The 43,848-nt window shown below is 68.3% G+C and carries 44 protein-coding genes; 31 read left to right on the top strand and 13 right to left on the bottom strand.

The genetic code is table 11. The features are described 5' to 3' along the window. Nucleotides 1-58 precede the first annotated feature (58 nt). Together ABFX51_RS26910 and ABFX51_RS26905 are read right to left on the bottom strand one after the other, a co-directional pair. Nucleotides 59-241: a hypothetical protein gene (locus ABFX51_RS26910; protein WP_091505181.1), complete on the bottom strand. Its 183-nt coding sequence runs from the start codon at nucleotides 239-241 to the stop codon at nucleotides 59-61. Between the two features lie 130 nt (nucleotides 242-371). Further along, complete coding sequence (locus tag ABFX51_RS26905) at nucleotides 372-581, bottom strand: BldC family transcriptional regulator (protein WP_091505180.1); 210 nt, start codon at nucleotides 579-581, stop codon at nucleotides 372-374. 169 nt (nucleotides 582-750) lie between these two features. Between ABFX51_RS26905 and ABFX51_RS26900 the strand changes: the two genes are divergently transcribed. From ABFX51_RS26900 to cds1, 3 genes are read left to right on the top strand one after another with little or no spacing between them, the layout of a single operon-like run. After that, on the top strand, nucleotides 751-1,209 hold the full coding sequence (locus ABFX51_RS26900; RefSeq protein ID WP_177228594.1) for an Lrp/AsnC family transcriptional regulator: 459 nt from the start codon (nucleotides 751-753) through the stop codon (nucleotides 1,207-1,209). A 54-nt stretch (nucleotides 1,210-1,263) separates the two neighbouring features. Continuing rightward, nucleotides 1,264-1,548, top strand: coding sequence for a DUF4229 domain-containing protein (locus tag ABFX51_RS26895; protein WP_091505179.1), 285 nt, complete (start codon nucleotides 1,264-1,266; stop codon nucleotides 1,546-1,548). Next, nucleotides 1,545-2,612, top strand: a complete 1,068-nt coding sequence (gene cds1 / locus ABFX51_RS26890; RefSeq protein WP_091505178.1) for an L-cysteine desulfhydrase Cds1 — start codon at nucleotides 1,545-1,547, stop codon at nucleotides 2,610-2,612. The genes ABFX51_RS26895 and cds1 overlap by 4 nt, the downstream gene beginning before the upstream one ends. On the opposite strand, the gene ABFX51_RS26885 is transcribed toward cds1, so the two are convergent. The 4 genes from ABFX51_RS26885 to ABFX51_RS26870 form a co-directional block, all read right to left on the bottom strand. After that, entirely contained in the window at nucleotides 2,613-3,485 is an 873-nt protein-coding gene (locus tag ABFX51_RS26885) for a 1,4-dihydroxy-2-naphthoate polyprenyltransferase (protein ID WP_346055279.1), read from the bottom strand. A gap of 24 nt (nucleotides 3,486-3,509) precedes the next feature. Beyond that, complete coding sequence (locus ABFX51_RS26880; protein WP_346055278.1) at nucleotides 3,510-3,647, bottom strand: hypothetical protein; 138 nt, start codon at nucleotides 3,645-3,647, stop codon at nucleotides 3,510-3,512. Nucleotides 3,648-3,739: 92 nt separating this feature from the next. Further along, nucleotides 3,740-4,867, bottom strand: a complete 1,128-nt coding sequence (menE, locus tag ABFX51_RS26875) for an o-succinylbenzoate--CoA ligase (protein ID WP_346055277.1) — start codon at nucleotides 4,865-4,867, stop codon at nucleotides 3,740-3,742. Nucleotides 4,868-4,875: 8 nt separating this feature from the next. Beyond that, the gene (locus tag ABFX51_RS26870) at nucleotides 4,876-5,799 is read right to left on the bottom strand and encodes a 1,4-dihydroxy-2-naphthoyl-CoA synthase (protein WP_346055276.1); all 924 of its coding nucleotides are present in this window, start codon (nucleotides 5,797-5,799) and stop codon (nucleotides 4,876-4,878) included. 57 nt (nucleotides 5,800-5,856) lie between these two features. Between ABFX51_RS26870 and menD the strand changes: the two genes are divergently transcribed. The 5 genes from menD to ABFX51_RS26845 all read left to right on the top strand — a co-directional run bounded on the left by menD (nucleotide 5,857) and on the right by ABFX51_RS26845 (nucleotide 11,900). Next, the gene (menD, locus tag ABFX51_RS26865) at nucleotides 5,857-7,512 is read left to right on the top strand and encodes a 2-succinyl-5-enolpyruvyl-6-hydroxy-3-cyclohexene-1-carboxylic-acid synthase (RefSeq protein WP_177228592.1); all 1,656 of its coding nucleotides are present in this window, start codon (nucleotides 5,857-5,859) and stop codon (nucleotides 7,510-7,512) included. A 240-nt stretch (nucleotides 7,513-7,752) separates the two neighbouring features. Then, nucleotides 7,753-9,270: a M1 family metallopeptidase gene (locus ABFX51_RS26860; RefSeq protein WP_091505172.1), complete on the top strand. Its 1,518-nt coding sequence runs from the start codon at nucleotides 7,753-7,755 to the stop codon at nucleotides 9,268-9,270. A 315-nt stretch (nucleotides 9,271-9,585) separates the two neighbouring features. Next, complete coding sequence (locus ABFX51_RS26855; protein ID WP_218153417.1) at nucleotides 9,586-10,050, top strand: DUF3592 domain-containing protein; 465 nt, start codon at nucleotides 9,586-9,588, stop codon at nucleotides 10,048-10,050. A gap of 232 nt (nucleotides 10,051-10,282) precedes the next feature. Further along, a complete protein-coding gene (locus ABFX51_RS26850) occupies nucleotides 10,283-10,978 on the top strand; it encodes an SDR family oxidoreductase (protein WP_091505170.1) in 696 nt (231 codons plus the stop codon). 58 nt (nucleotides 10,979-11,036) lie between these two features. Beyond that, nucleotides 11,037-11,900 carry an SDR family NAD(P)-dependent oxidoreductase gene (locus ABFX51_RS26845; protein WP_177228591.1) on the top strand — a complete coding sequence of 288 codons (864 nt, stop codon included), beginning with the start codon at nucleotides 11,037-11,039 and terminating at the stop codon, nucleotides 11,898-11,900. Nucleotides 11,901-11,903: 3 nt separating this feature from the next. Here ABFX51_RS26845 and ABFX51_RS26840 read toward each other — a convergent pair whose 3' ends face one another. From ABFX51_RS26840 to ABFX51_RS26830, 3 genes are read right to left on the bottom strand one after another with little or no spacing between them, the layout of a single operon-like run. Beyond that, entirely contained in the window at nucleotides 11,904-12,725 is an 822-nt protein-coding gene (locus tag ABFX51_RS26840) for an SDR family NAD(P)-dependent oxidoreductase (protein ID WP_091505168.1), read from the bottom strand. 4 nt (nucleotides 12,726-12,729) lie between these two features. Next, nucleotides 12,730-14,082 (bottom strand): NAD(P)-binding protein, encoded by a 1,353-nt coding sequence (locus tag ABFX51_RS26835; RefSeq protein ID WP_091505167.1) that lies wholly within the window; start codon nucleotides 14,080-14,082, stop codon nucleotides 12,730-12,732. Beyond that, nucleotides 14,069-14,821, bottom strand: coding sequence for a sugar phosphate nucleotidyltransferase (locus ABFX51_RS26830; RefSeq protein WP_091505166.1), 753 nt, complete (start codon nucleotides 14,819-14,821; stop codon nucleotides 14,069-14,071). Before ABFX51_RS26830 ends, ABFX51_RS26835 begins: the two co-directional genes overlap by 14 nt. 208 nt (nucleotides 14,822-15,029) lie before the next feature. On the opposite strand from ABFX51_RS26830, the gene ABFX51_RS26825 reads away from it, so the two are divergent. Next, nucleotides 15,030-15,908, top strand: a complete 879-nt coding sequence (locus ABFX51_RS26825; RefSeq protein WP_091505165.1) for an SDR family NAD(P)-dependent oxidoreductase — start codon at nucleotides 15,030-15,032, stop codon at nucleotides 15,906-15,908. Nucleotides 15,909-16,040: 132 nt separating this feature from the next. On the opposite strand, the gene ABFX51_RS26820 is transcribed toward ABFX51_RS26825, so the two are convergent. Together ABFX51_RS26820 and ABFX51_RS26815 are read right to left on the bottom strand one after the other, a co-directional pair. Next, complete coding sequence (locus tag ABFX51_RS26820; RefSeq protein WP_091505164.1) at nucleotides 16,041-16,328, bottom strand: zinc-ribbon domain-containing protein; 288 nt, start codon at nucleotides 16,326-16,328, stop codon at nucleotides 16,041-16,043. A 61-nt stretch (nucleotides 16,329-16,389) separates the two neighbouring features. Next, the gene (locus ABFX51_RS26815) at nucleotides 16,390-17,226 is read right to left on the bottom strand and encodes an inositol monophosphatase family protein (RefSeq protein ID WP_091505163.1); all 837 of its coding nucleotides are present in this window, start codon (nucleotides 17,224-17,226) and stop codon (nucleotides 16,390-16,392) included. Nucleotides 17,227-17,381: 155 nt separating this feature from the next. On the opposite strand from ABFX51_RS26815, the gene ABFX51_RS26810 reads away from it, so the two are divergent. The 6 genes from ABFX51_RS26810 to ABFX51_RS26785 all read left to right on the top strand — a co-directional run bounded on the left by ABFX51_RS26810 (nucleotide 17,382) and on the right by ABFX51_RS26785 (nucleotide 22,820). Continuing rightward, nucleotides 17,382-18,503, top strand: coding sequence for a glycosyltransferase family 4 protein (locus tag ABFX51_RS26810; protein WP_177228589.1), 1,122 nt, complete (start codon nucleotides 17,382-17,384; stop codon nucleotides 18,501-18,503). Between the two features lie 3 nt (nucleotides 18,504-18,506). Beyond that, the gene (locus ABFX51_RS26805) at nucleotides 18,507-19,613 is read left to right on the top strand and encodes a glycosyltransferase family 4 protein (RefSeq protein WP_091505162.1); all 1,107 of its coding nucleotides are present in this window, start codon (nucleotides 18,507-18,509) and stop codon (nucleotides 19,611-19,613) included. Nucleotides 19,614-20,014: 401 nt separating this feature from the next. Next, entirely contained in the window at nucleotides 20,015-20,362 is a 348-nt protein-coding gene (locus ABFX51_RS26800) for a hypothetical protein (protein ID WP_346055274.1), read from the top strand. 247 nt (nucleotides 20,363-20,609) lie between these two features. After that, nucleotides 20,610-21,527, top strand: coding sequence for a hypothetical protein (locus ABFX51_RS26795; RefSeq protein WP_346055273.1), 918 nt, complete (start codon nucleotides 20,610-20,612; stop codon nucleotides 21,525-21,527). Between the two features lie 428 nt (nucleotides 21,528-21,955). Beyond that, complete coding sequence (locus tag ABFX51_RS26790; RefSeq protein WP_091505159.1) at nucleotides 21,956-22,300, top strand: hypothetical protein; 345 nt, start codon at nucleotides 21,956-21,958, stop codon at nucleotides 22,298-22,300. Nucleotides 22,301-22,472: 172 nt separating this feature from the next. Next, nucleotides 22,473-22,820, top strand: coding sequence for a hypothetical protein (locus ABFX51_RS26785; RefSeq protein WP_346055272.1), 348 nt, complete (start codon nucleotides 22,473-22,475; stop codon nucleotides 22,818-22,820). A 108-nt stretch (nucleotides 22,821-22,928) separates the two neighbouring features. Here the strand turns inward: ABFX51_RS26785 and ABFX51_RS26780 are convergent, their stop codons facing one another. After that, nucleotides 22,929-23,861: a glycoside hydrolase family 43 protein gene (locus ABFX51_RS26780; RefSeq protein ID WP_346055271.1), complete on the bottom strand. Its 933-nt coding sequence runs from the start codon at nucleotides 23,859-23,861 to the stop codon at nucleotides 22,929-22,931. Between the two features lie 4 nt (nucleotides 23,862-23,865). Then, complete coding sequence (locus tag ABFX51_RS26775) at nucleotides 23,866-24,831, bottom strand: hypothetical protein (protein ID WP_091505156.1); 966 nt, start codon at nucleotides 24,829-24,831, stop codon at nucleotides 23,866-23,868. Nucleotides 24,832-24,998: 167 nt separating this feature from the next. Between ABFX51_RS26775 and ABFX51_RS26770 the strand changes: the two genes are divergently transcribed. From ABFX51_RS26770 to nuoN, 16 genes are all read left to right on the top strand, one after another. Continuing rightward, nucleotides 24,999-25,703 carry a demethylmenaquinone methyltransferase gene (locus ABFX51_RS26770; RefSeq protein WP_091505155.1) on the top strand — a complete coding sequence of 235 codons (705 nt, stop codon included), beginning with the start codon at nucleotides 24,999-25,001 and terminating at the stop codon, nucleotides 25,701-25,703. Then, nucleotides 25,700-26,971: a geranylgeranyl reductase family protein gene (locus ABFX51_RS26765; protein ID WP_091505154.1), complete on the top strand. Its 1,272-nt coding sequence runs from the start codon at nucleotides 25,700-25,702 to the stop codon at nucleotides 26,969-26,971. Before ABFX51_RS26770 ends, ABFX51_RS26765 begins: the two co-directional genes overlap by 4 nt. A gap of 301 nt (nucleotides 26,972-27,272) precedes the next feature. Continuing rightward, a complete protein-coding gene (locus tag ABFX51_RS26760) occupies nucleotides 27,273-27,629 on the top strand; it encodes an NADH-quinone oxidoreductase subunit A (protein WP_091505224.1) in 357 nt (118 codons plus the stop codon). Nucleotides 27,630-27,631: 2 nt separating this feature from the next. Further along, nucleotides 27,632-28,174 carry a NuoB/complex I 20 kDa subunit family protein gene (locus ABFX51_RS26755; RefSeq protein WP_091505153.1) on the top strand — a complete coding sequence of 181 codons (543 nt, stop codon included), beginning with the start codon at nucleotides 27,632-27,634 and terminating at the stop codon, nucleotides 28,172-28,174. Nucleotides 28,175-28,180: 6 nt separating this feature from the next. Next, nucleotides 28,181-28,930 (top strand): NADH-quinone oxidoreductase subunit C, encoded by a 750-nt coding sequence (locus ABFX51_RS26750; RefSeq protein ID WP_091505152.1) that lies wholly within the window; start codon nucleotides 28,181-28,183, stop codon nucleotides 28,928-28,930. Beyond that, nucleotides 28,927-30,309 carry an NADH-quinone oxidoreductase subunit D gene (locus ABFX51_RS26745; protein ID WP_091505151.1) on the top strand — a complete coding sequence of 461 codons (1,383 nt, stop codon included), beginning with the start codon at nucleotides 28,927-28,929 and terminating at the stop codon, nucleotides 30,307-30,309. The genes ABFX51_RS26750 and ABFX51_RS26745 overlap by 4 nt, the downstream gene beginning before the upstream one ends. Beyond that, nucleotides 30,309-31,013 (top strand): NADH-quinone oxidoreductase subunit NuoE, encoded by a 705-nt coding sequence (nuoE, locus tag ABFX51_RS26740; RefSeq protein ID WP_091505150.1) that lies wholly within the window; start codon nucleotides 30,309-30,311, stop codon nucleotides 31,011-31,013. Before ABFX51_RS26745 ends, nuoE begins: the two co-directional genes overlap by 1 nt. Further along, nucleotides 31,010-32,290 (top strand): NADH-quinone oxidoreductase subunit NuoF, encoded by a 1,281-nt coding sequence (gene nuoF, locus ABFX51_RS26735; protein WP_091505149.1) that lies wholly within the window; start codon nucleotides 31,010-31,012, stop codon nucleotides 32,288-32,290. The genes nuoE and nuoF overlap by 4 nt, the downstream gene beginning before the upstream one ends. Continuing rightward, on the top strand, nucleotides 32,287-34,746 hold the full coding sequence (locus tag ABFX51_RS26730; protein WP_091505148.1) for an NADH-quinone oxidoreductase subunit G: 2,460 nt from the start codon (nucleotides 32,287-32,289) through the stop codon (nucleotides 34,744-34,746). The genes nuoF and ABFX51_RS26730 overlap by 4 nt, the downstream gene beginning before the upstream one ends. After that, nucleotides 34,743-36,059, top strand: a complete 1,317-nt coding sequence (nuoH, locus tag ABFX51_RS26725; protein WP_091505147.1) for an NADH-quinone oxidoreductase subunit NuoH — start codon at nucleotides 34,743-34,745, stop codon at nucleotides 36,057-36,059. Before ABFX51_RS26730 ends, nuoH begins: the two co-directional genes overlap by 4 nt. Further along, the gene (nuoI, locus tag ABFX51_RS26720) at nucleotides 36,046-36,612 is read left to right on the top strand and encodes an NADH-quinone oxidoreductase subunit NuoI (RefSeq protein ID WP_091505146.1); all 567 of its coding nucleotides are present in this window, start codon (nucleotides 36,046-36,048) and stop codon (nucleotides 36,610-36,612) included. Before nuoH ends, nuoI begins: the two co-directional genes overlap by 14 nt. Before the next feature lie 466 nt (nucleotides 36,613-37,078). Beyond that, nucleotides 37,079-38,020 carry an NADH-quinone oxidoreductase subunit J gene (locus tag ABFX51_RS26715; protein WP_177228588.1) on the top strand — a complete coding sequence of 314 codons (942 nt, stop codon included), beginning with the start codon at nucleotides 37,079-37,081 and terminating at the stop codon, nucleotides 38,018-38,020. After that, nucleotides 38,017-38,316: an NADH-quinone oxidoreductase subunit NuoK gene (gene nuoK / locus ABFX51_RS26710; RefSeq protein WP_091505144.1), complete on the top strand. Its 300-nt coding sequence runs from the start codon at nucleotides 38,017-38,019 to the stop codon at nucleotides 38,314-38,316. The genes ABFX51_RS26715 and nuoK overlap by 4 nt, the downstream gene beginning before the upstream one ends. A gap of 21 nt (nucleotides 38,317-38,337) precedes the next feature. Beyond that, the gene (nuoL, locus tag ABFX51_RS26705) at nucleotides 38,338-40,233 is read left to right on the top strand and encodes an NADH-quinone oxidoreductase subunit L (protein WP_091505143.1); all 1,896 of its coding nucleotides are present in this window, start codon (nucleotides 38,338-38,340) and stop codon (nucleotides 40,231-40,233) included. Beyond that, entirely contained in the window at nucleotides 40,230-41,780 is a 1,551-nt protein-coding gene (locus ABFX51_RS26700; protein WP_091505142.1) for an NADH-quinone oxidoreductase subunit M, read from the top strand. The genes nuoL and ABFX51_RS26700 overlap by 4 nt, the downstream gene beginning before the upstream one ends. A gap of 2 nt (nucleotides 41,781-41,782) precedes the next feature. Then, nucleotides 41,783-43,345, top strand: a complete 1,563-nt coding sequence (nuoN, locus tag ABFX51_RS26695) for an NADH-quinone oxidoreductase subunit NuoN (protein ID WP_091505141.1) — start codon at nucleotides 41,783-41,785, stop codon at nucleotides 43,343-43,345. Nucleotides 43,346-43,848: the final 503 nt, after the last annotated feature.

Below are 43,848 nucleotides of genomic sequence, written 5' to 3'. Positions count from 1 at the left end.
ACCAGCCGCCAGCCTCCCGGCTCCACACCGGCGTCACCAACGTCAACGCCTCATACAGCTAGTTCTTACCGTCGTCGTCGGGACGGCGCTGCTGCTCGCCGAGCTTGCGCAGGAAATCCGGGTCGTCGTCGGGGGCGAGCGGCGCCCGGCGGGAGGACACCCCGACACGCTCCGGGCCGAACGCCCGCCAGAACAGGACGGCGACGGTGAGCGCCCCGATCACTGCGAGCAGGTAGATCATGCCCGCTCCCTTCCGAGTGCTGGGTACTGCTGCACCGAGGGTAACCCGTTCGGCCGTGGGGTGGGTGTGGGGCGCGCGAAGGCCCGCGGCTCCCGGCGTCGTTCCGCCGGGCCGCGGGTCGGTGGTCCGCTCAGCCGCGCGTGGGCTCGCTGGCGTCCGTGGTCAGCTCGGCCAGCAGGGCGTTCACCTCGGACTCGCGGAACCGACGGTGCCCGCCCGGGGTGCGGATGGAGCCGATGCGGCCCGCCGTCGCCCAGCGCGTCACGGTCTTCGGGTCCACCCGGAACAACGCGGCGACCTCGCCGGGGGTGAGCAACCGGCCACCAACGCTCGCGGTCATTTTCCGCCTCCTTAACGGCTGCACTGCTATACCGAAAGCGTCCGACGCTTCGGAACCTCAACACCGGCAATCGTTGCACTTCACCCGGCAGGTACTCGAACGGTTGTCGAAGAGTAAAGAGGTAGTAAGGGACAAAACGCCCAGGTCGGACAGGTCTATGGTGACCGGTGTGGACGCACTGGACCGCAGGATCATCGCCGCGTTACGCCTCAACGGAAGGGCGACGTACGCGGAGCTGGGCAGAACGGTCGGGCTGTCCGCGTCGTCGGTGCACGAGCGGGTCGGCAAGCTCGAAGCGGCGGGCGTGATCACCGGCTACCACGCCGTCGTCGACCCCAGCACGGTCGGCCTGGGGGTCACCGCGCTGGTCGGCATCCACCCCACGGACACCGCGGAGAGCGAGGAGGTCGCCGACGCGCTCGCGGACCTGCCGGAGGTGGAGAGCTGCTACGCGGTCGCCGGCGACGAGGCCTTCGTGGTGAAGGTCCGCGTCGCGACGGTGGACGAGCTGGAGCAGACGCTGGGCCGCCTGCGGCGGATCACCGGTGTCGCCCGCACCCGCACCACCGTCGTCTTGTCGACCCGCTTCGAGGGGCGGCCCAACAACCGCGAACTGGACGGCGCGTAGGGGTCACCGCCACCCCTCCAGGACACGCGTCGCCTGGCTGCTTACGCTGGATCCGTGAGCGAACCTCAGACAGCGGCCGGACGCTCGACGCTGGCCCGGGACCTGACCCTCTACCTGCTGGCGCGTTTCGGCCTGATCGTGGTCGTGGCGGCCGTGCTGGTGCTGGTCAAGGTGCCGCTGCTGGTCGCGCTCGCGGTCGGGATCGTCGTGGGGCTGCCGGTCGGGCTGCTCGCGTTCCGCGGCTTGAACGCACGCGTCACGGCGGGGCTGGCCGCACGCAACGAGCGCCGCGCCAAGGAGCGGGCGAAGCTGCGCGCCGAGCTGCGCGAGTCGGAGTGAACCGCGCCTGGGTGCGCGAAGCGGTCCGCCTGATCGAGGCCGATGCGAACCGCAGTGCCGACACGCACCTGCACGTCTTCCCGCTGCCGCCGTCGTGGGGGATCGACCTTTACCTGAAGGACGAGTCGGTCCACCCCACCGGTTCGCTGAAGCACCGCCTGGCGCGCTCGCTGCTGCTGTACGGCCTGGTGAACGGCCAGATCGGCCCGGACACGCCGTTGATCGAGGCGTCGAGCGGTTCGACGGCGGTGTCGGAGGCGTACTTCGCGCGGATGCTGGGGCTGGAGTTCGTCGCGGTGGTGCCGCGGAAGACGAGCCCGGAGAAGGTGCAGCTGATCGAGTTCTACGGCGGGCGGTGCCATTTCGTGGACCGTCCGCCGGAGGTGTACAGCGAGGCGGAGCGGCTGGCCGCCGAGTGCGGTGGGCACTACCTGGACCAGTTCACGTATGCCGAGCGGGCGACGGACTGGCGGGGGAACAACAACATCGCGGAGTCGGTGTTCGCGCAGATGCGCCTGGAGCGGCACCCGGTGCCGACGTGGATCGTGGTGGGGGCGGGCACGGGCGGCACGAGCGCGACGTTCGGTCGCTATGTGCGGTACCGCAGGCACACGACCAAGATCTGCGTGGTCGATCCGGAGAACTCGTCGTTCTACGGCGCGTGGCAGACGGGCGCCCTGGATTACACGACGGGTATGCCGTCGCGGATCGAAGGGATCGGCCGCCCGCGGGTCGAGCCGTCGTTCGTGCCGCAGGTGATCGACGAGATGATCCAGGTCCCCGACGCGGGCTCGGTGGCGGCGATCCGCTTGCTGCGGGAACGCACCGGTCACTGGGCGGGGGGTTCGACGGGCACCAACCTGTACGGCGCGTTCCAGCTGATCGCACGCATGCTCGCCGCCGGCCAGAGCGGTTCGGTGGTAACCCTCCTGTGCGACGGCGGCGAGCGGTACGCGCACACGTACTACAACGACGAGTGGGTGGCCGAGCAGGGCCTGGACGTGGAGTCGGAGCGCGCGGTGATGGAGGAGTTCCTCGTCACCGGGCGGTGGCCCGCGGCCTGATCAGCTCAGGGCGATCAACAGTCCACTGAGGACGGACCACGCCAGCATCACCAGTCCGGTGTCCCGCAGCACGGGGATCAACCCCCGACCCGTGCCGCCGGTCACGATGGCCTTCACCGGGCCGCGCAGCAGGACCGCCGTCACCAGCGCGATCAGCACCAGCGGGTGCCACACCCCGATCAGCACGGTCACCACGTACGGCACCGTGATCAACACCAGGTATAGCCGCCGCGTGCCGGCGTCACCCAGACGGACGGCGAGGGTGTTCTTCCCGACCTCACGGTCCGTAGGGATGTCGCGCAGGTTGTTCGCCGTCAGCACGGCCATCGAGAAGCAGCCGACGGCCACCGCGGCCCCCACCGCGATCCAGCTCACGCGGCCCGCTTGCACGTACACCGTGCCCAGCACCGCGGCCAGCCCGAAGAACACGAACACCGCGATTTCGCCGAGACCCGCGTAGCCGTAGGGCTTCTTCCCGCCGGTGTAGAACCACGCGCCGAGGATGCACGCCGCGCCCATGATCAGCAGCCACCAGTGTCCCGACAGCACCACCAGCAGCAGGCCGAGTACGCCCGCCAGGCCCAGACAAGCCAGCGCGGCGGCCAGCACCAGGCGGGGCGCCGCGACCCCGGAACCTACGAGCCGCAGCGGGCCGACGCGGTTCTCGTCCGTGCCCCGGATGCCGTCGGAATAGTCGTTGGCGAAGTTGACGCCGATGATCAGCGACAGCGCCACGAGCAACGCCAGCAGCGACTGCCACCACGAGAACGCACCCAGCTGGACCGTGGCCCCCACCCCGGCCACGACGGGTGCCACGGCGTTGGGCAGGGTCCGCGGACGGGCCCCCTCGATCCACTGTGCAACTGTCGCCATGTCACCCATTGTGGGCGACGGCCGTTACTCCGCGTCAGTCGGGACGGACCAGGTGAGCGTGCCGCTGCCCGGCTCCTCCGAGCCCACCGAAGCCGACGCCACCGGCGCGGCGGCGAACGCCAGAGCCGCGAAGGCCAGGACCGCGAAGACGAAGCGTTTCATCCGCTGAGTGAAAGCCGCGCGCCCACACCCTGTCAACAGCCCTGTGGCGAAGACGCGGCGAACACCTGCCTTCAACAGCTCCGCGAAGCGCCTCAACGCACCCCGAACACCTGCGAGACCACCGCAGCCCGGTCCACCTTCCCAGGCCCCCGCAGCGGCAACGCCCCCACGAACTCCACGCGCTTCGGCACCCCGGCCGCCCCCACCGCCGAGCGCACCGCGGCCCGCAGCTCCGCGGCAGCCACCGGCCCCTCCGTCACCACCGCGGCCGCCACGACCTGCCCCCACTCGACGTCCGGCAGGCCCACCACGCACGCCTCCCGCACCCCCGGCAACGCCCCGAGCGCCCGCTCGACCGCCGCCGCCGACACCTTGACCCCGCCCGTGTTGATCACGTCGTCGAGCCGGCCCAGCACCTCGAGCCTGCCGTCCACCAGCCGCCCGCGGTCGCCGGTGCGGAACCAGCCGTCGACCAGCGCTTCCGCCGTCAGGTCGGGTCGCAGCCGGTAGCCGTGGGTGAGCACGGGCCCGGAGATCAGCACCCGGTCGTCGGGCCCGATCCGCACCTCCACCCCGTCCAACGGCACCCCGTCGTAGACGCACCCGCTCGCGGTCTCACTCATCCCGTACGACGGCACGATGCGCACGCCCGCCGACGCAGCCCGCTCGCGCAGCGCAGCCGATGTCGCCGCTGCGCCGATGATGATCGCGTCGAACGCGCGCGCGGCGTCCAGGCCGCGGCCGCCGCCGTCGAGGAGCCGCGTGAGCTGCGTCGGCACCAGCGCGGTGTACCGCGGGCCTTCCTCCCGCAACACGGGCGCGGCGGCCTCGGCGAACAGCTCACCGTCGAAGTGCCCGGGCGGCAGCGTCGCGCACGTCGTGCCCGCGAGCAGCGAGCGCACGATCACCTGCAGACCGCCGATGTACTGCGCCGGCGTCGCGAGCAGCCAGTGCCCGGGACCGCCGAGACGCCGGTGGGTCGCGTGGGCCGAAGCCCGCAGCGCGTCGGCCGAAAGCAGTACGCCCTTCGGCTCACCCGTCGAACCCGAGGTGGCGATGATCACCGCGGTGCCGGGCTCGACCGGCTCGGACGGCGCCATCGCGTCCCGCAACCGCTCCGAGCCCGGGGCCAGCGGCAGCACCGCCGGACCGCCGTCGAGCGCTGCCGCCAAGGCCTCCCGCAGCTCGCCGGCGGATCCGTCGACCAGAACCTCGCGCACGCGAATCCTCAGTAGTAGTAAGGGAAGTCGGACCAGTCGGGCGCGCGCTTCTCGAGGAAGGAGTCACGCCCCTCGACGGCCTCGTCCTGCATGTACGCCAGGCGCGTCGTCTCGCCCGCGAACAGCTGCTGGCCCACGAGCCCGTCGTCGATCAGGTTGAACGCGTACTTGAGCATCCGCTGTGCCGTGGGCGACTTCCCGTTGACCTCCCACGCCCACTGCAGCGCCTCGGCCTCGAGCGAAGCGTGCGGCACGACCGCGTTCACCGCGCCCATCGCGTGCATCTGCTCGGCCGTGTACTCGCGGCCCAGGAAGAAGATCTCCCGCGCGAACTTCTGCCCGACCTGCCGCGCGAGGTACGCCGAGCCGTACCCGCCGTCGAAGGACCCCACGTCGGCGTCGGTCTGCTTGAACCGGGCGTGCTCGGCCGAGGCGATCGTGAGGTCGCACACCACGTGCAGCGAATGCCCGCCACCCGCGGCCCAGCCCGGTACGACGCAGATCACGACCTTCGGCATGAACCTGATCAGGCGCTGGACCTCCAGGATGTGCAGGCGGCCCGCCCGCGCGGGGTCCACCGTGTCCGAGGTCTCCCCGCTCGCGTACTGATAGCCGGACCTTCCGCGAATACGCTGGTCTCCGCCGGAGCAGAACGCCCAGCCGCCGTCCTTGGGCGACGGGCCGTTCCCGGTGAGCAGGACGCAGCCGACGTCCGGGCTCATCCGCGCGTGGTCGAGTGCGCGGTACAGCTCGTCGACTGTGTGGGGACGGAAGGCGTTGCGGACCTCGGGACGGTCGAACGCGATGCGCACGACGCGCTTGCCGGAGCGTGCCTCGGCGGAGCGGTGATAGGTGATGTCGGTGAAGCCGAAACCTTCGACCTCGGTCCACGCGGCGGGGTCGAACAGCTCGGAAACCTGGGCGTCATGCACGTTTGGGAGAATAGGACGTGTGGCCAGCATGATGGACGACACACCGGGGAGGACCTGGTGAATCCGTCGACCGCGCAGGCCAGGGTCCTCGTCGACGAACTGGTGCGCAACACCGTTTCCCACGTGGTGCTGTGCCCCGGCTCCCGCAACGCGCCGCTGTCGCTGGCGCTGCACGACGCCGCCGAGGCCGGGCGGCTGCAGCTGCACGTCCGCGTCGACGAGCGCGGCGCCGCCTTCCTCGCCCTCGGCATGGCCGCTCGCACCGGGCGCCCGGTCGCGGTGGTCTGCACCTCGGGTACGGCTGCGGCGAACTTCCACCCCGCCGTGCTAGAGGCCGACCGCGCCGGCGTGCCGCTGATCGTGCTGACCGCCGACCGCCCGCCGGAACTGCGGGCCGCAGGTGCGAACCAGGTCATCGAGCAGCAGCACCTGTACGGCGGTGCCGTCCGGTACTTCGACGAGCTCGCCGTCGCCGAGCGGCGCGCAGGTCAGAACGCGTACTGGCGCAGCCAGATCTGCCGTGCCTGGAACGCCGCGTACGGCGAATGGCGTTGCGGGCCCGTGCACCTGAACATCCCGTTCCGCGAGCCGCTCGTGCCCGACGGCTCGGACGACTGGTACGAGTCGCTGGACGGCAGACCCGGTGGCGCCCGCTGGACCGAGCTGCCGGACTTCGGGGCGCTGCCGTCGTCCGTGGTGCCGTCCGCGCGGTGCGGCCTGGTGATCGCGTGTGACAGCGGGGTCGGCGCGGCGAGCGAATGGGCTGAGCGGTACGGCTGGCCCGTGGTGTCCGAGACCGGCGGGCTGGGGTTGGCCGGCGGCACGGGCATCGCGAGCGGGATCTGGCTGCTCGGCGCGTCCGAGTTCATCGCGGCGCACAAGCCGGAGCAGGTCCTGTGCATCGGGCGGCCCACGGTGTTCCGGCAGGTCCAGGCGCTGCTTTCGGACGCGGACGTCGAGGTGCTGCTGGTGCGGCCGGACTCGGACTGGCCCGCGCCCGCGCACAACGTCCGCCAGGTCGGGCAGTGGTTCGACGAGCCGACGAAGCCCGCCGACCCGGAGTGGCTGGCGGCGTGGCAGGGCGCGGACCGCGCCGCCTCCGCCGCGGTGCGCGCCGCGCTGCACCGGGAGGACTGGCCCAGCGGGCTGGGGATCGCGACCGAGCTGATCGACGCGCTGCCGCCGGAGGCGCTGCTGGTGGTCGGCTCGTCCAACCCGGCGCGGGACGTGGCGCTGGCCGGCCGGATGCGGCCCGACGTGCTGGTCCACCGGAATCGCGGCGTGGCCGGGATCGACGGCACGGTCTCGACGGCGATCGGCGCGGCGAGCGTGCACCGCGGGCAGTCGTACGCGCTGCTGGGTGACCTGACGTTCCTGCACGACGTCAACGCGCTGCTCGCCGACGACCGCCCCGACCTCACGATCGTCGTCCTCAACGACGACGGTGGCGGGATCTTCTCGCTGCTGGAGCAGGGGGCGCCCGAGCACCGCGACTCGTTCGAGCGCGTGTTCGGCACGCCGCACGGGGCGAACCTGGGCGCGTTGTGCGCGGGTTTCGGCGTGCCGCACCAGGTGGTGTCGACCGTGGAGGAGTTCCGTTCGGCGCTGGCGCCCGCACCGGGGCTGCGGGTGGTCGAGGTGCCGGTGGACCGGACGCGGCACCGGGATCTGCACGCGCGGATGCGGACGGCGGTCGCGGACGCCCTTCGCTAGCGCACGAGTGAGCAAGTCGTAGCGAGCGAACGGGCATTTTCGTGTGCGAGCGAGTGGTCCGCTCGTGAGGCGGCAGGGTGTTCGCTCGCAGGCCGTTGAGCAGCGGAAACCAGGCGTGGCACCGACTTCCGGATGTCCATACCACCGGCGCGGGCGAGGAGCCACCCCTTTCCGTCCCAGCCGGTAAGACCCTCCTTAAGGCCGTATCCGGTGGCCGGTTTTCTCGCTAGCTTTCCGGCCATGCGTCTGCGAACTCGAGCGGGCCTGGGGGCTGTCGCCACTGGCATCGCGACCACACTGCTCACCGCCACCGCGAGCGCCGCACCGGCAGCGGGAGCGCCGGGCGTCGGTGACCCCTACTACCCGTACGCGGGGAACGGCGGTTACGACGTCTCGCACTACGACATCCGGCTGACCTACCAGCCGGCCACCGACCTGTTGTCCGGCACCACGACGATCCTCGCGAAGACGACGCAGGACCTGTCGAGCTTCGACCTCGACTTCGGCCTGCACGTCAACTCCGTGCGGATCAACAACGTGCCCGCCGCGTTCCACGCCGATCCGAACGAGAACGGCGAGCTGGTCGTGACCCCGGCCAAGCCGCTGGCGAAGAACCAGACGATCACGGTCGTCGTGAACTACGCCGACACCCCGTCGAAGGTCGTCATCGACGGCTACACGGCGTGGAAGAAGACCGCCGACGGCGCGCTCGCCGTGGACGAGCCGCAGAACTCGCAGTGGTGGTTCCCCGCCAACGACCACCCGACGGACAAGGCGACGTACGACATCTCCGTCGAGGTGCCGGACAACGTGGCCGCGCTGTCCAACGGGACGCTCGTGCGCACCACGAAGCAGCGGGCGGGCTGGACGCGCTGGAACTGGCGCAGCACCCAGCCGCAGGCGACGTACCTGGCGACGCTCGAGGTGGGCGCGTTCCAGGTCAACCAGTCCACCACGCCCGACGGCAAGCCGTTCGTCACCGCGTACGACCCGGCGGCGGGCGCCTCCCTCGACGCCGCCAAGGCGAGCGTCGAGCGCACCCCGGAGATCGACGAGTTCCTGTCGACGCAGTTCGGGCCGTATCCGTTCGAGGCGCAGGGCGGCGTGGTGTCCACGGGCCTGAACTTCGCGCTGGAGGCCCAGACGCGGCCGGTGTACGGCGCTTCGTTCTTCCGCTCGGGCAGCAACACGTCGGTCGTCGCGCACGAGAACGCGCACCAGTGGTTCGGGGACGCGGTGTCCCTCGGGCGCTGGAGCGACATCTGGCTGAACGAGGGTTTCGCGTCGTACGCCGAGTTCCTGTGGTCGGAGCACGAGGGCGAGGGCACGCCCGCGGAGCTGGCGCAGTACATCTACGACTCGGCCCCGGCGGATGACCCGCTGTGGCAGGTGCTGCCGGGCGACCCCGGCGCGGAGAACCAGTTCGACAACGCCGTGTACGACCGGGGCGCGCTGACGTTGCAGGCCCTGCGCACCGCGGTCGGTGACGACGCGTTCTTCACGATCCTGAAGACGTGGGTCGCGCAGCACAAGGGCGGCGACGCGCGGATCCCGCAGTTCATCGCGCTGGCGGAGCGGATCTCCGGCAAGCCGCTGCAGGACCTGTTCACCACGTGGCTGTTCACCAAGGGCAAGCCCGCGGTGGGCCCGAACGGCGCGACGGCCGCCCTGCGCACCGCAGCTGCCCCGGTGGCGCCCAAGTCGTACGCGAAGATCCAGCAGACGCACGAACTGCTCGCGGCGGCGCACCAGTACTGAGTCGGGAGGTGGCCCGCCGCACGTGGCAAGGCGGCGGGCCGGTACCGAAGGTGGCCGGTCACACGTCGCGCGGCGGCGCACCTGTACTGAGTGCGGAGGTGGCCCACCGCGCGTCGCAGGGTGGCCGGTCAGTACCGAATCCGGAGGGGCCCGTCACACGTCCCGCGGTGCCGCACCTGTACTGAGTCCGGAGGTGGCCCGGCGCACCTCGCACGGTGGCGGGCCACTTCCTCCGGGTGCCGGCGGTGTCCGTGGCGCGGGCACTGACCGCGACCGACCTCGGCGGGAGGGCCCGGCATCGCTACCCTGGGAGGCGTGACGACGAGCGAGCGACGCCAGCGGATCGCTCGTCGTGTCGTGTTCGGCGTCGCCGGGTTGATCACCGCGTTGTGCGTGGGGCTGTTGTTCGCGGCCATCCGCAACGACGGTGCGATCACGAGCCACCTGGGTGCGGCCAACGCCCAGGTCGACTCGGTGTCGTGGGATCGCACGATCATCCGGTTCGAGACGCCTGATGGGATCGTGCACATCCCGGCCAACGGTGTGCTCTACCCGGGCGGTCTCGTGGCCGGGGACCTGGTCCGCATCGAGTACGACACGTCGGACCCGGAGCTGGCGAGGGTGGCCGGCCGCACGGCGAGCCTCACGCTGCTGCCCCTGGGCACGACGATCCTGATCACGTGGCTCGTCGCGGTGGGCGCACTGTGGTGGATCCGCCACCGCAGCCGGCGCGGCACGCCCACAGTCGCCACGCCGGAGCCTGCCCTCACGGGCAAGTAAGAACTAGCTGGATTCACCCCCACTGGCTTTGCAGGCGAAACCCACCCGGGGCCACGTCGCACTGAGGCACTTGCACGACAAGTCGCGGCGGGATAGGTTTCTGAACGAACTGTTTCATCAGGTGGTCCGTTAACTCAAGTACACTATCTCCTCCGGCTGGAGGCGCCATGTCATCAGAAGGATCACGCTTGAGGCAGTCGCCGACGAAGAGCTTTGTCCCGGGTTGGTACCGATGACGGGTGGAAAGTACCGCACCGCAATCGTTACGGGCGTCTCACGCGGTCTGGGGCTGGCTATTGCCAACGCCCTGTGCAGTAGGGGGATGAACGTCGTCGGTGCGTCTCGGACTCAGCCCGAGGATCAAACGAAGTTCGACTGGGTGCGGACCGACATCTCGAGGCCGGAGGACGTTAACAGCCTCTTCTCCCACGTGCGTACCAAATACGGCGACGTTGACGTGTTGGTCAATAATGCCGCAGGAGGAAGAGTCGAGCCATTCGAGCAGGCTGATCCTGAGGACTTCAAGAAGCTGATCGATGTCAATCTCACTGGCCAAATTCTCTGTGCCCATGCCGCGATAAGGGGCATGGTGGCAGCCAAGCGGGGTCTCATCGTAAACATCGGGTCCGACTGGGGGCGCAGGTACGCTCCACGTGCAAGTGTCTACGCGGCTACGAAATTCGGTTTGCTCGGTTTCAGCGGTTCTCTGCTTCGTGAGGTTAAAGACCACGGGGTGAAAGTCTGCTGCGTCATGCCAGGTGGCATCGACACGTCATGGGGGGGACGTCGTGCCGAATCTTCTGGCGACTCGTGGTCTCTGATGCCTCCGGAAGACCTCGCTCAGGTCGTTACGGGATTGCTCGACATGCCACCGCACATGGTTGTGCACGAAATCCTGGTTCATCCCATGGGGCAGGCGCAGTTCTGACCTGCCACGGCGGCCGTGGAATTGACCCCTTTTGATCCGCCTGTCTTTCGGAGGGTTTGTGGACGAAGAAAAAAATCGCACGGTCATTGTTACCGGCGGAGGAACGGGGATCGGTCGTGGTATCGCGCGTCGACTTCTCCGGGACGGGTTCCTATGTGTGCTTGCCGGACCGGACGAGAGCTTTCTGGTAGAAACTGTCCAAAATTCTGGTGTTGACGCCGAACGTGCCCTCGTCGTGATGACCGACCTTCGTGACCCTGACGAGCGTGAGGAGCTCGTACAGCGTGCGGTAGAATGGCGTGGAAGGCTTTTTGGTTTGGTCAACAATGCCGGAGTAACCCGGTTGACGCCGTTGTTGGATGAGTCCGTCGAGGAATGGCGTAACACTATCACGACCAACCTCGAGGCCTGCTTCTTTCTCGCTCAGCTCACCGTCGGGCATATGCGCAAACATGGCGAGGGCCGGATCGTGAACATTGGTTCCATCCATGGCCTCGTGGGGCGAGATCCGTTGGGGTTGGACGTGCTCGAAACCTCACCAGGAGATCGCGGACCCATCCGGGAGTCCGCGTATGCCGCCAGCAAGGGCGGTCTGCTCCAGATCACACGCGACCTCGCTACGGCGGTGGGCCGTTGGGGGATCACAGTGAACGCCGTGAGTCCGGGTTTCGTGTCGCATCCTGAAGAAGAGAAGCGTCGACGACTGGCTGCGGGCGAACAATCAGGGTTGGTCGGGAAGTCGGACCCAAGGATGATCGAGGCGAGGGAGCAGATTTCGGAGCGAATCCAGGCCCGAGTTCCTCTACGACGTCTTGGACGCGTCGAGGATGTTGCCGGTCCAGTCAGTTTTCTCATGTCGTGCGACGCGTCCTACCTGACTGGGACGAACATCGTCGCAGACGGTGGGTTTTCTGCATGGTAGCTCTCACAAGAGTGCGAGTGTGCCCCCGTCGACGAGAAGCGTGCTGCCGGTCATCAGTAGGGAAAGGTCGCTTGCGCAGAAAAGGGCAACCCGTGCTATGTCATCTGGCACACCTTCGCGTCCAAGAGGTTTGATTGATCGCTGCCTCGACCGTTCCAGATCGACTCCCTGCTCTTCGGCTTCCTGTTCCGACCTGCGTATACCCGGCGTGTTCGTCCCTGTTGGGGCAAGCGCCAGTACTCGAATACCGTAGCTAGCCAGTTGTACGGACAGTGCTTTCGTCAGGCCGCGGACGCCGTGTTTGGCGGCGGCATAATCCGCCCAGCCTGTCATGGTTGCTCGGTAGCCAACCGTAGACGAGAGGTTGATTATCACGCCGGGACGGTTCAGCGCGATCATATTTTTTGCCGCTTCCACCGAACCCAGGAAGGTCCCCTTCAAATTTACGGCCATGACGTGTTCCCACTGATCTTCGGTCAGTTCGAGGACGGGGGTGACGGGATAGACCCCCGCGTTGTTCACCCATACGTCCAGGCTGCCCAGCTCTTTGATCGTGAACTCCGCAGCATCCTGCAGGGACTTCTTGCTTGATACATCAGCGTAGACGCCTATGCACTTGCGTTGATATCGATCGCTAAGCTTTTCAGTCGTACGCTGGGCTTTCGCAAAATCGAGATCGGCTACTACCACCTCCGCGCCTGCTTCCGCGAAGCGAGAGGCTATCGCGTGACCTATTCCATCGGCTCCTCCGGTCACGACCGCAACGCGCTTTGTCAGACTAATCAACTCGGACAAGGGCCGGCCGGTGACATCAGGAACTGCCATTTCTTCACCCGGTCGTTCGTTGAGAGGTCCATGAAGTGGTAGCCAACGTCCCTCGACTCAACTGCTGCACTGTCGACCTGCCTTGGCGGTATGCGATATCACTGTTGCAGTAGTCGAAGTTTCCACCCCGACCGCAATGAAAAACACCGTGTCGAGCGTATTCTTGGTGCACCCGGTCGACCAAAGCGCGTAATCCGTTTGTTTGCATGGGGTAAGCGAAATCGATTTCTCGTACTTCGTGGCCGAGGAGGCGGCCCAATTTTGCAAACTGGGGTATGCGTTTGAGCTGTTCCAGGCTCGCGCTCAGTTGGTCACCTACTGCCGGTGGTGCTTCTTCGGGCTTGAGTGAGATCTCGATCGAGAGTGGGGTCTTCCCGGTACGCGATAACGAAGGGCAGAGGTTTTGCAAAACGCAAATGCGCCTGAATAAGAACTCTTTTTCTGGGAAGTAGATCGCGGTACCGTCCAGCTCCACGTTCCCTTCAAAGATAAGGTTGAAAACCCGGATCGAAAGCCGCCGGAGGGTCGATGAGACCTGCTGTCGAAGGACCTTGTTCACGCCACCGCCGGTCATCCGCACCTCGTCATCCAAGGGGATCGATGAGATGAGGGTATCGTAGCTGTAGGTTTTGTGGCCGGCATGGACCAACTTCCGCTCAAGATCAATGTGCTCGACCCGCGTCTCAAGCACTATCTCTCCGGCCTGCTCAGCCATGGCCTCGCTGAGCGTGGCGATGCTGCCGACTTTTGGATAGAAGTATTGCCTGCTTGGCTGGAGCTTGGTGAACGCTCCTGCTTTGACCTCGTCAAGGTGTACTTTGACCGGTCGGTCGAGCGCCCAGGTGTAGTCCAAGTCGTCCAACGAGATCTGCCATTTTTTCTCTTCGTAGGGGAAGAGAACCTGCTCACACAGGCGTTGGCCGTAGCCGTTGACCAGCCAGTCCCGGTAACTTCGAATTGGTCGCGGATGATGCTGTGCCCACTCGATATCTCGCAGAATCTTCATACGCTCGGCTAGTGGCAGGTCCACGAGATTGCGCTGCAGGGGGAAATCAAGCAGACCGTGCTCCGTCAGGTATACGTTTTCCCGCAGGGGGTAACCCTCCTGGTTCCCGTCGAGGAAGTTTAGGATATCCGCCGAGTTTTCGGATTCATCGAGTATAAGTATCTTTGGGCCGAAATCAAATTCGCAGCCGAGCAGTTTTGAGCTTCTGCAAAGTCCCCCTGGCAGCTCGTCTGCCTCAAGGATCAGACTTTGGATGCCTTGGCGCTGTGCTTCCACGCCAGCTCCGAGCCCGGCCAGGCCCGATCCTAGGATGAGCAGAGGAATTCGGCCAATCGTGCTACCTGTTGGCATAGTGCGTGTCCGCCTCGCAGTAGGTTTTGAGGTCGCTTCCGGTGTCGGACCACCAGCCGTCTATCTGACTGAATCGCAACTCACCCTCAGCTGCGTAGCTGAGATTGAGGTCCCAGATCTCCGTCTCGCCGCGCGCTGACGGAAGCAGCCGGGGGATCCGGTCGAAGACCTCCGGGGTGTACATGTACACACCGAGGTCGATCATGGCTGGAACATGTCGGCTCTGGTCCTTGGGTAGAATGTCGACCACTCGGTCGTCCAAGGTCTTGAGTGGGCTGTACCCCGCACTGTCGGCACTGAAGGCTGTGACCATTCGCGCACCTCGGGGTTGGGCGAGGAAATCCTGAACAGGGCCGGAGATCCCTTTTTCGATGAGTACGTCACCACATGCGACGACGATGCGACGTCCTTTTGTGTGAGGCGCGGCATGTGCAATTGCCGTGGGTAATCCTGCTCCGTTCAACGGCTGCCACGCGTAGCACAGGCTGCGTGCACCCAATGATCGTCCGTCCTGCAAGGCGTCCATGAACTGCGAGGCGTACTTCTGATCGATCAGGACGACGATGTCCTTGATGTTTGCTTCAAGAAGTTGATTGATGCACCTCGTGATCATGGGCGTTCCGGCGATGGGCAGAAGATGCTTGTTCGTGTTGTCCGTCAGCGGGCGGAGCCGAGTTCCACGGCCGCCGCCGAGAACTATTCCAACAACTTCTCTCGATATTGCTCGGTTGCTCCACATCGGGAAAGGCTCCGTGAGTCGTCTGTGGCCATCGAACTAGACGCTACGGACGTTGACGGACAACCATAAGAGGGGCGATTTTTCGCAGACCGACTCAGGGGCATGCTGGGTGAGGCGCTTTGGTGAAAACCGGCCTCTACCGTCCCATCCGGACGTCGCTAGTTTCGTCGGAGTATTGCGAGGTGACGTCGAGGAGGGAAGGAGGGTTGTGAGCAGCTACTTCGAGAAGAGGGTGATAGTCACCGGAGCGGGAGGTATGCTGGGCCGCTCGACGGCTCATCGTTTACTCGAGGATGGGTACCATTGCGTCCTCGTCGGGCGTGATGAGCAGGCGCTCAGACGGACTGTGGAGCTGGCAAAAGGTGGTAGCGATCGCGCCGCCCTGTGCGTGGGTGACATCCGTTCGAGTCACGATCGAAAGCGGATCTGCTCGGTCGCGGCAGCTGATGGCCGGCTGTTCGGTGTGGTCAACAACGCCGCTATCACGAGGCTGAAGCCGCTGCTCGCCGCGTCGGTGCAAGATTGGCGGGACGTCGTCGAGACGAACCTCGAGGCATCCTTCTTTCTTGCGCAGGAGGCACTCGGTTACATGAGGGAAGCTGGTGGTGGTCGGATAGTCAACGTGGGCTCGATCTACGGTGTGACCGCCCTCAACAACAAGTTGTTCGACGGATTGCTGCCGATCGAAACCGAAGGCGACCGGGGCCCTGTTCGCGAAACTGCGTACTCGGTCAGCAAGGCGGGGCTTGTCCAGCTGACAAAAGACCTAGCTGTCGCAGTAGCACCATGGGGTGTGACGGTGAACATCGTCAGCCCCGGTCACGTGCAGGCACCGGTGTATGACGATGGAAGCGGCAGGTACGTGCCGCACCGGACGAACCTGGCCGGTCCAGATCCGGTCACGGCCAAGTACCGCCAGGGAAAGACCGACGCCGAGGTCAGGGCGAAGCTTGCCGAGCAGTATCCGCTGGGCAGGCTCGGCAAGGTCGGCGACGTCACCGCAGCTATTCGCTTCCTGCTGTCGGAGGAAGCCGCCTACATCACCGGCGCGAATTTGCCCGTCGATGGGGGCTTCACGGCCTGGTGAGCGGCCGACGACCGCGATGTAACCGCGGTGACCGCAGGGTGGCGTGCGAGAGCACGCCGGCACCCACCGCAGCCGCCGCGGCACGCCCACAGTCGCCACCCCGGAGCCTGCCCTCACGGGCAAGTGACCCCGTCAGTTGCTCTGGTACTGCTGCGGCACCTGCGGCTGAACCGGCGCCGCCTGTGCGGCGGCCGCGGCCTGGACCTCCTGGGCCTGGTCCTTGGTCAAGGCGTTCGTCGCGCCGCAGAAGGTGCAGACGGTGAAGTACTTCGACGACACGGGGAACAGCGGGATGAAGAACAGCGTGACCTTCGTGACCGCGCGGCGCAGGACGTGCGCGCTCGGGTTGCCGCAGCGGGCGCAGAGGTAGGTCGTGGTCGCCAGGTCGTGCACCTTGCGCCGCCAGCCGTAGATGATCATCGGGTCACTCCAGTCGTCGGGAAACGACCCTCAGACGCACGAACCCGCGCCCGAGATCCCCTCAGCGTGAAATCGCCGCTTTCTGCCACCACGACAGGACCTCCTCGGCAGCACTGGGCGCCGCGACGAGCAGGCCGTCGGCCGGGAGCGCCGTGCCTTCACCCCGCCGGTCCAGCACCGCGGCCCCCGCCTCGATCGCCAGCGCGACCGAGCCCGCCACGTCCCACTCGTGATAGCTGTGCAGCACCGCGGCGGCCGCGTGACCCAGCGCGACCTGCGCGATCGACAGCGCCGCCGACCCCAGTACGCGGACCCCGACGTGCGCGGCCGCGGCGCGCTCGATGAACTCGCCCATTCCCGGCCACGGACCCTTGCGCGCCAGCTCCGTGCACACGATCGCGCCCTCGGTCAGCGGCCGGTCGGTCAACCGCACCGGTTTGCCGTTCGCCCGCGTGCCCCGGCCGCGCGCCGCGGCGTAGATCTGCGCCCGGTACGGGTCCGCGACCACCCCGACGACCGGCCCCGACGCGTCCACCAGCGCGAGGCTGTAGGCGCACCACGGCACCCCGGCGACGTAGTTGGCCGTGCCGTCCACCGGGTCGACCACCCAGCGGTACGGCGCGCGATCGGCTCCGTGGTCGGCGCCGAACTCCTCGCCCACCACCGGGATACCGGGGAACTCGGCCGTCAGCACACGCCTCGTGTGCCGTTCGAGGATCCGGTCGGTGTCGGTGACCCAGTCGAACGGCGACTCTCTCGTGTCCGGGTGCGCACCCCGGCCGGCGGTCGCGGTGATCACGTCGGTGGCGTCGTTGGCCAGCCGTCCGGCGACCTCGAGCGCCCGTGACAGCAGGCCGGGCTCGACCGGCTGGGACGGGCGGGCGGATAGAAGGGTCACGCCGGTCTAGTGTGGCCGCACCGAGTGTCCGGAACGCTACGGGGAGATGAAGTGTCTACTCCGGAAGGCAGCGGTCCGGGAAGTTCGGGCAGCGTTTCCACGCCGGTCACGCCCCCTTCCCCGGACGAACCGGGCACCCGTGAGACCTTCACCAGGTGCGAGTCGCCATCGTCACCGAAAGCTTCCTCCCGCAGGTGAACGGCGTGACCAACTCGGTCCTGCGCGTGGTGGAGCACCTGCGCGGACGCGGCGACGACGTCCTCGTCGTCGCGCCCGGCCTCACCGGGCCGGACGAGTACCTCGGCGCCCCGGTGGTCCGCATCCCGGCGGTCGACCTCCCGGTGGTCAACTCCCTGCCCATCGGGCTGCCGACCCGGACCGTGCTCACCGCGCTCGCCGGGTTCCGCCCCGACGTCGTGCACCTCGCCTCGCCCTTCGTCGTCGGCGCGCGGGGGCTCGCCGCGGCACGCCGGCTGCGCGTGCCGACGGTCGCCGTCTACCAGACCGACATCCCCGGCTTCGCCACCGCGTACGGCCTCCGGCTCGGTGCTCGCGCGGCCTGGCGCTGGGTACGCAGGTTGCATACGAAGGCCGACCGGACCCTCGCCCCCTCCACGCAATCCGTGCACGACCTGCGTGCACACGGCATACCGCGTGTATACAGGTGGGGCCGGGGGGTGGACGTCGAGCGGTTCTCGCCCGAGCACGCCGATGCCGAGCTCCGCGCCCGGCTCGCGCCCGACGGTGCGCTGCTCGTCGGCTTCGTCGGACGCCTCGCGCCCGAGAAGGAGGTCGACCGGCTCGCCGCGCTCGACGGGGTGCCGGGGATTCGCGTCGTGGCGGTCGGCGACGGACCGGAACTCGAGCCGCTGCGGGCGGCCCTGCCGAACGCCGCCTTCCTCGGGGCGCGCTACGGCGACGAACTCGCCGCGGCGTACGCGAGCCTCGACGTCTTCGTCCACACCGGTCCCTACGAAACGTTCTGCCAGGCCGTGCAGGAGGCCATGGCCTCCGGCCTGCCCGTCCTCGCGCCTGACGCCGGTGGCCCCAGGGACCTCGTCCTGCCCGGCCGCACCGGTTACCTGCTGCCCGTCGACCGGCCGGACTTCGCGCGGGAACTCGTCGACCGGGTGCGGGACCTGCGTGATCCGGCCCTGCGCGCCCGGCTCGGGCAGAAGGCACGCAAGGTCGTCCTCGGCCGGACGTGGCCCGCGGTGTGCGCCGAACTCGTCGGGCACTACCAAGCCGTCGCGGGGCCCGTCGCCCGTGCGGCCTGAGCGATGCACATCGTTCAGCTCGCCAACTTCTACGGGCCCCGCTCGGGCGGGCTCCGCACCGCGCTGCACCACCTCGGCGCGGGGTACGTGGCGAGCGGGCACCGGGTGACGCTCGTCGTGCCCGGCAGCCGGTACCGCGAAGAGGTGCTGCCGACCGGCGTCCGCCGGTTTTCCCTGCCCGCGCCGAAGATCCCGGGCACGGGCGGATACCGGGCGGTCGACCCGTACCGCGTGCGGGCGTTGTTGCGCGAGCTGGAACCGGACCGCCTCGAAGTGTCGGACCGGCTGACCCTGCGGGGCATGGGCACCTGGGCGCGGCGGCACGACGTGCCGAGCGTGGTCATCTCACACGAGCGGCTCGACCGGCTGCTGGCCCAGTTCCTGCTGCCCGGCCCGCTCGCGCGGAGGATCGCCGATGTGGCCAACGGGCGGATGGCCCGAAGCTACGACAAGGTGGTCTGCACCACCTTGTTCGCGCGCGAGGAGTTCGACCGCATCGGCGCGCCCAACGTGCAGCGCGTGCCGCTGGGGGTGGACCTCGCCGCCTTCACGCCTGCCCACCGCGATTCCGGTTGGCGTTCCGAGCTCGCCGGGGGAGCGGACGCACTGTTGGTCCACTGTGGTCGGTTGTCCCCGGAGAAACACGTTGAACGCAGTGTGGACACGGTCGCCGAACTGACGGAGTCGGGCGACCGCGTGCGGCTGGTGATCGCCGGCGACGGTCCGCGGCGGCGGGCGCTGGAGCGCCGCGCTCGCGGGCTGCCCGTCACGTTCCTCGGTTTCCTGTCCGACCGCGCTGACGTCGCGCGCCTGCTGGCGAGCGCGGACGTCTCGCTCGCGCCCGGACCACATGAGACGTTCGGGCTCGCCGCGCTCGAAGCGCTGGCGTCCGGCACCCCGGTGGTGGTCTCGGCGTCGTCCGCGCTGCGGGAAATAGTCCGGCCTGGTTGCGGGGCCGCCGTTCCCGATCTTCCCGGCGCGTTCGCGAACGCCGTGACGGGATTGCTGGAAAGCCCGGAAGAAGCACGACGAGCCGCCGCGCGGGCGCGGGCCGAAGAATTCTCCTGGCCCGAGTCCGTGCGGGGAATGTTGTCCGTGCTGCGGCACTGAGACCCCGTTGTCGATCTTTCACCGGTTTCGCTAACATCTCCGATCGGTTCAGAACGAGAGCCTTCGTAAACGCTCCTGTACCAGCGGATCCGTGGCGTGGTGCGACCGGATCGCGGCAGGAGCGCATACTGTCGGTCACAGTGCGCTCAGTATTGATCATGGTGGTGGGAGTTGTCGAGCGGAAATCCGAAGATGCGTTTCCGAAAGAGGTGGCGAAGACGATGATCGCGATTTTAAACCACCCGTTCATGTGGTTTATTTTCGCGGAGCCCGATAAGTAATACCGCTCCGTAGTCGAGCGCGTGTCCAGCGACCTGGCCGAGCCACGTCGCTTGTTCGTCCTGCGCGGATTTCCTCCCGCGCGGGTGCTCCCCGCTGTACGAGATCCGAGGCAACGAGACATGACTGACTACCTGACGGTCACCGCGCCGGGCGCGACCTACACCCCGCAGCTGATCCCGATCACGGGCGACCGGCTCATCCACCCCGCCGACGTGCCCAACGACCTCGCGCGGATCGTGTTGCGCTGGGGCAGGCACTGGGTGCCGCAGACGGTGGCGGCCCGGGACCACTTCGCCGCGCTCGGCGTCGGCGACGGCGAGCCTCCCCGGTACTGCGACGAACACGTGCGAGGCTGGCTGTTCCTGCCGGCCGAGCCGGATTCCCTTGCGGCACAGGTACGATCGGGAACGCTCGACGTCGCCACCGCGTTGTCGGTGGAAGCGGAGGCCTGGCCCGCCGTGGGTTGATCATCGCAGGCCACCGGTTCGAGTGGATCGGCCGAACGGGCACGACGCGGTCTTTCAGGGCGGCCGAACGCGCGGGCGTTACACCGTCCCCCCTATCGAGTGCCCCCGCCAAAACAGGTCCTGTTGACTCGATTTCCGTTGGGTATCTTCGGTTCGAGGCCTCAAAGATCAACCGGCAACAGGCGGACTTCGACCATTGACAGTACTGCAGGCCGCCTTTCACTGTTGAAAGGGAGACAGACCGAAGATGTCTCTGCGCAAAAAGGTGGCGGGAGCCGGAGTGCTTGTGGCACCCCTGTTCCTGTTCATGAGCGGCACCGCGAGTGCCGACCCCTGGCACGACTGGAGCGGCAGCTCCTACGGTGCCTCCGGTGCCTACGCCGGATCGTGGGGTGCCGGGGTGTTCGACCAGAGCGCCTCGGCGGACGACGATGGCGCGTCCTACGCCGCCGAAGGTTCGTGGGCCGGCGTCGGTGGCGCCGGGATCTTCGACGTTGCTTCCAGCAGCGGGGACAACGACGAGGACGGTTGGATCGGCCACCACTGGTCGGACAACCACCACGGGTACACGGCTGGCCGTCACAAGATCACCGACGACAACAAGTGCGGCGGTGGTTGTGACGGCGACGAAGAGGTCCACCACGTGGTCGTGCACGAGTCCGACGACAACGGGTGCGGAGGCGGCTGCCATGAAGCCGACGAGCACCCGGTGGTCGTGGTGCACGACGCCGACGACGATGACTACGACTGCGGCTGCCACGACGTCGACGAACACCACACCGTGCACCACGTGGTGGACAGGCCCGTCGTGCACCACCACGAAGACAACGACTGCGGTTGCCAGGACGTGGACGACGACGTCGTCTACGACGAGGTCGACGAGCCGGTGAGCGTTGCGGCGCACCACGAATCCGCCACGTCGGCCGGTCCCGGCGGTGCCAGCTCTCACGGCACCGCCGCCCTGGCCGTCGACGACCACTCGGCCTACGCGCAGTGGAGCCACTCCGCCGGTCCCGCGGGCGCCAGCTCGTGGCACCAGCTGAGCGGCGCGGACGAGGACGGCGCTGTCTACCACACGGGCAGTGCCGCGGCGGGCCCGGCGGGTGCCGCGAGTTACTCGAACACGAGTGGCTCGTTCACCGCGTTCGGGGACGACGACGACTGATCCTGCCGTCGTCTGACCGGCAAGATCTGTTGTGGAACGGGCTCTGCGCCGGTCTCGGCCGGCGCAGAGCCTTTCCCACTCCCTTGTCCCCCAACGAGAACAGCTTCCACTGCGGCCGATCGAACTGTACTGTCGGCAGTGGTGGCAAGGAATTCGACACGCCGCCGCGGGGAAAGTCCGCCGGGTTCCGCGCCGGCTTCCGCGGCGAGGTCAAGTAGCACAGGAACTCCAGCCCAGCTCGGCAGAGAAAGCGCATACACACCAACGGGCGACTAAAGGTTCGGTCAGAGGCTCGCGCCGTGACACGATGGTGGCGCCCGGTGGAGTGAGTGGCCGATGCTGGGTACTTTTGCTGCACGGGCAGGGAAAATGATCTCTCGTAGAACAAGCCCGGTGTCCCTGAATCCGAAACCTCTGAGGAGTTCCTTGTGTTGAAGAAGATGGGTTTCGTGGCCGCGGGAGCGGCCGCTGGCATGATGTTGCTGGGCGGCGTGGCTTCGGCGAGCGAATCCCACCACAACCGGGACGGCGACGACCAGCAGGTGGGTCTGGTCAACGTCAACAACCTGGACGCCCTGCACAACGTGAACGCGACCCTGGGTGTGTGCAAGAACAACATCAACGTCCTGGGTGTCCAGGTGCCGATCCAGGACGCCCTGAAGGGCATCGGTGTGCCGATCCTCTCCGAGGGTTCGAGCAGCGCCGAGGGCGAGGACCCGATGAACTGCGCCTCCGGTGGCGTCGCAGACGGCGGCACGAGCCAGGACAACTGAGTTCCAGGCCGCTCGACGGGTTTCCGGTCCGCCCGAACCGGAATCCCAGCGGCCGGTGATGCGAGGTGGGTTCGGGTACACGACCCCGATCGTGCACCCGGCCCACCTCGTGCCGGTTGGCCGCACCTTTTTTCCGAAGTAGTTCCGAACCGATTCTCGAGGAGTTGTTTCAGTGCTTAAGAAGGTTGGCTTCGCTGCCGCTGCCATCGCCGCCGGTGTGACCATGCTGGGTGGCACCGCTTCCGCCGCCGAGGTCGGCAGCCACCACTACGATGGTGACACCGACCAGTCCGCGCTGGCGAACCTGAACAACCTGGACGTCCTGCACAACGTGAACGCCGCCGTGGGCGTCTGCAAGGACAACATCAACGTCCTGGGTGTTCAGGTCCCGGTGCAGGACGTCGCCAAGGGCCTCAGCGTTCCGATCCTGTCCGAGGGCGACAGCGACGCGGCCGGCGAGGACCCGCAGAACTGCGCTTCCGGTGCCATCGAGGACGGCGGCACGTCGCAGGACAACTGATACAGGCTCCCGGCTGCGCCGAACGAAGGTTCCCCGTTCGGGTTTGCCGGTGGGTGGAGGGATGCGGGGCTCGGACCTACAGGTCCGGGTCCCGCATCGTTTTTGTGCTCAGCCCGCCACGGGTTTGCCGCCCTCGAAGCGGACGGGCAGGGAGTACATGCCGCGCCCGTTGTGGTGGTCGGGGGAGAGCCAGCCGTGGAAGAAGACCCGCTGGGCGGTCACGTCGGCTCCGCCGGGACCGTTGACCTGGCTGCCGAGGCCGCCGGTGGTCAGCAGTGGCTGGGATGCCTTGGTGTACGGGCCTTTCAGCGACGCAGAGGTGGCGTATCCCGTGTGGTAGTCGACGTTGTCGAAGGAGTCGGCGGAGTAGAAGAGCACGTACCCCGAGCCGATCTTGACCAGTGAAGGCGCTTCCACGTCACCACGTTCTTCGGGGCGGTCGGCGCGGAGCAACGGGATGCGGCCGCCAACCAGAGTTCCTCCGTCGTTCGTGACCTCCTGCAACCAGATGGTCGTCGGCCCCGCGTTGCTCTTGTACAGCAGGTAGTGCTTCCCGTCGGAATCCACAAAGGACTGTGGGTCGATGTCGCCGCCGTCCTCGGGCGGGCAGACCAGTGGCGCGCTGTCCACCGGGTTGAACGGGCCCGTGGGCAACGACGAGGTCGCCGTGCCGATGCACATGCGGTTGTCGCCGGGCAGCTGGGCGGAGAAGTACACGCGGTACTGACCGTTGTTCATCCGGCCGACGTCCGGCGCCCAGAACGCGCCGTCCGGCTTGGCCCACGCGGGATTCCGGGCGAGGGCGTCGCCCTGCACCTTCCACGGGCCGTCCGCCGACGACGCGACCGCGTACGGGATCCTCGCCGAGCCACCCCGGGTGGCGTAGGCGTAGTAACCGTTCGCCGACTGGAGCACGGCCGGATCCGGGAAATCCTGGTTGATCAACAACTTCGGGGTGGCGGGGTCGACGCGGGCGGCGCCGGTGGTGAGCACGGCGGCCACCGCCGCCACGGACAACGCCCGCAGCCTGCTCTTCTTCATGACCTCACTCGTAGACGACGTACGTCGGTGCGGGACGCAGCGCCAGCACCTCTTCCGGTTTCATCAGCGGGGCACCGCGGCGCGTGTCCTCGTCGTAGAAGAGCTTGAACCCCGCCTGGACGTGGGCGGGCTTCTGCCGCATCACGAGGTTCCAGGTCGTGATCTTGGCTTCGCGGCTGCCGATGCCGTCGACGACCTTGATCGGCACGACCCCGTCGTGCGGCTTGAGATCGCCCTCGTCGCGCACGACGGACGTGGCGACCTGGTGGTACACCATCATCTTCGGCGGCAGGTTGTGACTGCTGACGAGCTCTGACACGTAGGTGGCGACCTGGTCGAGCACCGCGCCGGTGACGTGCCCGAACTTCTGGCCGGGCCGGACGCCGGGGTCCACCGCCCACTCCGGGTCGAGTGCGAGGCCGACGTCGGGCTCGGTCAGCCACCGCTCGAAGGCCCTGACTTCGGTGGGGAAATCGGCGTGGCCGGGCTGAATGTTCAGCAGCAGCAAGCCTTTCAGCCGTCGCGCTTCGTCCAAGTAGGACTGGATGCTGGAGTCGCTCTCGCGGCTGCGGTAGAGCCCGTCCGCGCCGGGAGTGGAGATGACGCGCGTGGCGATCAGCTCGACGACGGGCTGGATCGGGCCGTCGGTGCGGTACGCGGAGATCTGCCGGGTCAGTTCCTCGCCGGCCGCGACCAGGTTGCCGGTCATGCGGCCCAGGGCGGGGGCGTTCGGGCCGCCGCAGAACCCGACGCGCAGCGGACCGGTCGGCTCCGCGTTGGTGACCGCGAGCGGCGACGGGGTGGCCGGCGACACCGGCGGTGGAGGCGGCGGGGCGGGAACGGGTACGGGAGCGGTCGGCGGCGCCGCGTTCGGGCGGCCGGCGACGGTGACCATCGGTCCGGCGCACGCGCTGAGCACCCCGGCGGCGGACAGGAGGAGGAAGCCTCGGCGGCCGGTCTCTACGCTCATCCGTTTGTCACCCACGGATCGTGCCCCTCCCGTCACCGCCTGCTACCCGCAACACACAGGTAGCCCGGTGGGGGAAACTTCACACCTGTTGGGGCGGAGTTCGCTCGATGGAAGTAGTGGCAGGTGGCCTGAACGAGGTGGCGAGGGCCGCCCCTAAAGTTCTAGCCATGCCCCGAGCGAACCTCGACAAGGACCCGCACGAGGTCGCCGCCATGTTCGACGGCGTCGCGCGCGGTTACGACCGCGCGAACTCCGTCATGACCTTCGGCTTCGACCGGCGCTGGCGCACGATCACCTCGCACGTGCTCGACGCGAAGCCGGGGGAGAAGGTGCTCGACCTCGCCGCCGGTACCGGTGTCTCCACCGCCGAGTACGCGCGGGGCGGAGCGTGGTGCCTGGCCGCGGACTTCTCGCTCGGGATGCTGCGCAACGGTAGGCACCGCGGCGTGCCGATGGTGGCCGCGGACGCGCTGCACCTGCCCTTCGCCGACGAGAGCTTCGACGCGGCCACGATCAGCTTCGGCATCCGCAACTTCGTCGACACCAAGGCCGCGCTCGTCGAGATCGCCCGCGTGGTCAAGCCGGGCGGCCGGCTGGTGATCTGCGAGGTCTCGACGCCGCCGTTCACGCCGATCCGGTTCCTGTACCGCAAGTTCCTGCTCCGCGTGATGACCTTGTTCGGCCGGTTCAGCTCCAGCAACCCGGAGGCGTACTCCTACCTCGCGGAGTCGATGCTGGCGTGGCCGGACCAGCGGGCGTTCGCGCAGACGATCGCCGAGGCCGGGTGGCATCGGGTGGAGTGGTTGAACCTCACGTTCGGCGTCGTCGCCATCCATCGCGCTTCGAAGCCCCCTCTAAACTCGGAAGCATGACTCTCGATGCCCAGGTGATCGTCGTCGGTGCCGGCCCGGCCGGGTCGACCGTGGCCACGTACCTGGCGCGTGCCGGGCTCGACGTGCTCCTGCTGGAGAAGACGGAGTTCCCGCGCGAGAAGGTCTGCGGTGACGGCATCACGCCCCGCGGCGTGAAGCAGCTGATCGACCTGGGTATCGACACCAGCCCCGAGGCGGGCTGGGTGCACAGCCGCGGCCTGCGCATCCTCACCGGCGAGCTCACCCTCGAACTCGACTGGCCGGAGCTGACCAGCTACCCGCCCTACGGCGTTTCCCGCACCCGCTTCGACTTCGACGACCTGCTGGCGAAGACCGCGGTCAAGGCGGGGGCGCGGCTGCAGGAGCGCACGAACGTCACCGGCGCGATCACCGACGAGCGCACGGGCCGGGTCATCGGCGTCGAGGCGAAGGTCGGCCCGGAGAAGACGCCGGTCCGCTACCACGCCCCGCTCGTGCTGGCCTGCGACGGCGTCAACGCCAAGCTCGCCCGGTCCGTCGGCATCGACTCCGACGACCGCAGGCCGATGGGTGTCGCCGTCCGCCGGTACTACAAGAGCCCGCGCCACGACGACCCGTTCATCGAGGGGCACCTGGAGCTCTGGGACCGCAGCGACCCGCGGAACCCGAAGCTGCTGCCCGGTTACGGCTGGGCGTTCCCGCTCGGCGACGGCACGGTCAACATCGGGCTCGGCATGCTGTCCACGTCCAAGGCCTTCCGCAACACCGACTACCGCGCGCTGCTGCGCTCGTGGCTCGACTCGACGCCCGAGGAGTGGGGCTACCGCGAGGAGAACGCGATCGGCCGCATCGGCGGCGCGGGGCTCCCGATGGGCTTCAACCGCACCCCGCACTACCGGAACGGGCTGCTGCTGCTCGGCGACGCCGGCGGCATGGTGAGCCCGTTCAACGGCGAGGGCATCTCGTCGGCGATGGAGTCGGCGCAGCTGGCCGCGGAGTTCGTCGCGCAGGCGCTCGCCCGGCCGGAGGGTCCGTCCCGCGAACGGGCGCTGCACGGTTACCCAGTGGCACTGAAGGAGCTGATGGGCGGGTACTACCGGCTCGGCAACCTGTTCGCGAAGGCCATCGGGCACCCGAAGGTCATGCGGGCCGCGACCAAGTACGGGCTGCGTGTCAACCCCCTCATCCCGCTCATCTACAAGGGGCTTTCCGGCTGTTACGACGCCCGCGGCGGGGACGCCGTGGACCGGATGATCGCGCTCGCGGCCCGGCTTACGCCGAGCGCGTGACACCTCTCGCGTGGGTTACGTCACATTGACTCTCCGTGAAAACGGGCAGCCCAGCTGATCTTGTTCCTTTCCTCCCAGGTCTGGGGCCTGAGGGCCTTCGCGGGCCCTCCCGGAAGTTAGGGCTCCCTTAAACCAAGGACCCCGCGACAACAATGTGAGCCGCGTCCTACACTGCCCCCATGCTTTGTGAACCCGTTCACAACTTCGACGGAAGGCTTGTGAACAAATTCACAATCTCCGCGACGCTGCGGAAGGAGTGGGACACGTGGTGTTAGCGCAGGGCGCGTCCGCCAGTCCGGCGATGTACGTGCCGTTGGTCCTGTTGTTCGTGCTGGCGGCGGCGTTCGCCGTGCTCTCCGTGCTGCTCGGGCCGCTGGTCGGGCCGAGCCGGTACAACAAGGCCAAGCTGCAGGCCTACGAGTGCGGCATCGAGCCCTCACCGCAGCCGCTCGTCGGCGGCGGCCGGATGCCCGTCGCCTACTACATCACCGCGATGCTGTTCATCCTGTTCGACATCGAGATGGTCTTCCTCTACCCGTTCGCGGTCTCCGCGGACTCGCTCGGCCTGTTCGGCCTGGTGGAGATCGTGTTGTTCATCGCGACGGTCGGCTTCGCCTACGCCTACGTGTGGCGGCGCGGCGGGCTGGATTGGAACTGAAGATGGGTCTCGAAGAGAAGCTCCCCAACGGAATCCTGCTGGCCAGCCTCGAAGGCCTGGTCAACTGGGCGCGCAAGAACTCGCTGTGGCCCGCGACGTTCGGCCTCGCCTGCTGCGCCATCGAGATGATGACCACGGGCGGTTCCCGGTACGACATCGCGCGCTTCGGCATGGAGCGGTTCAGCGCGACGCCGCGGCAGGCCGACCTGATGATCGTCGCCGGCCGCGTCACGCAGAAGATGGCGCCGGTGCTGCGGCAGATCTACGACCAGATGGCCGAGCCGCGCTGGGTGCTCGCGATGGGCGTGTGCGCCTCGTCTGGCGGGATGTTCAACAACTACGCGGTCGTGCAGGGCGTCGACCACATCGTGCCGGTGGACATGTACCTGCCGGGCTGCCCGCCGCGGCCGGAGATGCTGCTCGACGCGATCCTCAAGCTGCACGCCAAGATCCAGGACGAGCCGATGGGGCCGCGCCGCGCCGCGCTCAAGGCGGGGCACCGCACCGAGCTGATCCCGTCGTCGGTCAAGTACGCAAAGAAGTGATCCCCTGTGCCTGAAGAGAAACCAGAGACCGGCGACGAGCAGTCGAGCGCCGAGCGCGAGGTCGGGCTGCGGCCGGAAGGCGCGCGGCCGGCCCAGCCGGTGGTGGCGGGCCGCGAACGCCGCGGCATGTTCGGGGTGCACGACAGCGGTGACACGTCGGGTTACGGCGGGCTGCGCCTGCCCGCGTACTCACCGCCGCCCGCGGAACGGCCGTTCGGCGGCTGGTTCGACGAGTTCGCCGACCAGTTCTTCGCCGCACTGGGCGAAAACGGCGTGCCCGCCGAGGCCGTCCAGCAGATCACCGTCGACCGCGGCGAGATCACGCTGTACCTGGACAAGCGGTACCTCGTGCAGGCCTGCCGGATCCTCCGCGACGACGCGGGGCTGCGGTTCGAGCTGTGCAGCTCGGTGTCCGGTGTGGACTACGGGCCGGACGTGCCGCAACGGCTGCACTCGGTGTACCACCTGACGTCCATGACCTACCGCCGCCGCATCCGGCTGGAGGTCACGGCGGAGGTCGACGACCCGCACGTGCCGTCGGTCGTCGAGGTGTACCCGACCGCCGACTGGCAGGAGCGGGAGGCCTACGACATGTTCGGCATCGTCTACGACGGACACCCGTCGCTGACGCGCATCCTGATGCCCGACGACTGGGACGGGCACCCGCAGCGCAAGGACTACCCGCTCGGCGGAATTCCCGTGGAGTACAAGGGCGCGGAGATCCCGCCGCCGGACCAGCGGAGGTCGTACTCATGACTACCGACCGGCTTTCGGACGTCACGACGGGGACGGACACGACCGCTCCCGGTGCCGACAGCACCGACAACGTGGACTACGCGGAGTCGCGCGAAACCACGGAAGGCCGCGTCTACCACGTCAGCGGTGGCGACTGGGACGACGTGCTGTCCGACGCCGACCACGACGAGCGCATGGTCATCAACATGGGGCCGCAGCACCCGTCGACGCACGGCGTGCTCCGGCTCGTGCTGGAGCTGGAGGGCGAGACCGTCACCCAGCTGCGCTCGGTCATCGGCTACCTGCACACCGGGATCGAGAAGAACACCGAGTACCGCACGTGGACCCAGGGCGTCACGTTCGTGACGCGCATGGACTACCTGTCGCCGCTGTTCAACGAGCTCGGGTACTGCCTCGCGGTGGAGAAGCTGCTGCGCGTCGAGGTGCCGAAGCGGGCGCAGCTGATCCGCGTGCTGCTGTGCGAGATCAACCGCATCGGCTCGCACCTGGTGTACATCGCGACCGGCGGCATGGAACTCGGTGCCACCACGGCGATGACGCTCGGCTTCCGCGAGCGCGAAGAGGTGCTGCACCTGCTGGAGTACCTGACCGGCCTGCGGATGAACCACGCGTTCATCCGGCCCGGCGGGGTCGCGCAGGACCTGCCGACGGACGCGCACGCGAAGATCAGCGAGTTCGTCAAGGTGATGGACAAGCGGCTTCCCTTGTACGACAAGCTGTTCACCGGTCAGCCGATCTGGCGCAACCGGCTCAAGGGCGTCGGCTACCTGCCCGTGGACGCGTGCCTCGCGCTCGGCGTCACCGGCCCGGTGCTGCGCTCGGCCGGGCTGCCGTGGGACCTGCGGAAGGTCGAGCCGTACTCCTCCTACGACGAGTTCGAGTTCGACATCCCGACCTCCACCGAGGCCGACTGCTGGGCGCGGTACCTGTGCCGCGTCGAGGAGATGCACCAGTCGCTGCGGATCATCAAGCAGGTGCTCAAGCGGCTCGACGAGCCCGGGCCGGTGATGGTCGAGGACAAGAAGATCGCGTGGCCTGCGCAGCTGTCGATCTCCAGCGACGGCATGGGCAACTCGCTCGAGCACGTCCGCAAGATCATGGGCCAGTCGATGGAGTCCCTGATCCACCACTTCAAGCTGGTCACCGAGGGCTTCAAGGTGCCGCCGGGGCAGGTGTACGCGCCGGTCGAGTCGCCGCGCGGGGAGCTCGGTTTCCACGTCGTGTCCGACGGCGGCACGCGGCCGTGGCGGGTGCACGTGCGGGAACCGAGTTTCGTGAACCTGCAGTCGATGCCCGCGATGTCCGAGGGCGGCCTGGTGGCTGACGTGATCGCCGCCGTCGCCTCGATCGACCCCGTGATGGGGGGAGTGGACCGCTGATGATTTTCGACGACGACACGGTCGCGAAGGCGCAGGACCTGATCGGGCGGTACCCGCAGTCCCGCTCGGCGCTGCTGCCGATGCTGCACCTCGTGCAGTCGGTGCAGGGCTACGTGAGCCAGGAGGGCATCGCGTTCTGCGCGGAGCAGCTCGGGCTGACCGAGGCCGAGGTGAGCGCGGTCGCGACGTTCTACACCATGTACAAGCGGCGGCCGTGCGGCGAGCACCTGGTCAGCGTCTGCACCAACACGTTGTGCGCGGCGCTCGGCGGTGACGCGATCTACCAGCAGCTGTCCGAGCACCTGGGTGTGGGGCACGAAGAGGTTTCCGGGGAGCCGGGCGAGCCCGGTTCGATCATGCTGGAGCACGCGGAGTGCCTGGCGGCATGCGACCTCGCGCCGGTGCTGCAGGTCAACTACGAGTACTACGACAAGCAGTCGCCGGAGTCGGCGCTCGAACTCGTGAAAGCGTTGCAGCGCGGGGAAAAGCCCGCGCCGACACGGGGTGCGCCGCTGACGGACTTCAAGGGGGCGGAGCTTCAGCTCGCAGGCTTCTTCCCCGAGGACGAGGAGACGTTCCGGTCCCAGGTGGACGGTCCGTCGCAGGCGGTGGAGACCTTGCGCGGAGCCAGCCTGGCCGCTGAGCGCGGCTGGACGGCGCCCGTGATGGAGGACGTTCCGCTGCCGGAGGTGGAGGCGAAATGAGCGACCCGTTGACCCCGGTGCTGACCAAGCGCTGGTTGTCGCCGAACTCGTGGCGGTTGTCGACCTACGAGCAGCTCGAGGGTTACACGGCGGTCCGGAAAGCGCTTTCCGGTACGCCGGAACAGCTCGTGCAGCTGATCAAGGACGCGGGCCTGCGCGGTCGTGGCGGTGCCGGTTTCCCGGCCGGTGTGAAGTGGTCCTTCATGCCGCCGAACGAGGACAAGCCGCACTACCTGGTGATCAACGCCGACGAAGGCGAACCCGGGACGTGCAAGGACATCCCGCTGATGATGGCGGACCCGCACTCGCTCATCGAGGGCTGCATCATCGCGTCGTACGCGATGCGCTCGCACCACTGCTTCATCTACGTGCGCGGTGAGGCGCTGCACTGCATCCGCCGCCTGAACGCGGCGGTGCGCGAGGCGGAGGCGGCCGGGTACCTGGGCGAGAACATCCTCGGCTCGGGTTACGACCTCAAGATCACCGTCCACGCGGGCGCGGGTGCGTACATCTGCGGCGAGGAGACGGCACTGCTCGACTCGCTCGAAGGCCGTCGCGGGCAGCCCCGGCTCAAGCCGCCGTTCCCCGCGGCCGCGGGCCTCTACGCGGCGCCGACCACGGTGAACAACGTCGAGACGATCGCGAGCGCGCCGTACATCGTCAACGCCGGGTCCGACTGGTTCCGCAAGATGGGGCGCGAGAAGTCGCCCGGCCCGAAGATCTACTCGATCTCCGGCCACGTCGAGCGGCCCGGCCAGTACGAGGCGCCGCTGGGCACGACCCTGCGGCAGCTGCTGGAGCTGTGCGGCGGCATGAAGGACGGCATCCCGCTGAAGTTCTGGACGCCGGGCGGCTCGTCGACGCCGCTGTTCACCGCCGAGCACCTGGACGTGCCGCTGGACTTCGAGGGCGCCGCCGAGGCGGGCTCGATGCTCGGCACCACCGCGGTCCAGGTGTTCAACGAGACGGTGTCCGTGCCGTGGGCCGTGATGAAGTGGACGCAGTTCTACGAGCACGAGTCGTGCGGCAAGTGCACGCCGTGCCGCGAGGGCACGTACTGGCTGGCGCAGATCCTGGAGCGGATGGTCGAGGGCCGCGGCACGCCCGAGGACATCGACACGCTGCTCGACGTCTGCGACAACATCCTCGGCCGGTCGTTCTGCGCGCTCGGTGACGGCGCGGTCAGCCCGATCACCAGTGGCATCAAGTACTTCCGGGACGAGTTCCTCGCACTGTGCGAGAGCAACAAGCGTGAGCTGGTGGGAGCGCAGGCATGACGATGGCGCCAGAGGAACCCAAGGTCGAGGTGCCTGAGGGGTATGTGCGGCTCACGATCGACGGCGAGGAGGTCATCGCGCCGAAGGGCGAGCTGCTGATCCGCACCGCGGAACGGCTCGGCACGGTGATCCCGCGGTTCTGCGACCACCCGCTGCTCGACCCGGCGGGCGCGTGCCGCCAGTGCCTCGTCGAGGTGGAGATGGGCGGTCGGCCGATGCCGAAGCCGCAGGCGTCGTGCACCATGACGGTCGCCGACGGCATGGTCGTGAAGACGCAGCTGACGTCGCCGGTCGCGGACAAGGCGCAGCAGGGTGTGATGGAGCTGCTGCTCATCAACCACCCGCTGGACTGCCCGGTGTGCGACAAGGGCGGCGAGTGCCCGCTGCAGAACCAGGCGATGGCCCACGGCCGCGCGGAATCCCGCTTCCACGACAAGAAGCGCACGTTCCCGAAGCCGCTGCCGATCTCGACGCAGGTGCTGCTCGACCGCGAGCGGTGCGTGCTGTGCCAGCGGTGCACGCGGTTCTCCGCGCAGATCGCCGGTGACCCGTTCATCGACCTGCTGGAGCGCGGGGCGCACCAGCAGATCGGGACGGCCGAGACGGCGGATGTGCTGGACATGGCGTCCCGCACGTCTTCGGGCAAGCCGTTCCAGTCGTACTTCTCCGGGAACACGATCCAGATCTGCCCGGTCGGCGCGCTGACGTCGGCGCAGTACCGGTTCCGCTCGCGGCCGTTCGACCTGGTGTCCTCGCCCAGCGTCTGCGAGCACTGCTCGTCCGGCTGTGCGGAGCGGACGGACTTCCGGCGCGGCAAGGTGATGCGCAAGCTCGCCGGCAACGACCCGGAGGTCAACGAGGAGTGGATCTGCGACAAGGGCCGCTTCGCGTTCCGGTACGCGCAGACCGCCGACCGCATCCGGCGCCCGCTGGTGCGGGACTCGTCGGGGACGCTGCGTGAGGCTTCGTGGACCGAGGCCTTGCGAGCGGCCGCCGACGGGCTGACCAAGGCGCGTGACACGCGCGGTGTCGGCGTGCTGACCGGCGGGCGACTGACCTTGGAGGACGCGTACGCGTACTCGAAGTTCGCCCGGATCGCCTTGCGTACCAACGACATCGACTTCCGCGCGCGGGCGCACTCGGCGGAGGAGCTGTCGTTCCTCGCTTCGCAGGTCGTCGGCACCACGCCGGAGAACGGTGTCACCTTCGCGGCGATCGAGAACGCGCCGACCGTGCTGTGCGTGGCGTTCGAGCCCGAGGACGAGGCGCCGATCGTGTTCCTGCGGCTGCGCAAGGCGGCCAGGAAGCGGCGTGCCAAGGTCGTCCACTTGGGACAGTGGACCACGTCGTCGGTGCGCAAGACGTTCGGTGAGCTGCTCGCCTGCCCGCCGGGTGGGGAACCCGCGGCGCTCGCGGCACTCGCCGAGCACGCGCCGGACCTCGACGCGGCGCTGGCACAGGAGGGCGCGGTGATCCTGGTCGGGGAGCGGGCGGCCGAGGTGCCGGGCCTGTTCTCGGCGGTGCACGCGTTGTCCTCGCGGACCGGCGCGCGCGTCGCCTGGATCCCGCGGCGGGCCGGTGAGCGCGGAGCGCTCGAAGCCGGTGCGGCGCCGACGCTGCTGCCCGGCGGCCGTCCCGTCACCGACGAGGCGGCCCGCGCGGAGGTCTCGACGGCGTGGGGCGTGCAGGTGCCGTCCGAACCCGGACGCGACACCACCGGCATCCTCGCGGCGCTCGCGGAAGGCGTGCTCGGCGGAGTGGTGGTCGGCGGTGTCGACCCGAACGACCTGCCCGACCCGGAGCTGGCGCGCCGCGCGCTGGACCGCGCCGAGTTCGTCGTCAGCCTGGAGCTGCGGCCGAGCGAGGTCACCGAGCGCGCGGACGTGGTGCTGCCGATCGCGCCGGACGTGGAGAAGGCGGGCAGCTACCTCAACTGGGAGGGCCGCCGCCGCGCGTTCGACATCACGATCGAGAACAGCGGCGCCCTGCCGGACGGCCGGGTGCTCGACACGCTGGCCGTCGAGATGGACGCCGACCTGTTCACGCAGACCCCGGCGGCCGCGTACGGCGACCTGTCGCGTCTGCCCGCGTACACCGCGCGTCCCGCCTTCACGGCTGTGACGCCGGCGTCGCTCGAACCGCTCGGCAAGGGCGAGGCGTGGTTGTCGACGTGGCGGCAGCTGATCGACAACGGCTCGCTCCAGGTCGACGAGCCCCACCTGGCGGGGACGGCGCGCAAGCCCGTCGCGCGGGTGGCGCCCTCGACGGCGGAGCAGCTGGGCGAGACGGTGACCGTGTCGACCGGCCGCGGCTCGGTCACGCTGCCCGTCGAAGCGGCGGACCTGCCCGAGGGCGTGGTCTGGCTGCCGTCGAACTCCGACGGCTCGCGGGTGCGGACGGCGCTCGGCGCCGGGCACGGAGCTGTGGTTTCCCTCGAACCGGGAGGCGCGCGATGAACCCGTACCTCATGCAGGAACCGATGACCAGGGCGGAGCTGCTCGCGGACGACCCGTGGTGGCTCATCCTCATCAAGGCCGTCGTGATCCTGCTGATCGGGCCGATCATGACGATCTTCCTGATCGTGTGGGAGCGCAAGGCGGTCGGCCGGATGCAGAACCGGCCGGGACCGAACCGCGTCGGGCCGGGCGGGTACCTGCAGTCGCTGGCGGACGCGCTGAAGCTCCCGTTCAAGGAGCAGGTCATCCCCGACACCGCCGACCGGAAGGTGTACTTCCTGGCGCCGGTGATCGCGGTGGTCCCGTCGTTGATCGCGTTGTCGGCGGTGCCGTTCGGGCCGCAGGTGTCGATCTTCGGTGAGCAGACCGTGCTGCAGCTGGTCGACCTGCCGGTCGGGGTGCTCGTGATCCTGGCCTGCTCGTCGGTCGGCGTGTACGGCATCGTGCTCGCCGGCTGGTCGTCGGGCTCGCCGTACCCGCTGCTCGGCGGGCTGCGGTCGGCGGCGCAGGTGATCTCGTACGAGATCGCGATGGGCCTGTCCATCGTGGCCGTGGTGCTCTACGCGCAGTCGATGTCCACCGGCGACATCGTGCACGCCCAGGCCGGCGGGTGGTACTTCTACCTGCTGCTGCCGAGTTTCGTGATCTACCTGATCTCGATGGTCGGCGAGACGAACCGGGCGCCGTTCGACCTGCCGGAGGCGGAGTCGGAGCTGGTCGGCGGGTTCCACACGGAGTACTCGTCGATGAAGTTCGCGATGTTCTTCCTCGCCGAGTACGTGAACATGGTGATCGTCTCGGCGTTCGCGACGACGTTGTTCCTCGGCGGCTGGATGTTCCCGTTCGTCGGGCTCGACTCGCCGCTGAACCGGGGCTGGCTGCCGCTGATCTGGTTCGGGATCAAGCTGTTCGCGCTGCTGTTCGGCTTCATCTGGCTGCGCGGCACGCTGCCGCGGTTCCGCTACGACCAGTTCATGAAGCTGGGCTGGAAGGTGCTGGTCCCGGCGAACCTGCTGTGGATCGTGGTCGTGACCGCGATCAGGGCGATCCGCAACAACGGCGGGCTGACGACGTCGCAGATCGTGATCGGCGTGGTGGTCGTGGCCGTCGTCGCGATCGCGATCGCGTTCCTGATGCCGGACCGCCGCCCGCCGGCGGACGACGACCGCGTGCCGATCACGGGCGGCGGTTATCCGCTGCCGCCGCTGGACCTGAAGGTGCCGCAGGTGCCGGACCGGTCGAAGACGAGGCGCCGTCCGGCTGTGGAGGCCGGGGAACCGGCGCAGGTGGGGAGTTCCGATGGGACTGTTTGATCCGATCAAGGGCTTTGGCGTCACCTTCGGGATGATGTTCAAGAAGGTGGCGACGGAGGAGTACCCGGAGGCCGGTGCGCCGGCCGCGCCGCGGTACCACGGGCGGCACCAGCTCAACCGGCACCCGGACGGGCTGGAGAAGTGCGTCGGCTGCGAGCTGTGCGCGTGGGCGTGCCCGGCGGACGCGATCTTCGTCGAGGGCGGCGACAACACCGAGGACGCGCGGTACTCGCCCGGTGAGCGGTACGGCAAGGACTACCAGATCAACTACCTCAGGTGCATCGGCTGCGGCCTGTGCATCGAGGCCTGCCCGACGCGCTCCCTGACGATGATCAACTTCTACGAGCTCGCCGACGACGACCGCCAGCGGCTGATCTACACCAAGGAGGATCTGCTGGCGCCGCTGCTGCCGGGCATGGAGCAGCCGCCCCACCCGATGCGCCTCGGCGACGACGAGCAGGACTACTACGTCAACGGCCCGGAGCTGGCCCGCGGCCGCGGCGTCCCCTCGGGCGAGACGGTGGAAACGGCCCGCGAGGAGGTCATCTCATGACCGGCTCGGTTCCGGCCGCCGCGGTGTCGCGGAGGGTCCCGGCGCGGGCCGCCAGCTCCGGTGAGGCGGCGTCGCGCTTGGTGGTTTCGGCCGGGGCGGCCTCGCGCTCGGTGGTTTCGGCCGGGTTGGCCTCGCAGGCGGCGGTCGTGCGTGCGGTGGTTCCGGCCAGGGCGGTCTCGCGTGCGGTGGTCCCGGCTACGGCGCCCTCGCGCTCGGTGGCTCCGGGTGGGGCGGTCTTGCGCTCGGCGGTTCTGGCCAGGGCGGCCTCGTGCTCGGTCGCTCCGGGTGGGGTGGCCTCTCGTGCGGTGGCCTCGCGCGCGGTGGTCCCGGCCAGGGCGGCCTCGCGTGCGGCGGTTCCGGCGGGGGCGGCCTCGCCCTTGGTGCCCGCTGGTGAGGCGGTCTCGCGCTCGGTGGTTTCCGCCCGGGCGGCCTTGCGCAGGGCTATCTCGCAGGAGGAGGCGGCGGCATGCTGAGTTCACTGGTGCTGGCGCAGGCGGTCGACCAGAGCACGTCCACCGGCGAGGCCGTCGCGTTCTGGATCCTCGGGCCGATCGCCTTGCTCGGGGCGCTGGGGCTGATCTTCGCGCGCAGCGCCGTCCACTCCGCACTGTTCCTCGCGATGACGATGTTCTCGCTCGGCGTGCTGTACCTCGTGCAGCAGGCGCCGTTCCTGGGCTTCACCCAGATCATCGTCTACACCGGCGCGATCATGATGCTGTTCCTGTTCGTGCTGATGCTCGTCGGCCGCGAGAGTTCCGACTCCGTGGTCGAGGTCTTGCGGGGACAACGGCTGTGGGCGGGCATCCTCGGTATCGGGATCGCCGGGCTGATCGTCACGGGCCTGATCAACGCGCTGGCGAACGTGACCCCGGCACCCGCGCCCAACGGCACACCCGGCGGGCTCGGCCGGATGATCTTCACCGACTACCTGTTCCCGTTCGAGCTGACGTCGGCTCTGCTCATCACCGCCGCGCTCGGCGCGATGGTGCTGGCGTTCCACGAGAAGCGCAGCCGTCGCACGCAGAAGGAACTCGTGGAGGCCCGGTTCCGCGGCGAGTACGAGCGCATCTCGCCGAAGCCCGGCCCCGGTGTCTTCGCGACCTCGCACTCGGTCATGACCCCGGCGCTGCTGCCGGACGGCACGGTGGCGCAGGAGTCCCTGTCCGCGATCATCGAGTCCACCCCCACCGCGCAGCTCGAAGCCGAACGCAAGCGCGTCGAGGGCAAGGAGCCGCACCCGGACGCCCACGCGCTGACCGGCTCGACCGCGGGCACGCACGGCGATCCCGGCTCCGGCTCCGGTCCGGGCGCGGGTTCGGCGGAGGCGGGCGCCGGTGCGGCGGGTGCCGCCGGGTCGGATGCGCGCGAGGAAGCGCCCGCGCTGACCGGTTCGGAGGAGAAGAAGTGACTCCCACCTACTACCTGCTGCTGTCCGCGCTGCTGTTCTCCATCGGTGCGGTGGGCGTGCTGGTGCGGCGCAACGCGATCGTCGTGTTCATGTGCATCGAGCTGATGCTCAACGCGGTGAACCTGTCGCTGGTCACGTTCTCCCGCATCAACGGCAGCCTCGACGGACAGGTGATGGCGTTCTTCGTGATGGTCGTCGCCGCCGCGGAGGTCGTGGTCGGGCTGGCGATCATCATGGCCATCTTCCGCACCCGCCGCTCGGCCTCCGTCGACGACACGAACCTGCTGAAGTACTAGAGGCACTAGGAGAGCTGCACAGTGATCGCATCATCGTGGCTGCTGGTCGCGTTCCCGGCTCTGGGTGCGTTGATCCTGCTGGCCGGGGGGCGGCGCACGGACGCGTGGGGGCACCTGCTCGGCTGTGTCACGGTCATCGCGTCGTTCGCGTACGGGCTGGCGTTGTTCTTCGGCAGCGACGGTCACCCCACCGACACGACGTTCTACTCGTGGTTCCCGGTCGGCAACCTCACGGTCGACTTCGGGTTCCGCATCGACGCGCTGTCCCTCGTCTTCGTCCTGCTGATCACCGGTGTGGGTTCGCTGATCCACATCTACTCCATCGGTTACATGGCGGACGACGCGAACCGGCGGAAGTTCTTCGGGTACCTCAACCTGTTCGTCGCCTCGATGCTGGTTCTGGTGCTGGGCAACAACTTCATCACCCTGTACCTCGGCTGGGAGGGTGTCGGTCTGGCGTCGTACCTGCTCATCGGGTGGTACACGGACCGGCCGTCGGCGGCGACCGCCGCGAAGAAGGCCTTCCTGATGAACCGCGTCGGTGACGTCGGCCTCGCGTTGGCGATCTTCCTGATGTACAAGTACCTCGGGACGGTCAGCTACGCGGGCGTGTTCGACCGCATCGGCGACGCACCAGCCGGCGTGATCACCGCGATCGCGATCCTGCTGCTGCTGGGTGCGTGCGGCAAGTCCGGTCAGTTCCCGCTGCAGGCCTGGTTGCCCGACGCCATGGAGGGCCCGACCCCGGTGTCGGCGCTGATCCACGCCGCGACGATGGTCACCGCGGGGGTGTACCTGGTCGCCCGCGCCAACCCGATCTACAACGAGACCGAGAGCGGACGGCTCATCGTCACCCTCGTCGGCGCGGTCACGCTGCTGATCGGGTGCATCATCGGCTGCGCCTACGACGACATCAAGAAGGTGCTCGCCTATTCGACGGTGAGCCAGATCGGCTACATGATGCTCGCCGTCGGGCTCGGGCCGTTCGGCTACGCGCTGGGCATCATGCACCTGCTGACGCACGGCTTCTTCAAGGCCGGGCTGTTCCTCGGTGCCGGTTCGGTCATGCACGGCATGAACGACGAGGTCGACATGCGCAAGTTCGGCGGGCTGTACAAGCGGATGCCGATCACCTTCGTGACGTTCGGCCTCGGTTACCTCGCACTCATCGGGTTCCCCTTCCTGTCGGGCTACTTCTCCAAGGACGCGATCATCGAGGCGGCGTTCGGCCAGGAGGGCTGGCGCGGCTGGGTGTTCGGCCTCGCCGCGATGCTCGGCGCCGCGCTCACCGCCTTCTACATGACGCGCCTGGTGCTGATGACCTTCTTCGGCAAGGAACGCTGGAAGGAACTCAAGAGCAGCGACGGCCGCGAGTTCCACCCGCACGAGTCGCCGAAGGTGATGACCGTGCCGATGATCATCCTGGCGATCGGTTCCGTCGGCGCCGGCGCGTTCCTTTCCCTGGGTTCCCGGTTGTCCGACTGGCTCGAACCGGCGCTGGGTGAACTCGGCGAGGCCGAGCACACGGCGATCCCGCACTCGTTGATCCCGTGGTTGACGGTCCTCCTCTCCGCACTGGGCGTGCTCGTGGCGTGGCTGGTGGTCGGGCGCCGGGACACCCCGGTCGAGCGGCCGCAGAACGTGTCCGGCCTGGTCCGGGCGGCCAGGAAGGACCTCTACGGCAACGCGCTGAACGAGGCGCTGGTCGCCACTCCGGGCATGTGGCTCACCCGGTTCTCGGTGTACCTGGACAGCCGGGGCGTCGACGGCGCCGTCAACGGTCTCGCCGCCGCGCTCGGTGGCGGCTCCGGGCGGCTGCGGCGCCTGCAGACCGGGTTCGTCCGCTCGTACGCCCTGTCCATGCTGGCCGGTTCGTTCGTACTGGTCGCGGCTCTGCTGTTGGTGAGGTTCTCATGACCTGGGTACTGGCCCTCATCCTGTTGCCGCTGGTCGGCGCGCTCGTCCTGTGCGGGCTGCGCAGGAACGACCGGCTGGCCGTGACGGTGGCGCTGGCGTTCTCGATCGTCGAGTTCCTGCTGATGATCCCGATGTGGGCGACCTACCACCCCAGCGGTGACCGCCTGCAGCAGACCACGTCGATGGACTGGATCCCGACCTTCGGCATCCACATCGCGTTCGGCGTCGACGGCATCGCGCTCATCATGATCGCGGTGATCACGTTCCTGGTGCCGATCGTGATCGGCGCGCTGGGCACCGCGGACAAGCTGCCCGAGGGGCGCAGCGCGGGCGGGTACCTCGCGCTGATCCTCGTCCAGCAGGCGCTGACGATCGCGGTGTTCGCCGCCACCGACGTGTTCCTGTTCTACGTGCTGTTCGAGATCATGCTGATCCCGATGTACTTCCTCATCGGCGGCTACGGCGGCGCGAACCGGCAGTACGCGGCGGTCAAGTTCTTCCTGTACTCCTTCCTCGGCGGGCTGATCATGCTGGCCTCGGCGATCGGCGCGTACTCGCTCGCCGCGGACAAGCTGGGCAAGGGCACGTTCGACTGGGCCACCCTGGTCACGGTCGTCAGGGACGCCCCGACGAGCACGCAGATCTGGCTGTTCCTCGGTTTCTTCCTGGCGTTCGCGATCAAGGCGCCGCTCGTGCCGTTCCACACCTGGCTGCCCGACGCGGCGGGCGAGGCGCCCATCGGCGTCGCGGTGCTGATCGTCGGCGTGCTGGACAAGGTCGGCACGTTCGGTCTGCTGCGCTACAACCTGCCGATGTTCCCCGAGGCCAGCAAGACCCTCGCGCCGCTCGTGCTGATCCTGGCGGTGATCGGCGTGCTCTACGGCTCGATCCTCGCCGCGGGGCAGCAGGACATGAAGCGCTTCGTGGCCTACGTGTCGATCGCGCACTTCGGGTTCATCGCGCTGGGCATCTTCGCCTTCACCCAGCAGGCGACCGTCGGCTCGGTGACCTACATGCTCAACCACAGCCTGGCGACGGGCATGCTCATCGTCGTGCTGGGCCTGGTCATCGCGCGCGGCGGCTCGACCCGGATCTCGGACTACGGCGGGATGTACAAGGTGACTCCTCTGCTGGGCGGGATGCTGCTCATCGCGGGTCTGTCCACTTTGTCCTTGCCGGGTACCAACTCCTTCGTCAGTGAGTTCCTGGTGCTGCTGGGCTCGTTCGAAACCCAGCCGGTGTACGCGATCCTCGCGACCGTCGGCATGGTGCTCGCCGCCGCTTACGTGCTGTGGCTCTACCAGCGCATCATGACCGGCCCCGTCCGGGGCGACGCGCTGGTCGGTGCGGGTGGCGGGCCGGGAACCGCCATCGCGCCCGAACTCGGCGCCAGGAAGAGCATCCGGGATCTCGGCGGCAAGGAGCTCGCGATCCTGGTTCCCCTGGTCGTGCTGATCATCGGACTCGGCTTCTACCCGAAACCCGTGCTCGACACGGTGGGACCGTCGGTGCAGGCCACGCTTTCGGCCGTGCAAGGAGGGCACTGAAAGTGATCCACGTGCTGGCCCAGCAAGGGCAGATCGCGACGCCGCAGATCGAGTACGCGGCGATCCTGCCGGTGCTGATCATCCTCGCGGCGGGCTGCGTCAGTGTGCTGTTCGAGGCGTTCCTGCCGCGGCACATGCGCTGGCCGGGACAGGTCGTGTTGTGCCTGACCGCGCTGGTCGCGGCCGGTGTCTCGCTGGCCGTCTACGTCAGCGGCTCGCCGGTGGCAGGGCTGACCACCCTCGCCGGAGCGGTCTCGGTGGACAAGCCCGCCCTGTTCCTGTGGGGCACGCTGCTCGCACTGGCACTCGGCGCGGTGCTGTTGATCGCCGACCGGTCGGTCGAGCCGGGGGGCGCGTTCGTCGCCCAGGCGGCCATCCGGCCCGGCACGTTCCAGGACCGGGCCCAGGTGGGTTCCACCGGGATGCAGACCGAGGTCTTCCCGCTGACGCTGTTCGCGCTCGGCGGCATGATGACCTTCTGCGCGGCCAACGACCTGCTGACGATGTTCATCGCGCTCGAGGTGCTGAGCCTGCCGCTGTACCTGATGTGCGGGCTCGCCCGCCGTCGCCGTCTCCTCTCCCAGGAATCGGCGGTCAAGTACTTCCTGCTCGGTGCCTTCTCGTCGGCCTTCTTCCTGTACGGCCTCGCGCTCCTCTACGGCTACGCGAACTCGGTGAAGCTCGCCGACATCGCGCACGCCGCCGCCGGCTCCGACCGGTCGGACATGATGTTGTTCGCCGGTATGGGCCTGCTCGTGGTGGGCCTGCTGTTCAAGGGGTCGGTCGGGCCGTTCCACACCTGGACGCCGGACGTCTACCAGGGCGCGCCGACCCCGGTGACCGCGTTCATGGCCGCGTGCACCAAGGTCGCCGCGTTCGGCGGGATCCTGCGGGTGCTGACCGTCGGGTTCGAGTCGACGAGCTGGGAATGGCGTGGCGTGCTGTGGGCGGTCGCGATCGTGTCGATGGTGATCGGCGCGGTCCTCGGCCTGACGCAGACGGACGTGAAGCGCATGATCGCGTACTCGTCCATCGCCCATGCCGGGTTCCTGCTGGTGGGCACGCTCGCGATGACCGACCAGGGGCTGTCGGGCACGCTGTTCTACCTGCTGGCCTACGGCTTCACGACGCTCGCCGCCTTCGGGGTCGTGTCGCTGGTGCGCGACTCCTCCGGCGAGGCGACGCATCTGTCCGCCTGGGCAGGGCTGGCGAAACGTTCGCCGGTGCTCGCCGGCGTGTTCACGTTCCTGCTCCTGGCACTCGCCGGAATCCCGCTGACGAGTGGGTTCGTCGGGAAGTTCGTCGTGTTCTCGGCCGCGCTGCGGGACGGGATGGCGCCGCTGGTGGTGATCGCGCTGGTGTTCAGCGCCGTCGCGGCGTTCTTCTACCTGCGGGTGGTGGTGCTGATGTACTTCTCGCAGCCCGCGCCCGAGGGGCCGACCGTCAGCGTGCCGGGGGCGTTCACCACCGCCGCGATCACGCTCGGGGTGATCGTCACGCTGCTGCTCGGCGTGGCGCCTTCGTTCGCGCTCGGCTGGGCGGGGGCCGGCACGTTCGCTTTCTGACGCGGTAGGCGAAGCACGGGGCGTCTGGGGCCGGTGAGGCCCGGGCGCCCCGTTTTCGTTGGCGCGCAAGGCGGAGAGCACGTCGTCGTACGAGCAGGTGTGTTTGTGCACGGTCGTCTGGCGGGGCGGCTCGCCGCAATGGCAGCCGAGCAGGCCGAGGTGGCGCAGCTTCGCCAGGTGTCTGCGGGCGAGGCCCCGGGTTCGGGCCTCGGCCAGCTCGGTGCGGAAGGCGTCTTCGGCACGGGGTGCGGCGCTGCGGGTGCGGATCGGGAGGGTGTTCAGCTCGGCCATCTCTTTTCCTTTCCGGGGAGATGGTTCGAGCATGCCGGGAGTGGGGGCGGGGTGGGGAACAGAATCGGATTCTGTGGATGGGGGAGGGGGTTGTGGAGAACTTCGCTTTGGTGCCCCTGGGCTGTGGAGAACTGGGAGGGCTGTGGATAACTCTGGGGATTCTGTGGATTAGGTGGGGGATTGAGGGGAGGGGTTGTGGATTGTTCGGGGTG

The sequence above is a fragment of the Amycolatopsis dongchuanensis genome (assembly GCF_039542405.1).
Taxonomy (GTDB): Bacteria; Actinomycetota; Actinomycetes; order Mycobacteriales; family Pseudonocardiaceae; genus Amycolatopsis_E; species Amycolatopsis_E sacchari.
Note: the sequence above shows the minus strand (reverse complement) of the source record. Positions and strands in the feature narration are given on the sequence as shown.

Coding starts and splice junctions, on each gene's coding strand:
- ABFX51_RS26910 (WP_091505181.1), bottom strand. CDS start 241: ATGATCTACCTGCTCGCAGTGATCGGGGCGCTCACCGTCGCCGTCCTG.
- ABFX51_RS26905 (WP_091505180.1), bottom strand. CDS start 581: ATGACCGCGAGCGTTGGTGGCCGGTTGCTCACCCCCGGCGAGGTCGCC.
- ABFX51_RS26885 (WP_346055279.1), bottom strand. CDS start 3,485: ATGGCGACAGTTGCACAGTGGATCGAGGGGGCCCGTCCGCGGACCCTG.
- ABFX51_RS26880 (WP_346055278.1), bottom strand. CDS start 3,647: ATGAAACGCTTCGTCTTCGCGGTCCTGGCCTTCGCGGCTCTGGCGTTC.
- ABFX51_RS26860 (WP_091505172.1), top strand. CDS start 7,753: ATGCGTCTGCGAACTCGAGCGGGCCTGGGGGCTGTCGCCACTGGCATC.
- ABFX51_RS26850 (WP_091505170.1), top strand. CDS start 10,283: ATGACGGGTGGAAAGTACCGCACCGCAATCGTTACGGGCGTCTCACGC.
- ABFX51_RS26840 (WP_091505168.1), bottom strand. CDS start 12,725: ATGGCAGTTCCTGATGTCACCGGCCGGCCCTTGTCCGAGTTGATTAGT.
- ABFX51_RS26835 (WP_091505167.1), bottom strand. CDS start 14,082: ATGCCAACAGGTAGCACGATTGGCCGAATTCCTCTGCTCATCCTAGGA.
- ABFX51_RS26830 (WP_091505166.1), bottom strand. CDS start 14,821: ATGTGGAGCAACCGAGCAATATCGAGAGAAGTTGTTGGAATAGTTCTC.
- ABFX51_RS26820 (WP_091505164.1), bottom strand. CDS start 16,328: ATGATCATCTACGGCTGGCGGCGCAAGGTGCACGACCTGGCGACCACG.
- ABFX51_RS26805 (WP_091505162.1), top strand. CDS start 18,507: ATGCACATCGTTCAGCTCGCCAACTTCTACGGGCCCCGCTCGGGCGGG.
- ABFX51_RS26800 (WP_346055274.1), top strand. CDS start 20,015: ATGACTGACTACCTGACGGTCACCGCGCCGGGCGCGACCTACACCCCG.
- ABFX51_RS26795 (WP_346055273.1), top strand. CDS start 20,610: ATGTCTCTGCGCAAAAAGGTGGCGGGAGCCGGAGTGCTTGTGGCACCC.
- ABFX51_RS26780 (WP_346055271.1), bottom strand. CDS start 23,861: ATGAAGAAGAGCAGGCTGCGGGCGTTGTCCGTGGCGGCGGTGGCCGCC.
- ABFX51_RS26775 (WP_091505156.1), bottom strand. CDS start 24,831: ATGAGCGTAGAGACCGGCCGCCGAGGCTTCCTCCTCCTGTCCGCCGCC.
- ABFX51_RS26770 (WP_091505155.1), top strand. CDS start 24,999: ATGCCCCGAGCGAACCTCGACAAGGACCCGCACGAGGTCGCCGCCATG.
- ABFX51_RS26765 (WP_091505154.1), top strand. CDS start 25,700: ATGACTCTCGATGCCCAGGTGATCGTCGTCGGTGCCGGCCCGGCCGGG.
- ABFX51_RS26760 (WP_091505224.1), top strand. CDS start 27,273: ATGTACGTGCCGTTGGTCCTGTTGTTCGTGCTGGCGGCGGCGTTCGCC.
- ABFX51_RS26755 (WP_091505153.1), top strand. CDS start 27,632: ATGGGTCTCGAAGAGAAGCTCCCCAACGGAATCCTGCTGGCCAGCCTC.
- ABFX51_RS26745 (WP_091505151.1), top strand. CDS start 28,927: ATGACTACCGACCGGCTTTCGGACGTCACGACGGGGACGGACACGACC.
- nuoE (WP_091505150.1), top strand. CDS start 30,309: ATGATTTTCGACGACGACACGGTCGCGAAGGCGCAGGACCTGATCGGG.
- nuoF (WP_091505149.1), top strand. CDS start 31,010: ATGAGCGACCCGTTGACCCCGGTGCTGACCAAGCGCTGGTTGTCGCCG.
- ABFX51_RS26730 (WP_091505148.1), top strand. CDS start 32,287: ATGACGATGGCGCCAGAGGAACCCAAGGTCGAGGTGCCTGAGGGGTAT.
- nuoH (WP_091505147.1), top strand. CDS start 34,743: ATGAACCCGTACCTCATGCAGGAACCGATGACCAGGGCGGAGCTGCTC.
- nuoI (WP_091505146.1), top strand. CDS start 36,046: ATGGGACTGTTTGATCCGATCAAGGGCTTTGGCGTCACCTTCGGGATG.
- ABFX51_RS26715 (WP_177228588.1), top strand. CDS start 37,079: ATGCTGAGTTCACTGGTGCTGGCGCAGGCGGTCGACCAGAGCACGTCC.
- ABFX51_RS26700 (WP_091505142.1), top strand. CDS start 40,230: ATGACCTGGGTACTGGCCCTCATCCTGTTGCCGCTGGTCGGCGCGCTC.